This window comes from Micromonospora sp. NPDC051925 (assembly GCF_044548625.1).
GTDB lineage: Bacteria > Actinomycetota > Actinomycetes > Mycobacteriales > Micromonosporaceae > Micromonospora.
Window position 1 is genome coordinate 57385 of the sequence record NZ_JBIUCH010000005.1, and the last position, 56257, is coordinate 113641.

At 74.0% G+C, this 56257-nt stretch carries 55 protein-coding genes and 1 pseudogene (1 of these 56 cut by a window edge); 11 read left to right on the plus strand and 45 right to left on the minus strand.

The window, feature by feature from the left end:
- Positions 1–76: 76 nt before the first annotated feature.
- The gene (locus tag ACIG87_RS08280) at positions 77–1585 is read right to left on the minus strand and encodes a glutamate synthase subunit beta (RefSeq protein WP_396849351.1); all 1509 of its coding nucleotides are present in this window, start codon (positions 1583–1585) and stop codon (positions 77–79) included.
- A complete protein-coding gene (gene gltB, locus ACIG87_RS08285) occupies positions 1578–6233 on the minus strand; it encodes a glutamate synthase large subunit (protein WP_396849353.1) in 4656 nt (1551 codons plus the stop codon). Before gltB ends, ACIG87_RS08280 begins: the two co-directional genes overlap by 8 nt.
- A 146-nt stretch (positions 6234–6379) precedes the next feature.
- On the opposite strand from gltB, the gene ACIG87_RS08290 reads away from it, so the two are divergent.
- Positions 6380–7222 (plus strand): GNAT family N-acetyltransferase, encoded by an 843-nt coding sequence (locus tag ACIG87_RS08290; protein ID WP_396849355.1) that lies wholly within the window; start codon positions 6380–6382, stop codon positions 7220–7222.
- 169 nt (positions 7223–7391) lie between these two features.
- Here ACIG87_RS08290 and ACIG87_RS08295 read toward each other — a convergent pair whose 3' ends face one another.
- The 5 genes from ACIG87_RS08295 to trpC form a co-directional block, all read right to left on the minus strand.
- Positions 7392–8582, minus strand: a complete 1191-nt coding sequence (locus ACIG87_RS08295) for an FAD-dependent oxidoreductase (RefSeq protein ID WP_396849356.1) — start codon at positions 8580–8582, stop codon at positions 7392–7394.
- A gap of 11 nt (positions 8583–8593) precedes the next feature.
- A complete protein-coding gene (gene lgt, locus ACIG87_RS08300) occupies positions 8594–9778 on the minus strand; it encodes a prolipoprotein diacylglyceryl transferase (protein ID WP_396849358.1) in 1185 nt (394 codons plus the stop codon).
- Between the two features lie 193 nt (positions 9779–9971).
- Positions 9972–10775 (minus strand): tryptophan synthase subunit alpha, encoded by an 804-nt coding sequence (gene trpA / locus ACIG87_RS08305; protein WP_396849360.1) that lies wholly within the window; start codon positions 10773–10775, stop codon positions 9972–9974.
- Between the two features lie 4 nt (positions 10776–10779).
- Complete coding sequence (trpB, locus tag ACIG87_RS08310) at positions 10780–12015, minus strand: tryptophan synthase subunit beta (RefSeq protein ID WP_396849361.1); 1236 nt, start codon at positions 12013–12015, stop codon at positions 10780–10782.
- A gap of 111 nt (positions 12016–12126) precedes the next feature.
- The gene (gene trpC, locus ACIG87_RS08315) at positions 12127–12930 is read right to left on the minus strand and encodes an indole-3-glycerol phosphate synthase TrpC (RefSeq protein ID WP_396849363.1); all 804 of its coding nucleotides are present in this window, start codon (positions 12928–12930) and stop codon (positions 12127–12129) included.
- Between the two features lie 476 nt (positions 12931–13406).
- Between trpC and ACIG87_RS08320 the strand changes: the two genes are divergently transcribed.
- A complete protein-coding gene (locus ACIG87_RS08320; protein WP_396849364.1) occupies positions 13407–13682 on the plus strand; it encodes a hypothetical protein in 276 nt (91 codons plus the stop codon).
- On the opposite strand, the gene ACIG87_RS08325 is transcribed toward ACIG87_RS08320, so the two are convergent.
- The 6 genes and pseudogenes from ACIG87_RS08325 to ACIG87_RS08350 all read right to left on the minus strand — a co-directional run bounded on the left by ACIG87_RS08325 (position 13675) and on the right by ACIG87_RS08350 (position 18739).
- Positions 13675–14271, minus strand: a complete 597-nt coding sequence (locus ACIG87_RS08325) for a Trp biosynthesis-associated membrane protein (RefSeq protein WP_396849366.1) — start codon at positions 14269–14271, stop codon at positions 13675–13677. The two genes, ACIG87_RS08320 and ACIG87_RS08325, sit on opposite strands and share 8 nt — an antisense overlap.
- A 34-nt stretch (positions 14272–14305) precedes the next feature.
- Positions 14306–15859, minus strand: a complete 1554-nt coding sequence (locus ACIG87_RS08330; RefSeq protein ID WP_396849367.1) for an anthranilate synthase component I — start codon at positions 15857–15859, stop codon at positions 14306–14308.
- Positions 15856–16269 (minus strand): phosphoribosyl-AMP cyclohydrolase, encoded by a 414-nt coding sequence (gene hisI, locus ACIG87_RS08335; RefSeq protein WP_396849698.1) that lies wholly within the window; start codon positions 16267–16269, stop codon positions 15856–15858. The genes ACIG87_RS08330 and hisI overlap by 4 nt, the downstream gene beginning before the upstream one ends.
- Positions 16270–16428: 159 nt before the next feature.
- Positions 16429–17034, minus strand: a pseudogene (locus ACIG87_RS08340) (phosphoribosyl-AMP cyclohydrolase); the annotation flags it as partial.
- A gap of 317 nt (positions 17035–17351) precedes the next feature.
- On the minus strand, positions 17352–18356 hold the full coding sequence (locus ACIG87_RS08345) for an aldo/keto reductase (RefSeq protein WP_396849369.1): 1005 nt from the start codon (positions 18354–18356) through the stop codon (positions 17352–17354).
- A complete protein-coding gene (locus ACIG87_RS08350; RefSeq protein WP_396849370.1) occupies positions 18353–18739 on the minus strand; it encodes a MerR family transcriptional regulator in 387 nt (128 codons plus the stop codon). The genes ACIG87_RS08345 and ACIG87_RS08350 overlap by 4 nt, the downstream gene beginning before the upstream one ends.
- 107 nt (positions 18740–18846) lie before the next feature.
- Between ACIG87_RS08350 and ACIG87_RS08355 the strand changes: the two genes are divergently transcribed.
- The 3 genes from ACIG87_RS08355 to ACIG87_RS08365 are packed head-to-tail and all read left to right on the plus strand — an operon-like array spanning position 18847 to position 20962.
- Entirely contained in the window at positions 18847–19587 is a 741-nt protein-coding gene (locus ACIG87_RS08355) for an ABC transporter ATP-binding protein (RefSeq protein ID WP_396849371.1), read from the plus strand.
- The gene (locus ACIG87_RS08360; RefSeq protein WP_396849373.1) at positions 19584–20339 is read left to right on the plus strand and encodes an ABC transporter permease; all 756 of its coding nucleotides are present in this window, start codon (positions 19584–19586) and stop codon (positions 20337–20339) included. Before ACIG87_RS08355 ends, ACIG87_RS08360 begins: the two co-directional genes overlap by 4 nt.
- A gap of 5 nt (positions 20340–20344) precedes the next feature.
- A complete protein-coding gene (locus ACIG87_RS08365) occupies positions 20345–20962 on the plus strand; it encodes a TetR family transcriptional regulator (RefSeq protein ID WP_396849375.1) in 618 nt (205 codons plus the stop codon).
- A gap of 50 nt (positions 20963–21012) precedes the next feature.
- On the opposite strand, the gene ACIG87_RS08370 is transcribed toward ACIG87_RS08365, so the two are convergent.
- On the minus strand, positions 21013–21789 hold the full coding sequence (locus ACIG87_RS08370; protein ID WP_396849377.1) for a DUF2470 domain-containing protein: 777 nt from the start codon (positions 21787–21789) through the stop codon (positions 21013–21015).
- Between the two features lie 69 nt (positions 21790–21858).
- Here ACIG87_RS08370 and rpsD point away from each other — a divergent pair, with 69 nt between their 5' ends.
- The gene (gene rpsD, locus ACIG87_RS08375) at positions 21859–22470 is read left to right on the plus strand and encodes a 30S ribosomal protein S4 (protein WP_396849379.1); all 612 of its coding nucleotides are present in this window, start codon (positions 21859–21861) and stop codon (positions 22468–22470) included.
- 58 nt (positions 22471–22528) lie between these two features.
- Here the strand turns inward: rpsD and ACIG87_RS08380 are convergent, their stop codons facing one another.
- Both ACIG87_RS08380 and ACIG87_RS08385 read right to left on the minus strand, forming a co-directional pair.
- A complete protein-coding gene (locus tag ACIG87_RS08380; RefSeq protein WP_396849380.1) occupies positions 22529–24316 on the minus strand; it encodes an ABC transporter ATP-binding protein in 1788 nt (595 codons plus the stop codon).
- Between the two features lie 115 nt (positions 24317–24431).
- Positions 24432–26306, minus strand: coding sequence for an ABC transporter ATP-binding protein (locus ACIG87_RS08385; protein WP_396849382.1), 1875 nt, complete (start codon positions 26304–26306; stop codon positions 24432–24434).
- 166 nt (positions 26307–26472) lie between these two features.
- On the opposite strand from ACIG87_RS08385, the gene ACIG87_RS08390 reads away from it, so the two are divergent.
- Together ACIG87_RS08390 and ACIG87_RS08395 are read left to right on the plus strand one after the other, a co-directional pair.
- Entirely contained in the window at positions 26473–27102 is a 630-nt protein-coding gene (locus ACIG87_RS08390) for a TIGR03085 family metal-binding protein (RefSeq protein ID WP_396849384.1), read from the plus strand.
- Positions 27103–27291: 189 nt separating this feature from the next.
- Positions 27292–29118 carry an AMP-dependent synthetase/ligase gene (locus ACIG87_RS08395; RefSeq protein WP_396849386.1) on the plus strand — a complete coding sequence of 609 codons (1827 nt, stop codon included), beginning with the start codon at positions 27292–27294 and terminating at the stop codon, positions 29116–29118.
- 78 nt (positions 29119–29196) lie between these two features.
- Here the strand turns inward: ACIG87_RS08395 and ACIG87_RS08400 are convergent, their stop codons facing one another.
- Positions 29197–30657: a PLP-dependent aminotransferase family protein gene (locus tag ACIG87_RS08400; protein ID WP_396849387.1), complete on the minus strand. Its 1461-nt coding sequence runs from the start codon at positions 30655–30657 to the stop codon at positions 29197–29199.
- Positions 30658–30715: 58 nt separating this feature from the next.
- Between ACIG87_RS08400 and ACIG87_RS08405 the strand changes: the two genes are divergently transcribed.
- Both ACIG87_RS08405 and ACIG87_RS08410 read left to right on the plus strand, forming a co-directional pair.
- Positions 30716–31468: a hypothetical protein gene (locus ACIG87_RS08405; protein ID WP_396849388.1), complete on the plus strand. Its 753-nt coding sequence runs from the start codon at positions 30716–30718 to the stop codon at positions 31466–31468.
- Positions 31469–31544: 76 nt separating this feature from the next.
- Positions 31545–32003 (plus strand): hypothetical protein, encoded by a 459-nt coding sequence (locus tag ACIG87_RS08410; protein ID WP_396849390.1) that lies wholly within the window; start codon positions 31545–31547, stop codon positions 32001–32003.
- 38 nt (positions 32004–32041) lie between these two features.
- Here ACIG87_RS08410 and hisF read toward each other — a convergent pair whose 3' ends face one another.
- From hisF to hisD, 12 genes are all read right to left on the minus strand, one after another.
- Positions 32042–32809: an imidazole glycerol phosphate synthase subunit HisF gene (hisF, locus tag ACIG87_RS08415; protein ID WP_396849392.1), complete on the minus strand. Its 768-nt coding sequence runs from the start codon at positions 32807–32809 to the stop codon at positions 32042–32044.
- A gap of 103 nt (positions 32810–32912) precedes the next feature.
- Positions 32913–33911, minus strand: a complete 999-nt coding sequence (locus ACIG87_RS08420) for an NADP-dependent oxidoreductase (RefSeq protein ID WP_396849393.1) — start codon at positions 33909–33911, stop codon at positions 32913–32915.
- Positions 33912–33958: 47 nt separating this feature from the next.
- Positions 33959–34390 carry an organic hydroperoxide resistance protein gene (locus tag ACIG87_RS08425; RefSeq protein WP_396849700.1) on the minus strand — a complete coding sequence of 144 codons (432 nt, stop codon included), beginning with the start codon at positions 34388–34390 and terminating at the stop codon, positions 33959–33961.
- A 5-nt stretch (positions 34391–34395) separates the two neighbouring features.
- The gene (locus ACIG87_RS08430) at positions 34396–34842 is read right to left on the minus strand and encodes a MarR family winged helix-turn-helix transcriptional regulator (RefSeq protein ID WP_396849395.1); all 447 of its coding nucleotides are present in this window, start codon (positions 34840–34842) and stop codon (positions 34396–34398) included.
- A 157-nt stretch (positions 34843–34999) separates the two neighbouring features.
- Entirely contained in the window at positions 35000–35419 is a 420-nt protein-coding gene (locus tag ACIG87_RS08435; RefSeq protein WP_396849397.1) for a RidA family protein, read from the minus strand.
- Entirely contained in the window at positions 35416–36144 is a 729-nt protein-coding gene (gene priA / locus ACIG87_RS08440; protein ID WP_396849398.1) for a bifunctional 1-(5-phosphoribosyl)-5-((5-phosphoribosylamino)methylideneamino)imidazole-4-carboxamide isomerase/phosphoribosylanthranilate isomerase PriA, read from the minus strand. Before priA ends, ACIG87_RS08435 begins: the two co-directional genes overlap by 4 nt.
- 16 nt (positions 36145–36160) lie before the next feature.
- Positions 36161–36484: a hypothetical protein gene (locus tag ACIG87_RS08445; protein WP_396849400.1), complete on the minus strand. Its 324-nt coding sequence runs from the start codon at positions 36482–36484 to the stop codon at positions 36161–36163.
- Between the two features lie 39 nt (positions 36485–36523).
- Positions 36524–37201: an imidazole glycerol phosphate synthase subunit HisH gene (gene hisH, locus ACIG87_RS08450; RefSeq protein ID WP_396849402.1), complete on the minus strand. Its 678-nt coding sequence runs from the start codon at positions 37199–37201 to the stop codon at positions 36524–36526.
- Complete coding sequence (locus tag ACIG87_RS08455) at positions 37201–37371, minus strand: hypothetical protein (RefSeq protein ID WP_168222542.1); 171 nt, start codon at positions 37369–37371, stop codon at positions 37201–37203. The genes hisH and ACIG87_RS08455 overlap by 1 nt, the downstream gene beginning before the upstream one ends.
- A 148-nt stretch (positions 37372–37519) precedes the next feature.
- Positions 37520–38131, minus strand: a complete 612-nt coding sequence (gene hisB / locus ACIG87_RS08460; RefSeq protein ID WP_396849404.1) for an imidazoleglycerol-phosphate dehydratase HisB — start codon at positions 38129–38131, stop codon at positions 37520–37522.
- Positions 38128–39201, minus strand: coding sequence for a histidinol-phosphate transaminase (locus ACIG87_RS08465; protein WP_396849406.1), 1074 nt, complete (start codon positions 39199–39201; stop codon positions 38128–38130). The genes hisB and ACIG87_RS08465 overlap by 4 nt, the downstream gene beginning before the upstream one ends.
- The gene (gene hisD / locus ACIG87_RS08470) at positions 39198–40520 is read right to left on the minus strand and encodes a histidinol dehydrogenase (RefSeq protein ID WP_396849407.1); all 1323 of its coding nucleotides are present in this window, start codon (positions 40518–40520) and stop codon (positions 39198–39200) included. Before hisD ends, ACIG87_RS08465 begins: the two co-directional genes overlap by 4 nt.
- Positions 40521–40626: 106 nt before the next feature.
- Between hisD and ACIG87_RS08475 the strand changes: the two genes are divergently transcribed.
- Entirely contained in the window at positions 40627–41325 is a 699-nt protein-coding gene (locus ACIG87_RS08475) for an LON peptidase substrate-binding domain-containing protein (protein ID WP_396849408.1), read from the plus strand.
- On the opposite strand, the gene ACIG87_RS08480 is transcribed toward ACIG87_RS08475, so the two are convergent.
- The 16 genes from ACIG87_RS08480 to murC all read right to left on the minus strand — a co-directional run.
- Positions 41240–42142 carry a DUF2567 domain-containing protein gene (locus ACIG87_RS08480; RefSeq protein ID WP_396849410.1) on the minus strand — a complete coding sequence of 301 codons (903 nt, stop codon included), beginning with the start codon at positions 42140–42142 and terminating at the stop codon, positions 41240–41242. The genes ACIG87_RS08475 and ACIG87_RS08480 overlap by 86 nt on opposite strands.
- 56 nt (positions 42143–42198) lie before the next feature.
- On the minus strand, positions 42199–43785 hold the full coding sequence (locus tag ACIG87_RS08485; protein WP_396849412.1) for an AAA family ATPase: 1587 nt from the start codon (positions 43783–43785) through the stop codon (positions 42199–42201).
- A 97-nt stretch (positions 43786–43882) separates the two neighbouring features.
- A complete protein-coding gene (locus tag ACIG87_RS08490; RefSeq protein WP_396849413.1) occupies positions 43883–44782 on the minus strand; it encodes a hypothetical protein in 900 nt (299 codons plus the stop codon).
- Positions 44783–44786: 4 nt separating this feature from the next.
- On the minus strand, positions 44787–45731 hold the full coding sequence (locus ACIG87_RS08495) for an RluA family pseudouridine synthase (protein WP_396849415.1): 945 nt from the start codon (positions 45729–45731) through the stop codon (positions 44787–44789).
- Positions 45728–46396, minus strand: a complete 669-nt coding sequence (lspA, locus tag ACIG87_RS08500; RefSeq protein ID WP_396849416.1) for a signal peptidase II — start codon at positions 46394–46396, stop codon at positions 45728–45730. Before lspA ends, ACIG87_RS08495 begins: the two co-directional genes overlap by 4 nt.
- A gap of 66 nt (positions 46397–46462) precedes the next feature.
- On the minus strand, positions 46463–46882 hold the full coding sequence (locus tag ACIG87_RS08505; protein WP_396849417.1) for a TraR/DksA family transcriptional regulator: 420 nt from the start codon (positions 46880–46882) through the stop codon (positions 46463–46465).
- A gap of 223 nt (positions 46883–47105) precedes the next feature.
- Entirely contained in the window at positions 47106–48608 is a 1503-nt protein-coding gene (locus ACIG87_RS08510; protein WP_396849419.1) for a potassium/proton antiporter, read from the minus strand.
- A 22-nt stretch (positions 48609–48630) separates the two neighbouring features.
- Positions 48631–48936, minus strand: coding sequence for a DUF167 domain-containing protein (locus ACIG87_RS08515; protein ID WP_396849420.1), 306 nt, complete (start codon positions 48934–48936; stop codon positions 48631–48633).
- 11 nt (positions 48937–48947) lie between these two features.
- Positions 48948–49799 (minus strand): hypothetical protein, encoded by an 852-nt coding sequence (locus ACIG87_RS08520; protein WP_396849421.1) that lies wholly within the window; start codon positions 49797–49799, stop codon positions 48948–48950.
- A gap of 70 nt (positions 49800–49869) precedes the next feature.
- Entirely contained in the window at positions 49870–50670 is an 801-nt protein-coding gene (locus ACIG87_RS08525) for a DivIVA domain-containing protein (RefSeq protein WP_396849422.1), read from the minus strand.
- Positions 50671–50720: 50 nt separating this feature from the next.
- A complete protein-coding gene (locus ACIG87_RS08530; RefSeq protein ID WP_334529914.1) occupies positions 50721–51020 on the minus strand; it encodes a YggT family protein in 300 nt (99 codons plus the stop codon).
- Between the two features lie 29 nt (positions 51021–51049).
- Entirely contained in the window at positions 51050–51784 is a 735-nt protein-coding gene (locus ACIG87_RS08535; RefSeq protein ID WP_396849424.1) for a cell division protein SepF, read from the minus strand.
- 193 nt (positions 51785–51977) lie between these two features.
- Positions 51978–52724 carry a YggS family pyridoxal phosphate-dependent enzyme gene (locus tag ACIG87_RS08540; RefSeq protein ID WP_396849702.1) on the minus strand — a complete coding sequence of 249 codons (747 nt, stop codon included), beginning with the start codon at positions 52722–52724 and terminating at the stop codon, positions 51978–51980.
- 68 nt (positions 52725–52792) lie between these two features.
- Positions 52793–53908: a cell division protein FtsZ gene (gene ftsZ, locus ACIG87_RS08545; RefSeq protein ID WP_396849426.1), complete on the minus strand. Its 1116-nt coding sequence runs from the start codon at positions 53906–53908 to the stop codon at positions 52793–52795.
- A 240-nt stretch (positions 53909–54148) separates the two neighbouring features.
- On the minus strand, positions 54149–54967 hold the full coding sequence (locus tag ACIG87_RS08550) for a cell division protein FtsQ/DivIB (protein WP_396849428.1): 819 nt from the start codon (positions 54965–54967) through the stop codon (positions 54149–54151).
- On the minus strand, positions 54964–56257 hold the 3' portion of the coding sequence (gene murC, locus ACIG87_RS08555; RefSeq protein ID WP_396849430.1) for a UDP-N-acetylmuramate--L-alanine ligase. Its footprint extends 197 nt past the window's final position; 1294 of the gene's 1491 nt are visible here — the last part of the coding sequence; its start codon lies off the right edge, out of view; it ends in the stop codon at positions 54964–54966. Before murC ends, ACIG87_RS08550 begins: the two co-directional genes overlap by 4 nt.

The window sequence follows — 56257 nt, forward strand, 5'->3', positions numbered from 1 at the left end:
GCACCGGCGCGGGCAGCCCGGACCGGCCCCACCCCCGGCTGACGTACGCGGCGGTGCGGCCGGTGACCCGGATCGGTCAGCGGGCGGCGAGCGGTTGGCGGGCCGGGTCGACGGGGGCGGGCAGGGTGCCGACCCCGCCCAGGTAGGAGTGGATCGCGGCGGCGGCGGCCCGGCCCTCGGCGATCGCCCAGACGATCAGCGACGCCCCCCGGTGCATGTCACCGGCGACGAAGACGCCGTCGGTGTCGGTCTGCCAGTCGGCGCGGGCGTCGACCGCGCCCCGGGCGTTGCGGGCCACCCCGAACTGGGCCAGCAGCGGCTGCTCCTCGGTGCCCTCGAAGCCGATGGCCAGCAGCACCAGGTCCGCCGGCAGTTCGCGTTCGGAGCCGGGCAGCGCGGTGACGACCCGCCGGCCGTCCCGCCGCTCCACGGTCACCTCGGCGATCCGGACCCCCTTGACCTGGCCGGTGCCGTCGTCCACGAACTCCTGCACGGCCACCGCGAAGACCCGCTCGCCGCCCTCCTCGTGCGCCGGGTAGTTGCGCAGCACCCACGGCCAGGTCGGCCACGGGTCCCGCTCGGCGTCCCGGCCGTGCGGCGGCTCCGGGTAGAGGTCGAGCTGGTGGACGCCGGCCGCGCCCTGCCGGTGGGCCACGCCCAGGCAGTCGGCGGCGGTGTCGCCACCACCGATGATCACCACGTGCTTGCCGGCCGCGTCGATCGGCGTGCCGTCGGGCAGCACGGCCGGCGCGGGCCGTCCGTCCCCGGCCGCCGCGACCACCCGGTTGGCGGCGACCAGGTGGGTCATCGCCTGGTGTACGCCCCGCAGCGGCCGACCCGGGGTCTCCGGGGTGTCCCGGCCCTGCAACGCGCCGCAGGCCAGCAGCACCGCGTCGTGCCGGGCCCGCAGTTCCTCGGCGGTCACGTCGACGCCGACGTCCACCCCGGTACGGAACTGCACGCCCTCGGCGGCCAGCTGGGCCAACCGCTTGTCGATGTGCTGCTTCTCCAGCTTGAAGTCGGGGATGCCGTAGCGGAGCAGGCCGCCGATCGCGTCGTCCCGCTCGTACACGGTGACGGCGTGACCGGCGCGGGCGAGCTGCTGGGCGGCGGCGAGCCCGGCGGGCCCGGAGCCGACCACGGCGACGGAGCGGCCGGTCGACGCCGGCACCGGGCGGGGGTTCAGCCCGCCCCGGGCCACCGCCGCGTCGGCGATCTCCACCTCGACCTGCTTGATGGTGACCGGCTGCTGGCCACCCAGGCCCAGCACACAGGCCGCCTCGCAGGGCGCCGGGCAGAGCCGGCCGGTGAACTCGGGGAAGTTGTTGGTGGCGTGCAGCGACTCCACCGCGGCGTCCCAGCTGCCGGTGCGGACCAGGTCGTTCCAGTCCGGGATGCGGTTGCCCAGCGGGCAGCCCTCGTGGCAGAACGGGATGCCGCAGTCCATGCAGCGGGTGGCCTGCTCCCGGATCAGCTCGGCACCGGCGGGCGGGTAGACCTCACGCCAGTCGGTGATCCGCACCGCCACCGGACGACGGGCCGGCAGCCGCCGGTCGTAGCGCAGGAAACCGTTCGGGTCAGGCACGAGCCACCTCCTGGGCGACCACCCGCGGGACGGGCGGCACCGACGCGGTCAGCGCAGACATGACCGCGTCGTCGACGTCGCGGCCGGCGGCTTCGGCGGCCTTCATGATCTCCATCACCCGGCGGTAGTCCCGGGGTACCACGGCGGTGAACTCCTCCACCGCCTCCGGCCAGCGCTTGAGCAGCTCCGCGCCGATCGCCGAGTCGGTCTCCGCGACGTGCCGCTGCACCAGGTCGTGCAGCAGCTCACGCTCGGTGTCACGCAGCGGGGCCAGGTCGACCAGCTCCGCGTTGACCCGGGCGGTGTCCAACCGGTGCACGTACGCCGTACCGCCGGACATGCCGGCGGCGAAATTGCGACCGGTCGCGCCGAGCACCACCACCGTGCCACCGGTCATGTACTCGCAACCGTGGTCACCGACGCCCTCGACGACGGCCACCGCGCCGGAGTTGCGGACCGCGAAGCGTTCCCCCACCCGGCCGCGCAGGAACAGCTCGCCGCCGGTGGCCCCGTACAGGATGGTGTTGCCGGCGATGATCTGGTCCTCGGCCCGCTGCCCGGCGGTGGCGTCGGGGTCGACGAACGGCGCGGCGGCGTCCGGGCGGACGACGATCCGGCCGCCGGAGAGCCCCTTGCCGACGTAGTCGTTGGCGTCGCCGTGCAGCCGCAGGGTCACCCCGCGCGGCAGGAACGCGCCGAAGGACTGCCCGGCGGTGCCGCGCAGCACGAACTCGATGGTGTCGTCGGGCAGGCCCGCCCCGCCGTGGCGGCGGGTCACCTCACCGCCGAGCATCGCGCCGACGCTGCGGTGCTCGTTGCGCACCGCCACCTCCACCCGGACCGGGCTGCCGTCGCGCAGCGCCGGTTGGGCCAGCGCGATCAGCTCGTTGTCCAGGGCCAGCTCCAGGCCGTGGTCCTGGGCCCGGATGCCGCGCCGGGCGGCACCCTCCGGCAGCTCCGGGGTGTGCAGGACGCGCGCCAGGTCGAGCCCGTGGCCCTTCCAGTGGTCGATCGCCGGGACGACGTCGAGCACCTCGGTCTGCCCGATCGCCTCTTCGATGCTGCGGAAGCCCAGCTCGGCCAGGTAGCCGCGGACCTCCTCGGCGAGGAAGAGGAAGAAGTTCTCCACGAACTCCGGCCGGCCGGAGAACCGCTCCCGCAGCACCGGGTTCTGGGTGGCGATGCCGACCGGGCAGGTGTCCAGGTGGCAGACCCGCATCATCACGCAGCCCTCGACGATCAGCGGGGCGGTGGCGAAGCCGAACTCCTCCGCGCCGAGCAGCATGGCCACCACCACGTCCCGGCCGGTCTTGAGCTGGCCGTCGACCTGCACGGTGACCCGGTCACGCAGCTTGTTGAGCAGCAGCGTCTGCTGTGCCTCGGCCAGGCCCAGCTCCCAGGGGGTGCCGGCGTGCTTGAGCGAGTTGAGCGGGGACGCGCCGGTGCCGCCGTCGTGCCCGGAGATCAGGATGACGTCGGCCTTCAGCTTGGCCACCCCGGCCGCGACGGTGCCCACACCGACCTCGCTGACCAGCTTGACGTGCACCCGGGCGGCCGGGTTCACACACTTGAGGTCGTGCACCAGCTGGGCGAGGTCCTCGATGGAGTAGATGTCGTGGTGCGGCGGCGGGGAGATCAGGCCGACGCCGGGGGTGGCGTGCCGGGTCCGGGCGATCCACGGCCAGACCTTGTTGCCGGGCAGCTGCCCGCCCTCGCCGGGCTTCGCGCCCTGCGCCATCTTGATCTGGAGGTCGTCGGCGTTGACCAGGTACTCGCTGGTCACCCCGAACCGACCGCTGGCGATCTGCTTGACCGCCGAGCGGCGGGCCGGGTCGTGCAGCCGCTCGACGTCCTCGCCGCCCTCGCCGGTGTTGGACTTGCCGCCGAGCCGGTTCATCGCGATGGCCAGGGTCTCGTGCGCCTCGGCCGAGATCGACCCGTACGACATGGCCCCGGTGGCGAACCGCTTGACGATCTCGGTGGCCGGCTCGACCTCCTCGATCGGCACCGCCGGGCGCAGCCCGGTACGCAGGGTGAACAGCCCGCGCAGCGAACCGGCCCGCGCGGCCAGCTCGTCGACCTTGGCGGTGTACTGGCGGAACACGTCGTACTGGCGGCTGCGGGTGGCGTGCTGGAGCAGGAAGACCGTCTCCGGGTTGAACAGGTGCAGCTCACCCTCACGCCGCCACTGGTACTCGCCGCCCACCTCCAGCCGGTCGGAGCCGACCGCGCCGGCCACCGGCCAGGCCTGCCCGTGCCGGGCGGCGACCTCGGCGTGGATCTCGTGCAGCCCGATCCCGCCGATGGTGCTGGGGGTGCCCCGGAAGTAGCGGTCGACCAGGCGGGTGTCCAGGCCGACGGCCTCGAAGACCTGCGCGCCGCAGTACGACGACACCGTCGAGATGCCCATCTTGGACATGATCTTCAGGACGCCCTTGCCGAGCGCCTTGACGTAGTTGCGGACCGCCTTGGCCGGCTCGGTGCCGCCCAGCACTCCGGTGGCGATCATGTCCTCCACCGACTCGAAGGCCAGGTAGGGGTTGACCGCCGCCGCGCCGTACCCGATGAGCACCGCCGCGTGGTGCACCTCCCGGCAGTCGCCGGACTCCACGATCAGCGCCACCTGGGTCCGGGTCTGCTCCCGGACCAGGTGCTGGTGCACCGCTGCGGTGAGCAGCAGCGACGGGATCGGCGCCAGGTCGGCGTTGGAGTCCCGGTCGGAGAGCACCAGGATGCGTACGCCGTCCTCGATGGCCTCGGAGACGTGCCGGCAGATCTCGGTCAGCCGGGCCTTGATGCCGGCCCCGCCGTCGCGGATGCGGTAGAGCCCGGAGACCCGGACCGCCTTGAAGCCGGGCAGGTCGCCGTCCTCGTCGACGGAGAGGATCTTCGCCAGCTCGTCGTTGTCGATCACCGGGTAGGGCAGCACGATCTGCCGGCAGCTCGCCGCACCCGGGTCCAGCAGGTTGCCCTCCGGGCCGATGGTCGACGCGAGGCTGGTCACCAACTCCTCCCGGATGGCGTCCAGCGGCGGGTTGGTGACCTGGGCGAAGAGCTGGTGGAAGTAGTCGTAGAGCAGCCGGGGCCGGGTCGACAGCGGCGCGATCGGGGTGTCGGTGCCCATCGACCCGAGCGGCTCCGCGCCGGTACGCGCCATCGGGGCGAGCAGGATCTTCAGCTCCTCCTCGGTGTAGCCGAAGGTCTGCTGCCGGCGGCGCACCGAGTCGTGGGTGTAGACCACGTGCTCGCGGTGCGGGAGGTCGTCCAGCTCGATCAGGCCGGCGTGCAGCCACTCGTCGTACGGCTGGGCGGCGGCCAGCTCGGTCTTGATCTCGTCGTCGGAGACGATCCGGCCGTTGACCGTGTCGACGAGGAACATCCGGCCGGGCTGGAGGCGGCCCTTGGCGACCACCGTGGCCGGGTCGAGGTCGAGCACCCCCGCCTCGCTGCCCAGCACCACCAGCCCGTCGGCGGTACGCCACCAGCGGCCGGGCCGCAGGCCGTTGCGGTCCAGCACCGCGCCGACGATCTCGCCGTCGGTGAAGGCGACCGACGCCGGGCCGTCCCACGGCTCCATCAGGCTGGCGTGGAACCGGTAGAACGCGCGCTTGTCCGGGCGCATGCCCGGGTCGTTCTCCCAGGCCTCCGGGATCATCATCAGCACCGCGTGCGGCAGGCTCCGGCCGGCCAGGTGCAGCAGTTCGAGGACCTCGTCGAAGTTGGCCGAGTCGGAGGCGGCCGGGGTGCAGACCGGGAAGACCCGCCGGATGTTGCCGGGGATCTCCGGGCTGCGCAGCAGCGCCTCACGGGCCTGCATCCAGTTCCGGTTGCCCCGGATCGTGTTGATCTCGCCGTTGTGCGCGATGAACCGGTACGGGTGGGCCAGCGGCCAGGACGGGAAGGTGTTGGTGGAGAACCGGGAGTGCACCAGCGCGATCGCGCTGTCGACCCGCTCGTCGGTCAGCTCCGGGAAGTACTCCGGCAGCTGGTCGGGGGTGAGCATGCCCTTCCAGGTCATCGTCCGCGCCGACAGCGACGGGAAGTACGCGGTCACCCCCCGCTCGGCGGTCTCCCGCTCGGCCTGCTTGCGGACGCAGAACGCCACCCGGTCCAGGTCGAGACCGGCCAGCGGGGAGCCGGCCGGCCCGGCCGGGGTGTCGGTCAGCCGGTGTGCGGCCAGGAAGAGCTGCCGGATCCGGGGCATCGCCGCCAGCGCCGTCTCGCCCAGCCCACCGGGGTTGGTCGGCACGTCCCGCCAGCCGAGCACCTCGGCCCCCTCGACGAGGGCGTACTTCTCCACCACCCGACGGGCGCGGGCCTCGCCGCCGTCGTCGTCGGGGAGGAAGACCAGGCCGGTGGCGTACTGGCCGGCGGGGGGCAGCGGGAAGTCCACCACCGCGCGCAGGAACGCGTCCGGAATCTGGATCATGATGCCCGCGCCGTCGCCGGTGTTCTGCTCGGCACCCCGGGCGCCGCGATGATCCAGGCGGCAGAGCGCACCGAGGCCGTTCGCCACCACCGCATGGGAGCGCCGCCCGTACAGGTCGGCCACGAAGGCCACCCCGCACGCGTCATGCTCGTGCGCCGGGTCGTACAGACCGGTCGCGGACGGGACCGGCTGCGGTGTGTGCGGGTACGGAAGGGCCACCGGGTCTCCTGTCGTCACTCAGGTTGTTTCATGGTCGGGACGACGTCGGCCCTTGGCGGTCTGTTGAGTCTACGTTAGGGCGACCCTGGCTAGGCCAGTGCGGATTGATCACACCGTCCAGACTCTGGGACGTGTAGTCTCGCGCGGTGGATTCTGCACACCGCGACCTGTTCGACCGGTTGGAACGCTTCTACGACGCGGTGCCCCGCGACGCCGCCCGCCCCGAGGAGCACGGTGGGCTGGTGCTGTTCGCCCGGGACGGGGCCGGTTGGCCGTTCTACGCCCGCCCCCGGCTCGACGCCACCGTGCCGCCGTCGCTGGCCGACGTGCACATGGTGCGGGAACGGCAACGGGAGCTGGGCCTGCCGGAGGCGTTCGAGTGGGTGCACGAGACCACCCCGGACCTGCTGGCCACCGCCCGCGCCGCCGGACTGGGCGTGCTCGAGGCGCCGCTGATGGTGCTCGACCCGGCAGCCCTGCCCGACCCGGCGACGCTCACCGACGTACCGGTGCGGGTGCTGGACCCGGACGCGCCCGGCTTCGCGCTCGACGTGGCGGCCCGGCGGGCGGTCGCCGCGGTCGGGTTCTCCGCCGCCGGCACCGCGCCGGGCGACGCCGGCCCGTCGCAGCGGGACGCCGCGATGACCGAGTTGGACGTGGCGGCGCTGGACGAGGAGCGGGCCCGGATCGCCGACGGCCGGCGACTGTCGGCGATCGCCGGCACGCCCGCCGACGGTGCGCTGGCCAGCGGAATGGCGATGCGGGTCGACGACGTCGCCGAAATCGCCGGGGTGGCCACCCTGCCGGCCGCCCGCCGCCGGGGGCTCGCCGCGGCGGTCACCGCCACCCTCGCCCGCGCCCTGCGCGACGCCGGCACCGACCTGGTGTTCCTCTCCGCCGGCAGCGAGGACGTCGCCCGGATCTACCTGCGCGTCGGCTTCCGCCGCATCGGCACCGCCTGCATCGCCGAACCCACCGCCCTCATCTGACAGCTCCACCCCTCCCCCTCCCCCGCCCACCCGATCACGTTGATCAAGAGGTTTACGTCACCCCGCTCGCGTCTCGTGACGTAAACCTCTTGATCAACGTGATCGGGGCGAGGACACGAGCGGGGGGAGAGGGGAGGGGGCAGGGGGTGGGGGGTTAGGGGGTGGGGGGTTAGGGGGTGGGTGGGGGGCGCCAGGCGGCGGCTGCTGCGGCGGCGCCGGAGAGCAGTCGGGGGCTGATCGTGCCGAGGGCGGCGTCCCGGGCGCGCAGGGCCAGCCGGCCCCGGGTCTGGAGCACCGCCGACATCCGGCGGGTCTGCCGGACCACGGTGGCCGCGCGGGGACGACGCAGCCGGTCGTACGCCTGCACGGCGTCGGGGAGCCGGGACTCCCGCAGCAGCGACGCCAGGGTGGCCGCGTCCTCGAAGGCCAGGCAGGCGCCCTGCCCGAGGTGTGGCGGCATGGCGTGCGCGGCGTCGCCGAGCAGCACCACCCCGCCCGGCCCGGCCGGGAAACCGTACGACCGGGGCAGCGGACGCAGCTCGCGGACCTCCTGCTGCACCAGGTCGGCTGGTTCGGTGGCCGCCAACAGGTCGCCGATCGGCGCGGGCCAGCCGGCGTACCAGCGTTTGAGCAGGGCGAGCTGGGTCTCCGGGGGCTCCGGTCGGGGCGCACCGGCGGCGGTGGCCACCCAGTAGATACCGCCCCGGCGGGACGCGCCGGAGGAGCCCCGCTCACCGAGCGACGCGGCCACGAAACGGTAGCCGGCACCCAGCACCTCACCCCCGACCGGCTGGTCGGCCGGCAGGGGTGCCCGGTACCAGGGAATCACCGCACGCCAGGCGGCGCAGCCGGAGCTGACCACGGCGGCCTCGGGGGCCAGCTGACGGCGCAGCACACTCTCCGTACCGTCGGCGGCGACGACCAGGTCCGCCTCGACGAACTGCCCGCCCAGCCCCACCCCGGGCCGATCGCCGGCGCTCGCCCGGACGCTGTCCACCGCGACCCCGGTCCGCAGCTCGACCCGGTCACCGAGGCCGGCGATCAGGGCGTCGTGCAGGTCCTCCCGGTGTACGACCACCGGCATCCGGTCGGCCGGGGTGGGCCGGGGCTGCACCAGCCAGTGACCGTCGGGGCGACGGATGCCGCCGTCGGGCAGCGGGGTGGCGATGGCGTCCAGGCCGGCACCGAGGCCGAGCACCTGCAACGCGCGTACCCCGTTGGGCCAGAGCACCACGGCCGTGGGCTCGGGCCGGACCCGGTCGGCGCGTTCCAGCAGGGTGACCCGCCACCCGGAGCGGGCCAGCGCGCCGGCCACCGCCAGACCGCCGAGCCCGGCACCGACCACCACCGCGCTGCGCATGCCGTGCCCGCTCAGCTGTCCCGGTCGGCGGACCGGCTGCCGGTGGCGTCGGCCGGGTCATCCCGCTGCGGCGCGTCGGCAGTGCCCGAGGGCTCGTCGCCGGCCGTCGGGGCCGGCTCCGCGAGCCCGTCGTCGGTCGCCGTCAGGTCCGCGTCGGCGGGCCCGTCGGGCAGCACCCCGGTTTCCCGGTACGCGGTGAACTGTTCCTCGTCGACCACCCGGTAGCCCACCGGGGCGACCGTCGCGGACCCCTTCCCGGTGCTCGACAGGTCGATCTGGGAGACGTCGCCGGCCCCCGGGGCCGGGGCGGTGGCCGGGGCCAGGGCCGGGGCGTCGATCGGGATCAGGTACTCGCGGGGGCCACGGACCCGCAGGAAGTAGATCAACGCGCCGACGAAGACCAGCGCGGCGGTCCACACGTTGAGTCGTACGCCGAGGATGTGGTTCGCCTCGTCGCTGCGCATCAGCTCGATCCAGAACCGGCCGGCGGTGTACCCCATCACGTAGAGCGCGAAGGCCCGGCCGCGCCCCAGCTTGAACCGTCGGTCCAGGGCGAACACCAGGCCGGCGACGCCGAGGTTCCACAACGCCTCGTAGGCGAACGTCGGGTGATAGAGACCCGGCTCCAGGATGGGCTGGTTGGCGTCGTCGCGCAGCGCGTGCCCGGGATTGTCCGGGTCCATCCGGTGGATCCTCAGGCCCCACGGCAGGCTGGTCTGACCGCCGTACAGCTCGTTGTTGAACCAGTTGCCGAACCGGCCCACCGCCTGGGCCAGCGGCAGACCCGGGGCCAGGGCGTCGGCCACCACCGAGAGCGGGATGCCGAACTGCCGGGCGGCGATCCAGGCGCCGACCGCGCCACCGGCGACCGCCCCCCAGATGCCGAGACCGCCCTCCCAGATGGCGAACGCCTTCCACGGGTCGCCACCGGTGCCGAAGTACTTCTCGGGCGAGGTGATGACGTGGTAGATCCGGGCGCCGATGATGCCGGTCGGGACCGCCCACACCGCGATGTCGAGCACCGCGCCGGGGGCGACACCACGCTGACGCAGCCGGCGATCGGTCACCAGGCAGGCGATCACGATGCCGGCGACGATGCAGAGGGCGTACGCCCGGATCGGGACCGGCCCGAGCTGCCAGACGGCGGTCGTCGGGCTGGGCAGCGCCGCCAGGGGGGTCATCGAGACGAGGGTCACGGGTGCACAGGCTACCGCTGCGGCCCTCATCGCGGCACCCCGGTCCGGTCACAGGGCGTCGCCGGTGGGGCGGGGTCGCGGTATCCGCAGCACAGGACACCGCCACCCCGCCGGGACGAGTTGGTCGGGGCGGTGGCCCGGCAGCGCGACACGGCCCGGCCCGCCCACCCGTGGCCCGGTGGCCGCCGGTGGGTCAGCGGGTCGGGTTACGGACGCCCTCGGCGAGCTCGGCGGAGAGGCCCCGCAGGGCGGCCAGGCCGGTGTCGAGGTCCGGCGCGTCCAGCAGGCGACGGATCAACGCGCTGCCCACGATCACCCCGTCGGCGTACCCGGCGACGGTGGCCGCCTGGGCGCCGGTGCCGACGCCGAGCCCCACCCCGACGGGCAGCTCGGTGACCTCCCGCAGCCGGGAGACCAGCACCGGCGCGGCGTCCGAGGTCTGCGACCGGGCCCCGGTGACCCCCATGATGGCGGTGGCGTAGACGAAGCCCCGACAGTGCTCGACAGTCATCCGCAGCCGGGCGTCGGTGGACGACGGGGAGACCAGGAACGTCCGGTCCAGCCCGTGCGCGTCCGAGCCGGCCAGCCACTCGCCGGCCTCGTCCGGGATGAGGTCGGGGGTGATCAGGCCGGTGCCCCCGGCGGCGGCCAGGTCCCGGGCGAACGCGTCCACGCCGTACTGCTCGATCGGGTTCCAGTAGGTCATGGTGACCACCGGCGCTCCGGTGGCCGCGACCGCCTCGATGATGCGCAGCGTGTCGGCGGTACGGACGCCGCCGGCCAGGGCGATGTCGCTGGCCTTCTGGATCACCGGGCCGTCCATCACCGGGTCGGAGTAGGGGATCTCCACCTCGATGACGTCCACCCCGGCCTCGACCATGGCGGTCATCGCGGCGATGCTGCCCTCGACGGTGGGGAACCCGGCCGGCATGCAGCCGACCAGCACGGCCCGCCCGTCGGCACGGGCCTTGTCGAAGGCCACCCCGATCCGGCTCACGATCTCACTGCTCCTTGTCGAGGATGCCGAAGTACTCACCGGCGGTGTGCACGTCCTTGTCGCCCCGACCGGAGAGGTTGACCACCAGGACCGGTTCCCGGCCCAGCTCGGCGGCGAGCTGCGGGGCGATCCGCACCGCACCGGCCAGCGCGTGCGCGCTCTCGATCGCCGGGATGATCCCCTCGGTACGACAGAGCAGCTCGAACGCGGCCATCGCCTCCCGGTCGGTCACCGGCTGGTAGCGGGCCCGGCCGCTGTCGTGCAGCCAGGCGTGCTCCGGCCCGACGCCCGGATAGTCCAGCCCGGCGGAGATCGAGTGCGACTCGACGGTCTGACCGTCGGCGTTCTGGAGCACGTACGTGCGCGCGCCGTGCAGCACCCCGGGGGTGCCGCCGGTGATGCTGGCGGCGTGCCGGTCGGTGTCCACGCCCTCGCCGCCGGCCTCGAAGCCGTACAACCGGACGTCGGTGTCGGGCACGAAGGCGTGGAAGATGCCCAGCGCGTTGGAACCGCCGCCGACACAGGCCAGCACCGCGTCCGGCAGCGCGCCGGTCAGGTCGAGGCACTGCCGGCGGGCCTCGTCGCCGATGCCGCGCACGAAGTCCCGGACCATCTCCGGGAACGGGTGCGGGCCGGCGGCGGTGCCGATCAGGTAGTGGGTGTCGTCGACGTTGGCGACCCAGTCCCGCATCGCCTCGTTCATCGCGTCCTTGAGGGTGCGCGAGCCGTTGGTCACCGGGACCACGGTGGCGCCCAGCATCCGCATCCGGGCCACGTTGAGCGCCTGCCGCTCGGTGTCGACCTCGCCCATGTAGACCACGCATTCGAGGTCGAACAGGGCGGCGGCGGTGGCGGTGGCCACCCCGTGCTGGCCGGCGCCGGTCTCGGCGATCACCCGACGCTTGCCCATCCGCCGGGTGAGCAGCGCCTGGCCTAGCACGTTGCGCACCTTGTGCGCGCCGGTGTGGTTGAGGTCCTCCCGCTTGAGCAGCACCCGGGCGCCGATCTCGGCGGAGAACCGCTCGGCGGAGTACAGCAGCGAGGGGGTGCCGGCGTAGTCACGCAGCAGGGCGTCGAACTCGGCGAGGAACTCCTCGTCGGTCATCGCCTTGCGGTACGCGGCGTCCAGCTCGTCGAGCGCCGCAACCAGCGCCTCGGGGACGAACCGGCCCCCGAACCGGCCGAAGTGACCGGCGGAGTCGGGGAACCGCTCGGCCGGCGTCGACACGTCGGCGCTCATGCCGTCGCTCCCCGCCGGGCCGCGCTCCGACGCCTCGTCGCGTCGTCCCTGCCGAATCGCTCGCGCTCGCTCATCGCGATGTCCTCTCGCTGCGCAGATCTGCCCGTCCGGTCAGCGCACCGGGCGGGGCGTGGCCGGGTGGTTCCCGGCATTGACCAGCTCGGCGACCGCCTCGCGGGGACTCTTCTGGGTGACCAGGCCCTCGCCCACCAGGACGGCGTCGGCACCGGCCGACGCGTACCGGATCAGGTCGTGCGGACCCCGCACGCCGGACTCGGCGATCTTGACGACGCGGCTGGGCAGGCCCGGCGCGATCCGCTCGAACACGGACCGGTCGACCTCCAGGGTACGCAGGTCACGGGCGTTGACCCCGATCACCTGCGCGCCGGCCTCCAGGGCCCGGTCGGCCTCCTCCTCGGTGTGCACCTCGACCAGCGCGGTCATCCCGAGCGACTCGATCCGCTCCAGCAGGCCGACCAGGGCGTTCTGCTCCAGCGCGGCGACGATCAGCAGCACCAGGTCGGCCCCGTGCGCACGGGCCTCGTGCACCTGGTAGCTGGAGACCACGAAGTCCTTCCGCAGGACCGGCACCTGCACGGCCGCCCGGACCGCGGCCAGATCGTCCAGCGAGCCGCCGAACCAGCGCCCCTCGGTCAGCACGCTGATCACCCGCGCGCCGCCGGAGGCGTACTCACCGGCCAACTCGGCCGGGTCGGCGATCTCGGCCAGTCGGCCCCGGCTCGGCGAGGAGCGCTTCACCTCGGCGATCACGGCCACGCCGGGCTTGCGCAGGGCCGCGTACGCGTCCAGCGGTGGCGGCGCGGCGGCGGCCAGTTCGCGGATCCGCTCCAGCGGAACCTGCTCCTGCCGCCGTGCCACGTCCTCGCGGACGCCGGCCAGGATCTCGTCGAGCACGCTTCCGGACGCTGCCGAATCGGCCCCGTCCCCCTCTGCGTGCGCATGCTCAGCAGTCACCAACGGACTCCCCTCTCCGGGTGTCATGGGCCGATGCTAGGGGGCGCCACCTGGCGACAGACGCCGGGGGTATGGCGCTCCTCACGAAATGGGCTGTGGCATGATGCCGGACCTCCGGTGAACGGGATGTCACGCAGCGCCACCGGACCTGCCGGCCGGTGTCATCGACATCCGTCGCCCGAAGCTCCCCCGACCATCGATCGACGCCCATACGCTATGGGATCACGATTCGGCCCACCGCGCAGCCGGGCCCGCTCCCCGGCGGCTGTGACCAAACTCAAGGACGACCACCCGACGCTGGTGGAGGCCGTTGACCCGCCCGTCACCCGGGCGAAACGTGAACCCGGCAGCATCGAATTCGGGCAGACTCGACGATGCGCCTGCCCACCATCGGATCTCATCGTGCGGGGTGACCTATGAGCACTGCGGGGCCGAACGCCGGCATCGGACTCACCACCATCTCCCGGACCGTCGCGTCGTTGGCCGTCGAGGTGGTGCACACCCTCGAACGCGTCGTGGCAGGTGAGGGCCGGGTGCGGACCGCCCGGGGCAACGCCTGGGAGGCGGTCTGCGCCGACCGGGCCCGCGCCGACCAACGCGCCGAGCTGGACCGACTGGTCGCCGAGCTGGCCGCCACCCGGGCCGCGGCCCGGGACCGGCACGCCGCCCGCACGCCGCAGCCGGTCAGCTGACCGTCGGGTCCTCGCCCCGGTCGAGCGCGTCCCACGCCTCCCGGTTGCCCCGGTCGGCGGTCGGCCGACCGTCGGGCCGGGACGGCGCATCGGCGCGCACCGTGCGCTCGTAGCGGGCGCCCATCGCCGGCCAGCCCGCCCCGCGCCGCGCGGTGAGCAGCCCCCCGCCAGCAGCCACCAGCCCACCGAGCAGGCAGAACGCGGGCCACTGCCGGTGGGTCTCGGCACCGGGGTCGGCGACCAGCCCGTAACCGCCACCGACCGCCACGGCCAGGCCGAGCAGGGTGACCAGCCCACCCAGCAGCCGTCGGACCCACCCCCGGGTGGCCAGCACCGCACCGCCGCCGGCCAGCGCGACCAGCGCCAACGCGGAGAGCCAGGGCAGCAGGTCCGCCCCGGAACGGTCCTGCCGGGTCGGCGGCAGCGTGCCCCGGGCGATCACCTCCACCGACCAGGTGCGGGTCGCCGCCCAGCAGGCCAGGCCCGCACCCGCCAGGCAGAGCAGCACCGCGTACGTCAGCTCGCGCCGGCCTCGGTCGGCGGATGCGCCATCGGTCGTCGTCGCCCCGCCGGTCTCGACGTCGCTCATCGCGACCCCCGCCCGCGCCGACGCTGCCGCCCGCTCACCGGGCCGGCCGCAGGGTCTCGGCGGCGGCGATGGCGGCCAGCACGGCGGCGGCCTTGTTCCGGGTCTCCTGGTCCTCGGCGGCCGGATCGGAATCGGCCACCACCCCCGCCCCGGCCTGCACGTACGCCCGACCGTCCCGGATCAGCGCGGTACGGATCGCGATCGCCATGTCGAGGTCGCCACCGAACCCGAAGTAGCCGACGGTGCCGCCGTAGAGGCCACGGCGGACCGGCTCCAACTCTTCGATGATCTCCATGGCCCGGACCTTCGGGGCCCCGGACAGGGTGCCGGCGGGGAAGGTGGCGGCCAGCGCGTCGAAGGCGGTCCGGTCCTCCCTCAGAGTGCCCACCACCGTGGAGACGATGTGCATCACGTGGCTGTACCGCTCGATGGTGGCGAACTCCGGCACCTGGACGGTGCCCGGCTGGCAGACCCGGCCCAGGTCGTTGCGGCCCAGGTCGACCAGCATCACGTGCTCGGCCCGCTCCTTCGGGTCCGCCAGCAGCTCGGTGGCGAGCCGGGCGTCGGCCGTCGGGGTGGCCCCGCGCGGCCGGGTGCCGGCGATCGGGTGCAGCATCGCCCGGCGCTGCCCGTCCCCGTCGACGTTGACCTTGAGGTGGGCCTCCGGGGACGAGCCGACGATGTCGAACCCGTCGAAGCGCAGCAGGTACATGTACGGGCTCGGGTTGGTGGTCCGCAGCACCCGGTAGACGTCCAGCGGGTCCGCATCGGTGGCCCGCTCGAACCGCTGGGCCAGCACGATCTGGAAGCACTCGCCGGCCCGGATCGCCTCCTTCGCCGCCTCGACCGCCTTCGGGTAGCCACCGTCCGGGGTCCGGCTGACCACGTCGCCGGCCGGCGGCCGGCCCACCGTCGAGATCATGGGCGGAATCGGTCGGGACAGCGCGGTGGTCATCGCGTCGAGCCGGCCCACCGCGTGGTGGTAGGCGGCGGTGACCAGGGTTGCCCGGTCCGGGTCGTCCAGCGGCGGCAGCACCGCGTTGGCCACCAGGATCGCCGAGCCGTCGTAGTGGTCCAGCACCACCAGGTCGGTGGCGAGCATCATGCCCAGCTCCGGCACCCCGAGGTCGTCCTCGGTCAGCTCGGGCAGCCGCTCGAACCGGCGGATCAGGTCGTACCCGAGGTAGCCCACCATGCCGCCGGTCAGCGGCGGCAGGCCGGCGGCCGGGTCCGGCGCCCCACCGGCGAGCGCCGCGACGGTCTCCCGCAGCACGTGGACCGGGTCGCCGGAGACCGGCACGCCGGCCGGCGGGGTGCCGGTCCACGTCGCGACGCCGTCCCGCTCGACCAGGGTGGCGCTGCTGCGCACCCCGATGAACGAGTACCGCGACCAGGTCATCCCCGCCGAGCCGGCCCCCTGCTCGGCGGACTCCAGCAGGAAGGTGCCCGGCCCACCGGCCAGCTTGCGGTAGACCCCCACCGGGGTCTCCGCGTCGGCCAGCAGCCGACGGGTCACCGGCACCACCCGCCATCGGGCAGCCCGCTCGGTGAAGGTGGCCAGGTCGGGGCTGAGCGCACCATCGGTCATGAGAGGGCCCCCTCGGTGGTGACCGGGAGTTCGGTGAAGAAGCAGGTGCGCTCGCCGGTGTGGCAGGCCGCGCCGACCTGGTCCACGCCGACCAGCACCGCGTCGCCGTCGCAGTCCAGCGCCACCGAGCGGACGTACTGGTGGTGGCCGGAGGTCGCGCCCTTGACCCAGTACTCCTGGCGGCTGCGCGACCAGTAGGTGGCCCGGCCGGTGGTGAGGGTGCGGTGCAGCGCCTCGTCGTCCATCCAGGCGACCATCAGCACCTCGCCGGTGTCGTGCTGGCGCACGACCGCGGCGACCAGGCCGTCCGGGGTGCGGCGCAGCCGGGCGGCGACGGCCGGATCGAGACGGGACGGGCGGACCGCGCCGGTGGGTCCGCCGTCGCTGGGGGAAGAGTCAGGTACGGGCACAGTTACCGATTGTCCCGCACGCGGCGCGGGGACCTGCGCCCCGTCCCCGACCGCCCGGGACAGCTGGGCGACGTACCGGTCCAGCCGACCGTCGAGCAGGGCCAGGGCGAGGTCCGGGCCGGCGGTCTCGGCGATCCGGTCGGCGTACGGGCGGACCAGCGGGAGCACCCCGGCCACCAGGCGGGCCGCGGCGGCACCGACCTCGGCGGTGGCCCCGGGGCGTACCCCCAGGCAGAGCAGCATGTCGTCGCGGTAGCCGGGCGGCGCGACCGGGAGGTCCAGGGCGGCGGCGAAGGCGGTCCGCCGGGACGCCACCCGGACGCCCGGGTTGGCCAGCCGCAGCACGCACGGGCAGAGCCGGGCCAGGTCGGTGGCGGCCAGCCGGACGCCGAGCGGATCGTCGGCGGCGCAGGCCCCGGCCACCTTGCCGAGGGTGGCGACCAACTCCTCCAGGCGGGGCTGGTCGGCGGGCTGGCAGAGCACCGGAAGGTCGATCCGGGTTCGCCAGGTCGGATCGGCCCAGAGCAGTCGGGCGGGGGTGGTCACCGGCAGCCCGAACGCCCACTCGGCCGGCTCGCCGAGCCGGTCGACCCAGGAGCGGACGTCCCGGGCGGCCACCGAGACGTGCACGATCCGCCCGTCGACCTCGGTCAGGTAGGCATGACAGGCGTCGTACGGCGTCTCGGCCGGCCGCCCCGCACAGCCCCGACCGGTCCTGCCGGGGTCGGCCGGGTCCGGCGGCCCCGCCGAACCGGCCGGGTCCATCGGGGCCACCTGGTCCGACGGGGCCGCCGGGGCGGGTCGGCCGGTCGCGGTGACCAGGACGTCGAGGTCGACGTCGCTGTACACGGTGGCGGCCCGCCGGGCGTGACTGCCGCGCAGCAGGATCCCGACCACCGGGCGCTCGGCGGACGCGCGCAACCGGTCGGTCCAGTCGGCCAGGAAGGCGCCCTCCGGCAACGGAGCGTGATCCACCGCGCCATCGTGCCGTAGGTCCGATCAGCACGCAATGCCCGAAGGCGGACTTGCTGTCCGGTCCGAAGGCTAGTGCCCGGTCCGGAGGCTAGTGCCCGGTCCGGAGGCTAGTGCCCGACCGTGCGCATGGCGGCCACCGGATACCTCGCGCCGGCCACCGCCTCGGCGGGGACCGCCTCCCGCAACCGGGCCTGCTGTACGGCGGAAAGCCGCAGGTCGGCAGCGGCGGCGTTCTCCTCCAGGTAGCGGACCCGCTTGGTGCCCGGGATCGGCAGCACGTCCTCGCCCTGGGCGAGCAGCCAGGCCAGGGCGGCCTGGGCCGGGGTGCAGCCGATCTCGTCGGCGACCGCCCGGACGGCGGCCACCAGGCGCAGGTTGGCGTCCAGGCTCTCCGCCGCGAAACGCGGCGCCCCGGCCCGCCAGTCACCCTCGGTGAGCTGTTCCCGACCGGTGATCGCCCCGGTGAGCAGCCCCCGCCCGACCGGCGAGTACGCCACCAGTGCCACCCCCAGCTCCCGGCAGGTATCCAGCATCTCCCCCTCGACATCACGGGTGAACAGGGAGTACTCCATCTGCACGGCGGTGATCGGGTGCACCGCGTGGGCGGCCCGCAGGGTGGCCGGGCTGACCTCCGACAGGCCGATCAGGCGTACCTTGCCGGCCGCGACCAGCTCGGCCATCGCCGCGACGGTCTCCTCGATCGGGGTGTCCGGGTTGCGGCGGTGCAGGTAGTACAGGTCGATGGTGTCCACCCCGAGCCGGCCGAGCGAGGCGTCGCAGGCTTCCCGGGCCCAGGCGGCGCTGCTGTCGACGTAGGCACCGGGGGTGCCGGTGCCGCCGACGTTGTCACCGGCGGCACGGTTGCCGAACTTGGTGGCCAGGAACACCTCGTCGCGGCGGGCCCGCACCACCGGGGCGAGCAGCCGCTCGTTGGCGCCGAAGCCGTACATGTCGGCGGTGTCGAGATGGTTCACGCCCAGGTCGAGGGCGCGGTGCAGGGTCCGCGTCGACTCGGCGTCGTCCGGACCGCCGTAGGCGAAGCTCATGCCCATGCAGCCCAGCCCGATGGCGGACACCTCCGGGCCGGCTGCCCCGATCCGTCGACGGATCATCGCCCCTCCTCGTTCCGGCGGTAAAGATCGATCTTGTAGTCGAGCACCTTGAGGTCCTCCTCCAGTTCGGCCATCCGGGTCAGCACCCGGCTCCGGTGGGTCTCGAACAGCGCCCGGCGGGCGGCCAGCGTCCGGTCGCCCAGGCGGGCGAGTTCGGCGTACCGGCGCATGTCGCGTACCGGCATGCCGGTGCGGCGCAGCCGGGTGAGCAGCACCAGCCAGTCCAGGTCGCCCTCGGTGTAGCGGCGTCGGCCGGCCGAGTCGCGCCCGACCGGGGCGACCAGGCCCTCCTGCTCGTACCAGCGCAGCGTGTAGGTGGTCAGGCCGACCCGGGCCGCCGCCTCGCCGACCGACAGGCTGGTCTCCTGCGTGCTGATGTCCACCTGCTCCAGGTTTCCAGTTAGAGCGCACTCGAAGTCAACCGTTGCGCGCCGGCGGTTAATTCATCTAGCGTTGAGTTCAACAAGTGATGAGTTTCTGAGGAGGTGCGATGGACGACGCCATCGCCGTCCGGGACCTGGTCGTCGACCGGGGCCGACGGCGGGTGCTGGACGGCATCGACTGCGCGGTGCCGCGCGGCGCGGTCACCGGGTTGCTCGGCCCGAGCGGCAGCGGAAAGACCACCCTGATGCGGGCCGTGGTCGGGGTGCAGACCGTCAGCTCGGGCACGGTCACCGTGCTCGGCCGCCCGGCCGGCGCGGCCGAGCTGCGCCACCGGGTCGGCTACCTGACCCAGGCGCCCAGCGTCTACGCCGACCTGACGGTCCGGGAGAACGCCCGCTACTTCGCCGCCCTCCAGGGGCGCACCGCCGCCGACGCCGACCGGGCGGTCACCGACGTCGGCCTGGCCACCGCCGCCGGCCAACTGGTCGGCACCCTCTCCGGCGGGCAGCGCAGCCGCGCCTCGCTGGCCTGCGCGCTGGTCGGCGAGCCCGAACTGGTCGTCCTGGACGAACCCACGGTCGGACAGGATCCGGTGCTGCGGGCCGACCTGTGGGCCCGGTTCCACGCCCTGGCCGCCGCCGGCACCACCCTGCTGGTGTCCAGCCACGTGATGGACGAGGCGGCCCGCTGCGACCGGCTGCTGCTGATCCGCCAGGGCCGGCTGATCGCCGACGACACCCCGGACGCCGTCCGCGCCGCCACCGGGGTCGACGACCTCGAGGAAGCGTTCCTGCGACTCATCCGGGCCGGCGAGGCGGACCCGTCGGCCACCGGGGAGGCGGCATGAACCCGACGATCCTGGCCGCCACCACCGGGCGCATCCTGCGGCAGCTCCGGCACGACCGGCGGACGGTCGCACTGCTGGTGGTGGTGCCCACGGCGCTGCTCACCCTGGTCTACTACATGTACGCCGACCAGCCCGCCCCGCCCGGCCAGCCGTCCCCGTTCGGCCGGATCGCCCTGGTGATGCTGGGCTTCTTCCCGTTCATCATCATGTTCCTGGTGACCAGCATCGCGATGCTGCGCGAACGCACCACCGGGACGCTGGAGCGGTTGCTCACCACCCCGCTGGGCAAGCTGGACCTGCTCTTCGGCTACGGCATCGCGTTCGGGCTGGCCGGGGTGGCGCAGGCGACCGTCGCCACCGCTGCGGCGTACTGGCTGTTCGGGATGACCACGGCCGGGGCCCCCGGGCTGGTCATCCTGGTCGCCGCGGTCAACGCCGTGCTGGCCGTCGCGCTGGGGCTGTTCTGCAGCGCCTTCGCCCGTACCGAGTTCCAGGCGGTGCAGTTCATGCCGGTGGTGGTCGCCCCGCAACTGCTGCTGTGCGGGCTGTTCGTGCCGCGCGGGCAGATGGCCGGCTGGCTCCAGGCGGTCAGCGACGCGCTGCCCCTGTCGTACGCGGTGGAGGCGCTCCAGGAAGTCGGCGCGCACACCGAACCGACCGGCCTGATGTGGCGGGACCTGGCGATCGTGGCCGGCGCGGCGCTGGCGGCCCTGGTGCTGGCCGCGGCGACCCTGCGCCGGCGCAGCGGGTGAGCCCGATGGCCCGACGGACCGGCCGACGCCCCGGCAACCCGGACACCCGGGAGGCGATCCTCGCCGCCGCCCGTTCGACGTTCGCCGAGCGCGGCTTCGACGCGGCCTCGATCCGGTCGATCGCCACCGCCGCCGGGGTGGACCCGGCCCTGGTGCACCACTACTTCGGCAGCAAGGAGGAGCTGTTCCGGGCCACCGTCGACATCCCGGTGGACCCGGCCACGCTGTTGCCCGCCGTGCTGGCGGGAGACCCGGACGGGATCGGGGAACGGCTGGTCCGGACGTTCCTCGGGGTGTGGGACTCGCCGGCCGGGGCGGCGGCGGTGGCCCTGCTCCGCTCGGCGACCAACAACGAGTGGACGGCCCGGCTGATGCGCGAGTTCCTGGTCACCCAGGTGCTGCGCCGGGTGCTCGACCAGCTCGAACTGGACCCGGCGGAGCTGCCGCTGCGCGGCGCCCTGGTGGCCACCCAGATGATCGGGCTGGCCATGATGCGGTACGTGATCCGCCTGGAACCGGTCGCCTCCGCCACCCCCGACACCCTGGCCGCCACCCTCGGCCCCACCATCCACCGCTACCTCACCGCCCCGCTACCCCTCCCCCCCACCGGTTCCACGCGGTGATCAAGAGGTTTAGGTCACCGCAGGGGGCCAGCCTGACGTAAACCTCTTGATCACCGGGCCGGACGGGGGCCGGGGGCGGGGTGGGGGGTGTGGGGGTGGGGGTGGGGGGTGGCGTGGGGGCAGAGCATGGGGTGGAGCAGGCGGGAGAGCTCGGCGCGGTCGGCCACCGGGTGGGGGAAGGACAACCGGGCCCGACGCCGCTCACCGGGGCGGCCGTACGCCACGACCAGGCCGTAGCGGTCGAGGCGTACCACCCGGGGTTCCACATCGGTCAGATCGAGCCGGCGGCGCAGGTAGGCGGCCACCTCCGGCCCGTGGTGGTCGGCGAGGTCGGCCAGCAACGCCGCCTCGTCGACGTGCAGCGGGTCCGGCTCGGCGGCGGCGTACTCCTCGGGGTCGACCCGGTGCACCACGCCGGCGGCCTCCAGCCGGGCCTCGACCACCTCGAAGCGGTGCAGCCGGAAGCGGGTGCCGACGTCGAGCAGGTCACCGGTGGGGTCCACGGCGGCGAAGTCGGCGGCGGCGTGCCGGGCCGGTTCCCCCTGCAGCGGCACCGCCCAGCCGGAGACCCAGGCCCGGCCCGCCGACGGCGCACCGGCGGCCGGGGGCAGGTCGAGCACGTCGAGCACCACGGCGACGTCGTCGGCGGCACCCGGGTCCAACTCGGCGGCGAGGTCGCTGAAGACGGGTACGAGCAGCAGCACCCGCCCCTCCGGGTCGGTGGCGTGCCGGACGTGGAACGGCCCGGGTCGGTGGGCGAGGCGCACCAGGCCGGGCAACCGACCGGTCACCAGCGTACGGATCAGCTCCGCGGGGTTCGGGGCCAAGGGGCACCTCCGATATAGGTTAGGCTTACCTAACTCGCACAGTAGAGCACCCGAGCGGAGACGTCCACCGTGAACCATCCCCGTCCCAAGGCCCGCCTCTCCCGCGCCCTCGGCATCCCGTTGACCCGCAAGTGCGTCCGGTACCTCGAACGCCGCCCCTACCCGCCGGGCGTGCACGGCCGCAGCCGGCGCAAGACCTCCGACTACCAGGTCCGACTGCGGGAGAAGCAGCGCCTGCGGCACCAGTACAACGTCAGCGAGGGGCAGCTACGCCGGGCCTTCGACGAGGCGGCCCGGGGTGCCGGCAAGACCGGCGAGACACTGGTCGCGCTCCTGGAACGCCGACTCGACGCGGTGGTGCACCGCGCCGGCCTGGCCCGCAGCATCTACCAGGCCCGCCAGCTCGTCGCCCACGGCCACTTCACCGTCGACGGCCGCAAGGTCGACCGGCCCTCGTACCGGCTACGGCCGGGCCAGGTCGTCACCGTCCGGGACCGCAGCCGGCAGCTGCCCCCGTTCCAGCTCGCCGCCACCGGCGCGAACGCGGAGGACGGGGCGGGTAGGCCGTACCTCTCGGTCGACCTGACCGGCCTGCGGGCCACCCTGCTGCGCGAGCCGACCCGCGCCGAGGTGCCGGTGCTCTGCGAGGAGCAACTGGTGGTCGAGTACTACTCCCGGTGAGCGACCCCGGTCCGGCGCGGCCCGCGCCGGACCGGAGCCCACCAGGGGCGCTGGCCGGCTAGCGGGTCTGCTCCAGCCAGGAGGCGTAGAGCAGGCCGTAGACCGAGTCGGGGTCGCGGAGCAGTTCGTCGTGCGGGCCGCGCTGCACGATCCGGCCCCGGTCCACCACCACCACCTCGTCGGCGGCCTGCGCGGTGGAGAGCCGGTGCGCGATGGCCAGCGTGGTCCGGCCCCGGGTCACCGCGTCCAGGGTGCGTTGCAGGCGCACCTCGGTGGCCGGGTCGACGGCGCTGGTCGCCTCGTCCAGGACGAGCAGGTCCGGATCCGCCACGTACGCTCGGGCCAACGCGACCAACTGCCGCTCCCCGACGCTGAGCGCCTCCCCCCGCTCCCCCACCGGGGTGGCCAGACCGGCCGGCAGGCCGTCCAGCCAGTCGGCCAGGCCCAGCTCGGTGAAGGCGGCGGTGAGCTCCGCGTCGGTCAGCTCGGGGCGGGCGAAGCGCACGTTCTCCCCGACCGTGGCGTCGAACAGGAACCCGTCCTGCGGCACCATCACCACCCGCGACCGCAGCGAATCGAACCGCACCTCGTCCAGCGGCACCCCGGACAGCAGCACCCGCCCCTCGGTCGGGTCCATCAGCCGGGTGAGCAGCTTGGCGAAGGTGGTCTTGCCGCTGCCGGTCTCACCGACCACCGCCACCCGGCTCTTCGCCGCGATCTCCAGACCGATGCCGTGCAGCACCGGCGGCCCACCCGGATAGGCGAACGTTACGTCGGCGAAGCGGATGTCCAACGGCCCCGCCGGCAACTCCCGGCCCTGCTCCCCCGGGTCGGCCACATCCGGCGCGATGTCCAGCACGTCGAGCACCCGCCGCCAGCCGGCGATCGCGTTCTGCGCCTCGTTGAGCACCTCGGTGGCGATCTGCACCGGCTGGATGAAGAGGGTGACCAGGAACAGGAACGCGGTGAGCTGGCCGACGGACAACGTCCGGTCCGCCCCGAGCGACACCCCGACCACCACCACCCCGGCCAGCGCCACCCCGGCTGCCAACTCCCCCACGGAGCTGCCCAGGATGCTGATCCGGATGGCCCGCTGCTGGGCCACCCGCTGCCCCTCGATCGCCGCGTCCAGCCGCCGGGCCGTCCGGCCGGAGACCCCGTACGCCCGGATCACCGGCGCACCCACCACGCTCTCGGCGATCGTGCCGAGCAGGGTGCCCATCCGCTGCCGGACCACCCCGTAGGCGCCGGCCAACCGGCGCTGCAACAGCCGGATCACCAGCACCGCCGGCGCGAAGGCGGCGAGCACCACCAGCGTCAACTGCCAGGAGTACGCCACCATCACCGCCGTGGTGACCGCGAGCTGGCCCAGGTTGACGATGAGGATGACCCCGCCCCACTGGAGGAACTGGGTGATCTGGTCGACGTCGCTGGTCACCCGGGAGACCAGCGAACCGCGCCGCTCCGACTGCTGGTGCAGCATGGACAGGTCGTGCACGTGGCGGAACGCCCTGGTCCGGACGTTGGCCAGCGCGGTCTCACTGACCGTGAAGAGTCGCCGCATCATCAGGTAGCCGCAGGCGGTGGTGACCACCAGCACCGCCGCGGTGGCGGTGACCACGGTGACGATCACCCCGAGGTCCGGGCCACCGGGGACGGCGATCCCCTGGTCGATGCCGCGCTGCACGGCGACCGGCACGGCCACCCGGCCGACCATGTAGATCAGCGCCAGGGCGATCGTGCCGGCCAGCCCGGTACGCAGCTCCGGCGAGAGCGCCAGCCCCCGCCGCAACGTCTGCCAGGTCCCCTCGACCCGCTCGTCCCCACCACTCACGCTCGCGCTCACCGGTGCCGGCCTTTCCTTCGCGACTGCGGGGCTCCGCTGCGCTGCACTCCTCGCGCTCACCGCACCCACCCTTCGCTCGCGACTGCGGGGCTCCGCTGCGCTGCACTCCTCGCGCTCACCGGTCAACCTCGATTTCCAGGCCCGACGGCAACGGGGGGACCTCGTCGTACGACCGGTTCTGTTCGCGTTCCTGCTCGGCCTGCTCGTAGGCGGTGACCAGGTCGACGTAGCCGGGCACGGTGGCCAGCAGCTCGGTATGGGTGCCCCGGGCCAGCACCCGGCCCTGTTCCAGGTAGATCACCTCGTCGGCGAGCGCGATGGTGGCCCGCCGGTACGCCACCACCAGGATCGACGCGGCGGCGTGTTGCCCGGGTGCCGGGGCGCGCAGCCCGGCCAGGATGGCGGCCTCGACCCGGGGATCGACCGCGCTGGTGGCGTCGTCGAGCACCAGCAGCCGGGGCCGACCGGCCAACGCCCGAGCGAGGGTGAGCCGTTGCCGCTGGCCGCCCGAGAGCGAGGTGCCCCGCTCACCGACCATGGTGTCCAGACCGTCGGGAAGGGCCGCGACGAAGCCGTCCGCCTCGGCCAGCCGCAGCGCCGCCCAGACGTCGTCGTCGCCGATGCCCGGCCGGTCCAGGCTGATGTTGGCCCGGACCGTGTCGTCGAAGACGAACGGCACCTGGGCGACCAGGGCGGCGGTCGAGGCGAGCGACCCGGCGGTGAGCTGCCGGACGTCCACCCCGTCCAGGGTGACCGTGCCGGCGTCCGGGTCGACCAGCCGGACCGCCAGCGAGGCGATGGTGGACTTGCCGGCACCGGTCGGGCCGACCAGCGCCACCGTCCGTCCCGCCGGCACGGTGAAGGCGACCTCGCCGAGCACCTGCGCCCCGGGCAGGTGCGCCTCGGCGGGCTCGTACCCGAAGTGCACGCCGTCGAAGGCGAGGGTGGCGGGAGCCCCGCCGCCGTCGAGGGTGACGTCCCCGTAGGGCATCTCGCCGGTGGCGTCGAGCACCCGGCTGACCCGGTCCCAGCCCGCCACGCTGCGCGGCAGCTCGGCCAGCACCCAGCCGATGGCCCGCACCGGGAAGGCCAGCACGGTGAAGAGGAAGGCGACGCTGACCAGCTCGGTGACGGTGATCGCGCCCTGCCGCAGCCGGATCGTGCCGACCACGAGCACGGCCAGGGTGCCGAGGCTGGGCAGCGTCTCCAGCAACGGGTCGAACACCCCCCGCAGCCGGCCGACCGAGATCAGCGAGTCCCGCAGTTCCTGGGCACGGCCGGCGAACCGGGCGGTCTCCTGGGCCTCCCGGCCCATGGTCTTGACCACCAGGGCGCCGTCGAAGCTCTCGTGGGCGATGCCGCTGACCTCGGCCCGCAACCGCTGCGCGAGGGCCTGGCGGGGGGCCATCCGGCGTGAGTAGACCACGTTGAGCGCGAACAGGGCGGGGAACACGGCCAGTCCGACCAGGGCGAGCGCCCAGTCGGTGAGGAAGAGCGAGCCGACCGCGCCGACCAGCATCACCAGCGTGCCGACCGCGAACGGCAGTGGCGCGATCGGGTACCAGGCCGCCTCGACGTCGGAGTTGGCGTTGGACAGCAGCGTGCCGGTGGCGTTGCGGTGGTGCCAGGACAGCGGCAGCTCCAGGTAGCGGCGGGTCACCCGGCGGCGGTAGGCGGCCTGCAGGCGGAACTGCATGTAGCCGGCGCCGAGTCGCCGGCCGAAGATGCCGACCACCCGCAGCACGCTGATCCCGAACAGCGCCACGGCGGCCAGGGCCAGTGTGCCGGTGCCGACCGCGCCGTTCTCGACCGCCGGCACCACCACGTCGCCGACGACCGCGCCGACCACGTACGCGCTGACGATCACCAGCCCGCCGAAGAGCACGCTGCCGGCGACCGCCACCGCAAAGATGCGCGGTTGTTCCCGGATCGCCCGGCCGAGGACCGACAGCCCTCGCTGGATCACGTCCCGACTCGTCCCGCTCGCCACGCTCTCCCCCGCCGTAAGCCGCAATTATCTCCCTTATCCTTACCGGTCGCAGCCACCTCCGCCGCCCGGCGTCATATGGCCACCGTCACGTCGCCAACCGGATCGCCGGTCGACGCGGCGGGACGCTCGACGCGCCGACGACGGCTCGCCGACCTACGATCGCTGCATGCCGCGGTACGCCCGAGCGGAGCGCGAGGCGCTCGCCGACCTGATGCTGGAAGTGGGCCCGGACGCCCCGACGCTCAACGAGGGGTGGACCGCCCGGGATCTCGCCGCCCACCTGGTGGTGCGGGAGCGCCGCCCGGACGCCGCCGGCGGGATCATGCTGCCACCGCTGCACGGGTACGCCGAGCGGGTGCGGCTGCGGGTCGCCGCCCGACCCTGGCCGGAGCTGGTCGGGCAGGTACGTCGCGCCCCGCTGTGGAGCCCGGTCAGCAACCCGCTCACCGACGAGCTGGTCAACACGATGGAGTTCTTCATCCACCACGAGGACGTCCGGCGGGCCCGGTCGGGTTGGCGGCCCCGGGACCTCCCGGCCGGGCTGGCCGCCCGGCTGTGGAAGCCGGTCACCCTGCTGGCCCGGACCCGGACCCGACGGTTCCCGGCGAACCTGCTGGTGCAGGCTCCCGGCCACGGTGAGCTGACCGGCGGCCGGGGCGGCGACCGGGTACGACTGGTCGGCTCCCCCGGTGAGCTGGTGCTGTTCCTCTCCGGCCGGCAGCGGGTGGCCCGGGTCCAGATCGACGGCCCGCCGGCGCTGACCGAACGGCTGCGCACCGCCCCACTGGGGCTGTGAGCGGCCCGCCCGTCGCCGCCCACCCACCCGCGACGTCGCCGGGCCGGCACGGCCGCCACACCGCGCGGAACACAGCCCCCTCACAGGCACGAGGGCTAGCCGACGCCCCGGTGCAGGCAATACCCTTCGGTAACCGCAGAGCGACGTGACCCCCGTCACGTCACCCACCCCCTGAAGGCGGCTACCGCGATGGCTCTCGATGTCCCGTACCGCTCCATCCCCGACATGTTCCGCAAGCGGGTGGCCGCGACCCCCGATCAGCACGCCTTCGCCCACCCGGCGCCGGACGACTCCGGGCCGGTCTGGTTGACCTGGGCGCAGGTCGGCCGACGGGCCGACGCGGTCGCTGCCGGCCTGCACGGGCTCGGGGTCGGGCTGGAGGACCCGGTGGCGATCCTGGCCAACACCCGGCTGGACTGGATCATCGCCGATTTCGGCATCATGTGCGCGGGCGGGGCGACCACCACCGTCTACCCCACCACCGAGCCGCAGGACGCGACGTACATCATCGCCGACTCCGGCTCCCGGGTGTTGTTCGCGGAGAACCCGGCCCAGGCGGCGAAGATCGCCGGCGCGCAGTTGCCCTCGCTGACCCACGTGGTCCTCTTCGACGGCGTCCCCGACCCGGCCGCCGCGGTACCCCAGCTCACCCTCGCCGAGCTCGAGGAGCAGGGCACGCGGGCGCTCGCCGCCGAGCCCGACCTGGTCGACCGGCTGGTCGCCCCGGTCGGCCCGGAGCACCTGGCCACGTTGATCTACACCTCGGGCACCACCGGCCGACCGAAGGGGGTCGAGCTGCTGCACGGCGGCTGGTGCTGGGAAGGGGTGGTGCAGGCCGAGACGGGTCTGCTGCGCGACGACGACGTGCAGTACCTGTGGCTGCCGCTGTCCCACTCGTTCGGCAAGACGCTGCTCTGCGGCTCGACGCACGTCGGCCTGCCCACCTACGTCGACGGCCGGGTGGACAAGCTCGTCGACATGCTCGCGGTGATCCGGCCGACGCTGATGTGCGGGGCGCCCCGGGTCTACGAGAAGGTCTACAACAAGGCGGTCACCACCGCGCAGGGCGCCGGCGGCGTCAAGGCGAAGATCTTCGCCTGGGGCGTCGCGGTCGGCAAGGAGAAGGTCGCGCTGGAGCAGGCCGGCCGGCCGGTGCCGGGTGGCCTGAGGCTCAGGTACGCGGTGGCCGAGAAGCTGGTGTTCAGCAAGCTCCAGGCCCGTCTCGGCGGGCGCATCCGGGTGCTCGTCTCCGGTGCGGCCCCGCTGAGCGCGGAGATCGCCACCTTCTTCGCCGCGGCGAACCTGCCCATCTCCGAGGGGTACGGCCTCACCGAGACCAGCGCCGGCAACTTCGTCAACCCGCCCGACGGGCTGCGGATCGGCACGGTGGGGCGGGCGATGGGCGACCTGGAGTGCCGGATCGACACCGATGGCGAGATCCTGGTCCGGGGCCGGCCGGTGATGCGCGGCTACCACAACCTGCCCGAGGAGACGACTGCCGCGTTCACCGAGGACGGCTTCTTCCGCACCGGTGACATCGGCAGCCTCGACGACGACGGCTACCTGCGCATCACCGACCGGAAGAAGGACCTGGTCAAGACCTCCGGCGGCAAGTACGTCGCGCCGTCGCACATCGAGGGCATGTTCAAGGCGATCTGCCCGTACACCTCGCAGGCGATCGTGATCGGCCAGGCCCGCAACTACTGCACCATGCTGGTCAGCCTGGACCCGGACGCGATCCGGGGTTGGGCGACGGGCGGCCCGCTCGAGGGGCGCGACTACGCCGAGATCGTCGCCTCGCCCGAGGCCCGGACCATGGTCGAGGAGCACGTCGCCCAGCTCAACGCCAAGCTCAACCGCTGGGAGACGATCAAGAAGGTCACCATCCTGCCCCGCGACCTGACCATCGAGGACGGCGAGATGACCCCGTCGCTGAAGATCAAGCGACGCGGGGTGGAGACCAACTTCGCCGCCGAGATCGACAAGATGTACGCGGGCAGCCTGGCCGAGATCTGATCCGCTCCGCACGGCCGGCGTCCGTGTCCTCCCGTCCCGGGACACGGCCGCCGGCCGTGCGGAGCGGCAGTCCCCCCGTCAGGTGATGACGGCCGGTTCCCGCCAGCGCGGGCGGCCGGCACCCCGGTCGAGGTCGTAGCGGATCGCGGCCAGCCGCCCGACCGCCTCCACCAGGTCCTCGGCGGGCAGGGTGAAGGGCAGGCGCAGGAAGCGTTCCAGGGTGCCGTCCAGGCCGAACCGGGGGCCGGGCGCCAGCCGTACGCCGACCTCCTCGGCCGCCCTGGCCAGGGCGCTGGAGATCGGGCCGTCCAGCTCGACCCAGAGGGTGACGCCGCCGCGCGGCACGCCGACCCGCCAGTCCGGCAGTTGCTGCGCGAGCACGTCGAGCAGGGCGTCCCGCTGGGTGGCGAGCTGGGTGCGACGGGCCGCGACGATGGCCGGGGCCCGGTCGAGCAGGTGGACCGCCACCAGTTGGTCGAGCACCGGGCTGGCCATGTCCACCCCGACCCGGGCGGCGGCCAGCCGCTGCACCTGTGGGGCGGAGGCGCGTACCCAACCGATCCGCAGGCCACCCCAGTACGGCTTGCTCATCCCGCCGATGGAGATCACCCGGGAGTGCCGGTCGAAGACGGCGGTCGGCGGGGGCAGCGGTGTGCCGTCCAGCGGCAGGTCCACGAAGGACTCGTCGACGACCAGGTCGGTGCCGGCGGCGTGGGCGGTGGCGACCAGCCGTTCCCGCAGCTCGGCGGGCATCAGGTGGCCGGTCGGGTTCTGGAACTCGGGAATCAGGTACGCCAGTTTGGGCCGGGTCTGCCGGACACTGCCCAGCAGCAGGTCGGCGTCCCAGCCGACCCCGTCGACGGCGAGGCCGTGGGTGCTGATCCGGGCCCGCCGGGCGGCCAGCGCGGCGAGCGCGTTCGGATAGGTGGGCGACTCCACCAGGACGTTCCCGCCGGGCGCGAGGGCCAACCGCAGCACCAGGTCCAGAGCATGCTGGGTGCCGCTGGTGACCATGATCTGCTCGGCGCTGGTGGGCAACCCTCGCTCGGTGTACGTCCGGGCGACCGCCTCGCGCAGCTCGATGATCCCGGTCGGGTGGTAGCCCGCGCCGGACAGGTAACGCGGCAGATCCTCCACGGCGGCGCGGGCGGCCGGCACCAGCTCGGGCGGGGCGGCCAGCGCGGCCACCCCGAGATCGATCATGTCGCGGTCGTCCAGCGGGGTCCACAGGCCGGTGCTGGCCACCCGGTGGGTGCCGGGCAGCATGGTCCAACTCCCGGCGCCGCGCCGGCTGGCCAGGTGGCCGGTCTCCCGCAACTGCCGGTAGGCGGCGGTGACCGTGGTACGGCTGATCCGCAGCGCCTCGGCCAGCTCCCGCTCGGCCGGCAGGCGTACCCCCAGGGGGAGCCGGCCGTCGGCGAGCAGGCCACGGACGGCGGCGGCGAGCGCGGCGTAGTCGGGGCTGCGGCGACGGCCCGGAAGCGCATGCCACTGCCCGAGCAACCGGGCCAATTGGACCCCTCGCACCTGGCTGGTCACGGCCACCCCTTCGGAATTGGCTCTTCTCTGGGTCTTATTGGACCCTAGGGTGGCATGCATGGCTCCGATTGGCAATCTCCGGCACCGTCCCGGCCGACGGCTCACCCAGCTCTACGCCGGGCTGGTCCTCTACGGGGTCAGCATGGCCATGATGATCCGCTCCGGGCTCGGGCTGGACCCGTGGGACGTCTTCCACCAGGGGTTGGCCCGGCAGACCGGCCTGTCGTTCGGCACCGTCACCATCGCGGTCGGGGCGGTGGTGCTGCTGCTCTGGATTCCCCTGCGACAACGCCCGGGGCTCGGCACGGTCAGCAACGTGGTGGTGGTCGGGCTGGTGGTGGACGCCACGGTGGCCCTGCTGCCGGCCGGTCTGCCGCTGCCCGCCCGGATCGGCCTGCTGCTCGGCGGCATCGTCGCCAACGGCGCCGCCACCGGCCTCTACCTCGGCGCCCGGCTCGGCCCCGGCCCCCGCGACGGCCTGATGACCGGCTACGTCGCCCGCCGGCCGGGACGCTCGGTCCGACTGGTCCGCACCGTCATCGAGGTCGTCGTGCTGGCCCTGGGCTGGCTGCTCGGCGGCACGGTGGGCGTCGGCACCGTCGCGTACGCGCTCGGCATCGGCCCGCTGGCCCAGTTCTTCATCCCGCGCTTCGCCGTCCCGGCGGAACCGACCCCTGCCGAACCGCTCCCCACGGAACCGACCCCCACGGAACCTAGCCCCACGGAACCGAGCCCTGCCGAGCCGAGCCCCACCGAACCGACCCGCACCGAACCGCGCCGCGCCGAACCGCTTTCCGGGGCCTCGGGGTGACCACGCTGAGCTGCGCTGACACGACAGGAGCAAAGTAGGTGTTTCCTCAGCGGACACCTACAGGCATCATTCGTGCATGGGGGAGAACGCGTGGCGCTGGACGGACGCCTGGATTTTCGTGTCACTGGTGATCGCCAGCGGCGCCGGACGACACCGGCGGGCGGTGGATTCCCGGCGTCCGGAGGGGGTTCGGCTCACTGATGTGTTGTCCACCGCCGACCACCTCAACCAGGCGATACCCGAACGGCACGACGTGGAGACAGCGGTCCAGCGGCTGGTCGGCGCGGGGCTGGTCACCGTCTCCGACGGCTGGTTCCGGATCACCGCCGACGGGGAGCAGCTCTGGCGTACCCGGCCCCGGGCCGGGGTCGGCGGCACGGTCGACAGCGTCCAGGGGGTGCTCGTCCGGCGACACGCCCCGGGCAGTGCGCAGTGGCACCTGCCGGAGGAGGACCACGCCGCCGCCGTGCAGGAGTACGTGGTCCGGTCGATTCCGGCCCCGCGCCGCTCCCCGGAGGGGCAGAGCGGTCGCTGAGCCACGTCGGCCGCGCGGTGGGAGCGCGCGGGGCGCGGTCAGCGGACCGGGTGGCCGGCCTCGCGCAGGGCGTCCTTGACCTCGCCGACGGTCAGCTCACCGAAGTGGAAGACGCTGGCGGCGAGGACCGCGTCGGCACCCGCGCCGATCGCGGGGGGAAAGTGCGCCACCTGGCCGGCGCCGCCGCTGGCGATCACCGGCACGTCGACCACCGCCCGGACCGCCTCGATCAGGGTCAGGTCGAAGCCGGCCTTGGTGCCGTCGGCGTCCATCGAGTTGAGCAGGATCTCCCCCGCGCCCAGCTCGGCGGCGCGCGCCGCCCATTCGACCGCGTCCATCCCGGTGCCCCGGCGACCACCGTGGGTGGTCACCTCGAAGCCACTGGGCGTGGTGCCGGCCGGGGCGCGGCGGACGTCCAGCGAGAGCACCAGCACCTGCCGGCCGAACCGGTCGGCGATCTCGGCGATCAGCTCGGGGCGGGCGATGGCGGCGGTGTTCACGCCCACCTTGTCGGCCCCGGCGCGCAGCAGGGTGTCCACGTCGGCGACCTGACGGACGCCCCCGCCGACGGTGAGCGGGATGAAGACCGACTCGGCGGTACGGCGCACCACGTCGAGCATCGTGCCCCGGTCGCTGGAGGAGGCGGTGACGTCCAGGAAGGTCAACTCGTCCGCGCCGGCCCGGTCGTACGCCGCCGCCAGCGCCACCGGGTCACCGGCGTCGCGCAGGTCGAGGAAGTTGACCCCCTTGACCACCCGACCAGCGTCCACGTCCAGACACGGAATCACCCGTACCGCCACCGTCATGTGCTGAGCCTATCCAACGCCGCTGTGCCGGGGACCGGCCTGTGCGGCCGGCCACCGGCACAGCGGAAGGCCCATCCCTGCCCGAGGGGCGGCGGGGCGTTGCTCAGACCCGGACCAGCATCTTGCCGAGGTTTTCGCCGCGCAGCAGGCCGAGGAACGCCTCGGGGGCGTTCTCGATGCCGTCGACGATCGTCTCGTCGTAGGAGAGCGTGCCCTCGCGCAGCCAGCCGGCCACCTCGGCGACGAACTGGTCACGCAGGTCGCCGTGGTCGCCGACCAGGAAACCGCGCAGGGTGAGCCGCTTGCCGATGACCAGCGCCAGGTTGCGCGGCGCGGCCGGCGGCTCGGCCGAGTTGTACTGCGCGATCATGCCGCAGATGGCGGCCCGGCCGTGCAGGTTCATCGCGCTGATGGCGGCCTCCAGGTGCTCGCCGCCGACGTTGTCGAAGTAGACGTCGATCCCGTCCGGGGCGGCGGCCTTCAGCGCGTCGCGTACCGGGCCGTCGTGGTAGTCGAAGGCGGCGTCGAAGCCAAGCGCCGTCAACCGCTGCACCTTGGCCGGCGAGCCGGCGCTGCCGACCACCCGGCCGGCGCCCTTGAGCTTGGCGATCTGGCCGACCATGCTGCCCACCGCGCCGGCCGCGCCGGAGACGAAGACGGTCTCCCCCGGCTGCATGGCCGCCACGTCGAGCAGGCCGGCGTACGCGGTCAGCCCGGTCATCCCGAGCACGCCCAGGTAGGCGCTGACCGGGGCGAGGGTCGGGTCGACCCGGCGGGCGGACCTGGCGTCGAGCAGCGCGTACTCGCGCCAGCCGAGCCCGTGCAGGACGGTGTCGCCGACGCTGATCCCGTCGGCCCCACCGGCCACCACCTCGCCGATCGCGCCGCCGTCGAGCGGCGCGTCGAGGGCGAACGGCGGCACGTAGGACTTGGCGTCGTTCATCCGGCCGCGCATGTACGGGTCGACCGAGACGAACTGGTTGCGGACCACGATCTGCCCCGGGCCCGGGGTCGGCACCTCGGTGCTGACCAGGCGGAAGTTGTCGGCGGTCGGCCAGCCCTGCGGGCGGGAGGCCAGGTGGATCTCACGGTTGCTGCTCATACGGTGTCGTCCTCTCGTACGCGATGACGGGTGGCCCGGTGCGGCGCTCAGGCCGCGGCGGCCTCGCGCACGGTGAGGGTGACCTCGATGTTGCCCCGGGTGGCGTTCGAGTAGGGGCAGACCTGGTGGGCGGCCTCGACCAGCTGCTGGGCGGCCGAGCGCTCGACGGCCGGCAGGTCCACCACGAGGGTGACGGCCAGGCCGAAGCCGCCGCTGCCGTTCGCGCCGATGCCGACCTCGGCCTCGACGACCGAGCCGGCGACGTCCGCCTTGGCCCGGCGGGCGACCAGCCGCAGCGCGGAGTGGAAGCAGGCCGCGTAGCCGGCGGCGAAGAGCTGCTCGGGGTTGGCCGCGCCGCCGGCGCCACCCATCTCCTTCGGGATGGCCAGGTCGAGGTCGACGGTGGCGTCGGAGGTACGGACATGGCCGTCGCGGCCGTCGCCGGTGGCCGTCGCGGACGCGGTGTAGAGCACCTGCATCAGAATCACTGCTCCTTCTGTCGGTGGATCGTCTCGGTGACCCGGGTGAGGGTGTCGCGCAGCGCGACCAGCTCGGCCTCGTCGAGGCCGGTGGCGCACGCCACCCGCAGCGGCACGTCGGTCATCCGCTGGCGTAGGGCCGCGCCGTCGGCGGTCAACCCCACCTGCACCCGCCGCTCGTCGGCCGCGGAGCGGGTGCGGACCACCAGGCCCGCCGCCGCCAACCGCTTGAGCAGCGGGGAGAGCGTGCCGGAGTCGAGCCGCAGCGCGGCGCCCAGCTCGGAGACCGTGGGTGGATCGTCGCCGCGCTCCCAGAGCACCAGCAGCACCAGGTACTGCGGGTAGGTCAGCCCGAACTCGTCGAGGATGGGCCGGTACACGTCGGTGAGCGCGCGGGACGCCGCGTACAGCGCGAAGCACACCTGCCGACGCAGCACCAGATTCTCACCCACCCCGAAAACATAGCCCCCAATTCAATTGGGCACAACTGATCTGCGCGATCGTGACCGCCGTCTCCCTGCCCACCCCGGCTTCCGCCGGCCCGCCTCGGCCGGGACGGACCCGGCCGGGAGCCGGGAGCGGGCGAGCGGGCGAGCGGGCGAGCGGGCGTCAGGACGGGGGCAGGTGGGCTTCCAGTTCGACCTCCACCAGGTGCTCCGGGTCGAGCAGGCCGGCGACGACGACCATGGTGGCGGCGGGCCGGATCGCGCCGAAGACGGCGTTGTGGGCCCGGCCGACCTCGTCGGCGTAGCACCGGTCGGTCACGTACATCCGGGTCCGCACCACGTCGGTGGCGGTCGCGCCCACCTCGGCCAGGGCGGCCAGGCCGATCCGCAACGCCTGGGCGGTCTGCGCGGCGGCGTCGCCGACGTGCGTCACCACCCCGTCGACGGTCGACGTGCAGCCGGCCGTCCAGGCCGACCGACCGGCCCGCACCACCCGGGAGTAGCCGTACACGGCCTCCCACGGGCCACCCGAGCCGAGCCGGGTGACGGTCGCGTCCCCCGGCGGCAGCCCGGCGTCGGTCACCCGGCGGCCCGGAGCGTGGCCAGCGCCTCGGCCACCGTGAACGCGCCCGCGTAGAGCGCCTTGCCGGCGATCACGCCCTCCACGCCGGCCGGCTCCAGGGTCGCCAGGGCGCGCAGGTCCTCCAGGGTCGAGACGCCGCCGGAGGCGATCACCGGGGCATCGGTACGGGCGCACACCTCGCCCAGCAGGTCCAGGTTCGGCCCGCGCATCGTGCCGTCCTTGGTGATGTCGGTCACCACGTACCGGGACGCGCCGGCCGCGTTCAGCCGGTCCAGCACCTCCCACAGGTCACCGCCGTCGCGGGTCCAGCCGCGCGCCGAGAGGGTACGGCCCCGCACGTCCAGGCCGATCGCCACCCGGTCGCCGTACTCGCCGCAGATCCGGTCACACCACTGCGGGTCCTCCAGGGCGGCGGTGCCGATGTTCACCCGGGCCGCCCCGGTGCCGAGCGCGGCGCGCAGCGACGCGTCGTCCCGGATGCCGCCGGAGAGTTCCACCCGCACGTCCAGCTTGCCGACCAGCTCGGCGAGGAGGGCGGCGTTGGAGCCCCGGCCGAAGGCCGCGTCCAGGTCGACCAGGTGGATCCACTCCGCGCCGTCGTTCTGCCAGGCCAGCGCCGCGTCGAGCGGGTCGCCGTACGCGGTCTCGCTGCCGGCGGCGCCCTGCACGAGCCGGACGGCCTGGCCGTCGGCGACGTCCACGGCGGGCAACAGGGTCAAGCTCAAGTTCCTACTCCTCGTGTCAGATCCGACGGTCCAGCGCGATCACCACGATCGCCGGAAGGACCAGCAGCAACAGCACGACCAGCGCCATCCGCAGCGCAAGATCGTCGACGAACACCCAGATCAGCAGCAGCGCCGCCCCGGTCAACCCGACGATGGCGGCCCGCTCCCCCCGACTGCGCCGGGCCAACCGGCCGGTCCGGCCCCGTCGCCACTGCGGCGTGACCCGGCGGACCAGGGCGCGGCGACGCTGCCGACGGGCCAGCTTGCGCTGTCGTACGACCCGGTCACGCGCCGCCGCCGCCTCCCGGACGGCCCGCCGACGGGCCCGCTCCTTGCTCACCGCGCACCCGACCGGGTGTGGCCGGCCCCGCCCCGGGTCTCAGTCAACCGTGGCCAGCCAGTTGCGCAGCAGCACCGAACCGGTCTCGGCCGACTTCTCCGGGTGGAACTGGGCGGCCGACAGCGGGCCCCGCTCCACGGCGGCGACGAAGTCCGTGCCGTGGTGCGCGGTGGTGACCCGGACGCCCGCCCCGGTCAACGCCTGTCGGTCGAGCACCCCGTAGGAGTGCACGAAGTAGAACCGGCTGTCGGCGGGCAGGCCGGCGAAGAGCACCGATCCGTCCGGCGGCGTCACCGTGTTCCAGCCCATGTGGGGCAGCCGGTCGGCGGGCAGCCGGGTCACCCCGCCGGGCAGCAGCCCGAGCCCCTTGGTGACCACGCCATGCTCGTCGCCGTGCTCGAAGAGCACCTGCATGCCCACGCAGATGCCGAGCACCGGCCGGCCGGCGGCGATCCGTTCCGCGATCACCGGGCCCGCACCCGACGCCTCGATCCCGGCCATGCAGGCCGCGTACGCGCCGACGCCGGGCACCACCAGCCCGTCGGCCTCGGCGGCGGCGGCCAGGTCGGCGGTGACCGTCACGTCCGCCCCGGCGTGCGCCAGGGCCCGCTCGGCCGAGCGCAGGTTGCCCGAGCCGTAGTCGAGCACCACGATCCGCCTGCCGTGCCCGGCCCGCTCGCCCGTGCCGGCGCGGGGCCCGACGACCCGCTCGCTCATCAACCCTCCCCGGGTAGCAGCCAGAGCACCCCGCCGACGGTGGCCAGCACGGCGAGCAGCCCGGTGACCACGATCGCACCACGCGGCGCGTCCTGGCGGTACAACGACCAGGCCCCGCCGACGAGGATGCCGGCGAGGATCAGCAGCAGGGTCGGCAGCACCGGGCCCATCAGCGCCGCCCTCCGGCCCGACCCGACCGGTCCCGCCGGGCCGCACCGCGCCGATCCGGGCCGGGCAGGACCGCGACGCGCCCGGCCGCGACGGACCGGGCCGCGACGGACCGGGCCGCGACGGACCGGGCCGGGCGGTTCGCGCCGGTCACAGCGCGCCCTTGGTGCTGGGCACCACGCCGGCGTTGCGCGGGTCGAGCGCGGTGGCCTCCCGCAACGCCCGGGAAACCGCCTTGAACTGGGCCTCCACCACGTGGTGCGCGTCCGGGTGGCCGCCCGGCCGGGCCGCCCGCAGCACGTCCACGTGCAGGGTGACCCGGGCCGACTGGCCGAAGGACTCCCAGATGTGCCGGGTCATGCTGGTCGGGTAGACCGGCCCGATGTACGGGGCCAGCACCGGCTCGTCGTGCACCACGTACGGGCGGCCGGACAGGTCGACGGCGGCCCGGACGAGCACCTCGTCCATCGGGACGGTGGCCGAGCCGTACCGCCGGATGCCGGCCTTGTCCCCCAGCGCCTGGTCGAACGCGGCGCCCAGGGCGAGCGCGGTGTCCTCCATCGTGTGGTGGGCGTCGATCTCCAGGTCACCGACGGTGCGTACGGTCAGGTCGAAGCCGCCGTGCCGGGCGATCTGGTGGAGCATGTGGTCGTAGAAGCCGACCCCGGTGCTGATCTCGGCCTGGCCGGTGCCGTCGAGGTCGATCTCGACGAGGACCTTGGTCTCCTTGGTGATCCGCTCCACCCGGGCGGTGCGACTCATGACAGTTTCTCCATCGCGGTGAGGAAGGCGTCGGTCTCGGCGGGAGTGCCGGCGGTGACCCGCAGCCAGCCGGTGAGGCCGACGTCCCGGACCAGCACACCGGCGTCGAGCAGCGTCCGCCAGGCCACCGACTGGTCACCGCCGACGGCGAAGAGCACGAAGTTGGCGTCGCTGTCGGCCACCCGGTGGCCCCGGGCCCGCAGCGTGGTCACGATCCGGTCCCGCTGCACCTTGATCGCGTCGACGGTGCCGAGCAGGGCGTCGCGGTGTGCCAGCGCCGCGCGGGCGGCGGCCTGGGTGAGCGCCGACAGGTGATAGGGCAGCCGGACGAGCTGCACCGCCGCCACCACCGCCGGATCGGCGGCCAGGTAGCCCAGCCGGCCACCGGCGAAACCGAACGCCTTGCTCATCGTCCGGGTCACCACCAGCCTCGGGTGGTCGGGCAGCAGCGCCAGGGCGCTGACCGTGCCGGGGCGGGCGAACTCGGCGTACGCCTCGTCGACGACGACCATGCCGGGCGCGGCGTCGAGCACGGCGGCGACCACCGTCGGGTCGAGCGCGGTGCCGGTCGGGTTGTTCGGCGAGCAGAGGAAGACCACGTCCGGGCGGTGTGCGCGGACCTCGGCGACCGCCTCGGCGGCGGTCAGCCCGAAGTCCACCCCCCGCTGGGCGGGCACCCACCGGGTGCCGGTGCCCAGGGCCAGCAGCGGATGCATCGAGTACGCCGGCACGAAGCCCAGCGCGCTGCGCCCCGGCCCGGCGAACGCCTGGAGCAGTTGCTGCTGGATCTCGTTGGAGCCGTTGGCCGCCCAGACCTGCTCGACGGTGAGCCCGTGGCCCAGGTAGCCGGCCAGGTCGGCGCGGAGCGCCAGCGCGTCCCGGTCCGGGTAGCGGTTGAGGTCGCGCAGCTCGGCCGCGAGGGCCTTGCCGATCGCCTCGACCACCGGCTCGGGCACCGGGTAGGAGTTCTCGTTGGTGTTCAGCCGGACCGCCACGTCGAGCTGCGGCGCCCCGTACGGCGACCGGCCGCGCAGGTCGTCGCGGATCGGCAGGTCGTCCAGGGTGGTCACGACGGCTCCCCGGCGAAGCGCACGGCGACGGCCTGGCCGTGGGCCGGCAGGTCCTCCACGTTCGCCAGGGTCACCACGTGCGGCGCGACGTCGCGCAGCGCGTCCCGGGTGTACTCCACCAGGTGCACGCCGCGCAGGAAGGACTGCACGGACAGGCCGGACGAGTGCCGGGCGCAGCCCCCGGTGGGCAGCACGTGGTTGGAGCCGGCGCAGTAGTCGCCGAGCGACACCGGCGCCCAGGCACCCACGAAGATCGCCCCGGCGTTACGGACCCGCAGCGCCCAGTCGCGGGCGTCCCGGGTCTGGATCTCCAGGTGCTCGGCGGCGTACGCGTCGACCACCCGCAGCCCGTCGTCGAGGTCGTCGACCAGCACGATGCCGCTCTGCTGGCCGCCGAGCGCGGTGCTGACCCGCTCCACGTGCTTGGTGGCCGGCACCTGCCGGGCCAGCTCCCGGTCGACCGCGTCGGCCAGCTCGACCGACGGGGTGACCAGCACGCTGGCCGCCAGCGGGTCGTGTTCGGCCTGGCTGATCAGGTCGGCGGCGACGTGCGCCGGGTCGGCGGTGTCGTCGGCCAGCACGGCGATCTCGGTGGGGCCGGCCTCGGCGTCGATGCCGACCACGCCGCGCAGCAGCCGCTTGGCGGCGGTGACCCAGATGTTGCCCGGCCCGGTGATCATGTCGACGGGGTCGCAGCGCAGGGTGCCCTCGGCGTCGACGGCGGCGCCGTACGCCAGCATGGCGACCGCCTGGGCACCGCCGACGGCGTACACCTCGTCGACGCCGAGCAGCGCGCAGGCGGCGAGGACCCGAGCGTCGGGCAGGCCACCGTTGTCCTGCTGCGGCGGGCTGACCACCACCAGCGAGCGGACCCCGGCCGCCTGGGCCGGTACGACGTTCATCACCACTGTCGACGGGTACATCGCCAGCCCGCCGGGGACGTAGAGGCCGACCCGGTCGACCGGCACCCAGCGCTCGGTAACCGTGCCGCCCGGCACGACCTGGGTGGTGTGGTCGGTGCGGCGCTGGTCGGCGTGCACCCGGCGGGCCCGGTCGATCGACTCGAGCAGCGCGGCCCGCACGTCGGGGTCGAGCGTCCCCTCCGCCTCGGCGATCGCCCCGGTGGGAACCCGGAGCACCGGCGGGCAGATGCCGTCGAACCGCTCGCTGGCCTCCCGGATCGCCGGGTACCCATGGTCCCGGACCGCCTCGACGAGCGGGCGGATCCGCTCGACGGCCACGGAGACGTCGAGCTGGGCACGGGGCAGCAGGCGGCGCGGGTCACGGACCCCGCCGCGCAGGTCGATCCGATTCAACACGCTCCCGAGTCTAGGCGGCGGCCCGGATGCCGACCCGCGCCGCCCGTACGGCGAGACGGTGAGCCGGGACACGCCGGCCTCGCCGCTTCGGGCTACGCTCGGACGCGTGACCGCACGGCTGCCGGTGTTTCCCCTCGCAACGGTGCTCTTCCCAGGTCTGGTGCTGCCGTTGCACATCTTCGAGGAGCGTTACCGCCACCTGGTGCGGGACCTGGTCGGGCAGCCCGAGGGGGTGCCCCGGGAGTTCGGCGTGCTGGCGATCCGCTCCGGCTGGGAGGTCGCCCCGGGCGCGGGCCGGGCCACCCCGGGCGGCGGCGAGGTGACCCTGCACGAGGTCGGCTGCACGGCCGAGCTGCGTCAGGTGACCGAGCTGGACGACGGCGGCTTCGACATCGTCACGGTGGGCCGGCGGCGGTTCCGGGTCGCCGAGGTCGACCGGCACGCCGCCCCCTACCTGACCGCCGACGTCGAGTGGCTGCCCGAGCCGACCGGCCCCGACGAGGCGGCGGAGCTGCTGGCGACCCAGGTGATCGCGGTGTTCCGGCAGTACCTGGGGCTGATCCGGGCCGACCCGGAGGAGCTGTCCGAGCAGCTACCGGAGGACCCCACGGTGCTGTCCCACCTGGTGGCGGCCACCGCCATGCTGACCGTGGCGGACCGGCAGCGGCTGCTCGCCATCGACGACACCGCCGCCCGGCTCCGCGCCGAGCTGCGGCTGCTCAATCGCGAGTCGACCCTGCTGCGCCAGGTGCGGGCGGTTCCGGTGCCGTTGTCGGAGCTGGCGTCCCCGCCGGCCCCCAACTGACCCCGCCCGCCCCACCGACGGCGCTGGGCCGGTCCTGGTCGCCGGCCGCATCGGGCCCGCCCGACCGGCCGGTGACGGCGGGCTCCGGCCAGCCGGCGGCACCGGGTCCGTTCGACCAGTCGGGCATCGGCTCCGGACGCAGCGACGGCCAGCGCGACCAGCCGGCCAGCAGGGTGTACGTCACCGCGACGGCGAACGCCGGCAGCAGCAGGTTGCCGTACGGCACCGGCAGCACGTCGAAGACCCGTTCGATGCCCCCGGCCCGCAGGTCGGCCGGTTTGTCGAACGGCGTACCGACGGGGGCGGTGGCGAGCAGCCGCTGGTAGCCGTCCAGCCCGATCCGGCGACCCACCTGCCAGGCGACCAGGGCGGCACCGAGCGCGCCGACGGTCACCGCGGCCAGGGCCACCGGCCCGCGCCGGCGGCGCAGCAGCACCCACACCGCGATCGCGGCGAGCACCCCGAAGCCGAGCCCGAGCAGGCTGAACCAGCCGTCAGCGGCGATCGGCTGCTCCGGCTGGGACTGGGCGTAGACGGCGCCCTCGGCGGTCTTCACCACCGGGGTGTCCGGGGCCAGCGCCGCCCAGAGCAGCCCCAGCGGCGCCCCGAGCACGGTCAGGCCCAGCACGAGGGCGAGCGCCACCGCCGGGGTGTGCCGGGGCCGCTCGTCGGGAGGCTGCGGCAGACCGGCGTACGGCGGCGGCCACGGCAGGTACGACCCGGCCGGGTCGTCCCCGGGCGGGGTCGGCGTCCCGTCGGGCTGCGGCCCGGCCGGGGCGTCGGCGGGGCGGTGCGGATCAGGGGTGTCCGGGCTCACCCGGTGATCCTCTCAGGCGCGGCGGTGCGACGGGGCGGCGGAGCCGGGCGAGCCGCTCAGCGGGCGAACGGCTCCAGCATCACCGAGGCGGCCCGCAGCCAGGCGGCCCGGGTCTCGGCCTGGAGCTGGTGGTACTCGATCGACGAGCCGGTCTCCAGCACCGGGTCGTACGGCACCACCGCGACGGCCCGGGTACGGGTGGCGAAGTGCCGCTCCAGGTCGTCCTGGAGGGTGGACCGGCCCGGGGTGGGGCAGGAGATCAGGGTGATCGCGTTGTCGGCCAGCTCGCCCATCCCCTCCTCGTGCAACAGATCGAGCATCCAGTCGGCGCTGAACGCGGCGTCCTCGCGCGGCACGGTGGTCACCACGAGCTGGTCGGCGGCCTGCATGACGGTGCGCCAGTTGGGGCTCTCCACGTTGTTGCCGGTGTCCACGCAGACCACGTCGTGGGTACGGCGCAGCAGCTCCAGCACCCGCTTGACGGTGAACTGGTCGAGGCGCTGGGCGAACCGGGGGCTCTCCTCCCCGGCCAGCACGTCGTACGAGCCGTCGGAGGCGTGCCGCAGGTAGTCGTCGAGGGACTCCAACAGCTCGGCGCCGTCCCGGATCTCGATGTGCGCCAGGTCGCTGATCAGGTGCCGGATCGTCCGGGCGTGCCGGGCGCTGCCGGCGCGCAGGCCGAGGGTGCCGCGCAGCTCGTTGTCGTCCCAGGCGAGCACGCCCCGGCCCCGGACGCTGCCGACGGTGGCGGCGGCGAGCACCGTGGCGGTGGTCTTGTGCACGCCGCCCTTGGGGTTGGCGAACGCGAGCACCCGGGGGGTGCCCAGGTCGCGACGGAGGATGCCGGCGGCCCGTTCCTGCTCGTCCTGGGGGGCCTGCTGACGCCACTCGATCCGGGCCGGCTCGATCCGGGCCGGATAGCCCCGGTCGGCGGTCACCGCGGGCGGGTACGCCGGCGGGTCCGGCTGGTACGCCGGCTCGGCCGGGTATCCGGGCTCGGGGTACGCCGGTTGCGGCGGCTGGTACGCCGGCTCCGGCGGCTGGTACACCGGCTCCGGCGGCGCGTAGCCGGGCGCGCGGTAGCCGCTGTCCAGCAGGGCGTACCGGGATTCGGGGGGCGGCGGCTCCGGCCGGTAGCCGCTGTCCAGCAGGGCGTAGCGGGACGGGACGACCGGCGGCTCCGGCGGGCGGGCCTGCTCCGGCGGATACCCGGGAGCGGCACGGTAGCCGGGATCGGCCGGATAGGCAGGCTCGACTGGGTAGGCGGGCTCGGCCGGATAGGCGGGCTCGGCGCGGTAACCGGGGTCGGCCGGGTAACCGGGGTCGGCGCGGTAGACCGGGTCGACCCGGTAGCTGGCCCCGGCACGGTAGCCGGGATCGGGGCCGTAGCCCGGGTCGGCGCCGTAACTTGGGTCAAGGCCGTAGCCCGGGTCGGCGGGCGGTGGCACGGCGGCCGACCCCCGTCCGGACCAGCCGCCGCCGGGCCCCCGGCCGGGCAGTGACTCCCGTGCCGCGTCCTCGCTCCGGCGGTCCGGCTCCGCCGGTTCGGCGGGGCGTCCGCCGAGGCGGGCGCGGTCGAAGAGCGCACGCCATCGCGGTGCCGGTTCGGCCGACCGGCCCCAGCCGGTCTCGGTGCCGTCCAAGGCTCGCCCTCCCGCGCCGTCGATCTCCGCCTGACAGGCTACGAACGAAACCCTATTCGGACCACACCGGTCTGCACACATCCCCCGGGGACATTACTTACGGCAATCGGGTGGGCGACCCGCTGCGACGGGAGTCCGGGGAGGTGGGAGCGGGGGTCGGCACCGAGGGGTCCACTCCGGCCTTGGTCGACGACGGTACCGGCGCGATCACGTCGGGTGCTCCTTCCGACGAATCGCCCATCGCCGCACCCGGCGTCCCGGCCGTATCGGCGGGCGGCCGGGCCACGTCCCGTTGCTCCGGCAGCGGCGGCAGGAACACCGTCCGGTCCAGCCGGGTCACCTCGGGCGCAGGGTCGAGCGCCCGGACGCCGTCCCGTCCGGCCAGGGCGCGCAGGGCCGCCGGTTCGGCCCGGACCACCGCCGCGTAGACACAGGCGCAGGCCGACCGGTAGCCGGCCGCCTCCTGCCCGGCGATCTGCGCGCCGGTCTCGTACCCCCGGCGCAGTGTCGGGTCGGCGGCGTCGGCGGCCCGGGTCCGCTGGTCGGCGGCCTCCCTGTCCTTGCGGTCGGCGAGGCCGGCCATGCCGGCGGTGACGTCCCGCGGCAGGACCTGCGCCGGCAGCCGGACCACCTCGGTCTGCCGGTCGGGCAGCGGCACCCGGACCACCACCGCCGCGACCTCGACGCCGGCGAGCAGCGCCGGCAGCCGGTCCGGCGCGAGGTAGCGCTCGAAGCTGACCAGCGCGTACGTCCCGGCGGTCAGCGCGGCGAGTTCGGCGCGGGCGGCGGTGGCGTAGTCGGGCAGCGAGTCACCCGGCAGCACCCCGACCCGGGTCACCTGCCCGACCGTGCGGTCGCCGACCGGCTCCGGCCGGCGGGCCGCCACGCCGACGGTGAGCAGCACCGCGCCGACCCCGAGCACCGCCGCGGTGACCAGCCACCGGGGCCGCCGGGGCGGGACAGCGGGCGGGTCGACGCCGGACGGACGGCTCGGCACCGGCTCAGTCGCGCAGGATCGTCAGCGCGCGGGCCAGGTCGTCCGGGTACTCGCTGACGAAGGTGACGTCGTCGCCGGTACGCGGGTGGGCGAAGGTCAACGACCGGGCGTGCAGCCACTGCCGGCGTAGTTCGAGCCGGGCCGACAGCGTCGGGTCCGCGCCGTAGGTGAGGTCACCGACGCACGGGTGCCGCAGGGTCGAGAAGTGCACCCGGATCTGGTGGGTACGTCCCGTCTCCAGCCGGACGTCGAGCAGGCTGGCCGCCGGGAACGCCTCGATGGTGTCGTAGTGGGTGATGCTCGGCTTGCCGTCGGAGACCACCGCCCAGCGGTAGTCGTGGTGCGGGTGCCGGTCGATCGGGGCGTCGATGGTGCCGCGCGACGGGTCCGGGTGCCCCTGGACCACCGCGTGGTAACGCTTCTCCACCTCGCGGTACTTGAACGCCCGCTTGAGCGCGGTGTACGCCTGCTCGCTCTTGGCCACCGCCATGATCCCGGTGGTGCCCACGTCCAGCCGGTGCACCACGCCCTGCCGCTCGGCGGCCCCGCTGGTGGAGATCCGGTGACCGATCGCGGCGAGGCCGCCGATGACGGTGGGGCCGGTCCAGCCGGGGCTGGGATGGGCGGCCACCCCGACCGGCTTGTCCACCACCACGATGTCGTCGTCGGCGTAGACCACGGTCAGCCCGGGGACCGCCTGGGGCACCACGGTCGGCGGCGCGACCGGGGCGGGCAGCGTCACCTCCAGCCAGGAGCCGGCCTTGACCTTGTGCGAGTTCTGCCGGGCCGCGCCGTCGACCAACGCGTCACCCGCGTCGACCAACGCGGCGGCGGCGGTGCGGGAGAGCCCGAAGAGCCGGGACACCGCCTGGTCCAGCCGCATGCCGTCGAGGCCGTCCGGGACGGGCAGGGAACGGTGGTCGCCACCGGTGGCGAAGGCGGAGGTCATGCCCGCTCCCGCGGCTCGACCTGGGCCTCGGCCCCGGCCGGATCGGCGGCGACCGACCCGGCGGAGGTCGACCCGTCGGGAACCGCGGCGGCGGGGGCGTCGGCGCCCTTGGCGCCGATCCGCCGCCCGTCGCGCTGGCGACCGGTCAGCTCCAGCAGCACGGCCAGCAGCACCCCGGAGACCAGGCAGGTGTCGGCCAGGTTGAACACGGGCCAGACCTGGCCGTACGGGTCGAAGAGGCTGACCATGTCCACCACGTGACCGACGAAGTGACCGGGGGCGCGGAAGATCCGGTCGGTGAGGTTGCCCAGCGCACCCCCCAGCACCAGACCGAGGGAGACCGCCCAGGGCAGCGAGCGCAGCCGCAGCGCCATCCACATGATCCAGCCGACCACCCCGATGGTGATCAGCGGGAACACCCAGGTGTGGTCGGCGCCGATGCTCCACGCCGCACCGCTGTTGCGGGTCAGGGTGAGGTAGACGGCCCCGCCGAGCAGGCGGACCGGCCCCCGGTCGTCGAGCAGCAGCAGGGCGAGGTGCTTGGTGAGCAGATCCGCCAGCAGCGCGATCAGCGCGATGCTGGCGAGGACCACGACCGCCCTGCGGCGGGGCGTGCCGCCGCCCGGCTCGGTGGTGCCGGATCCGGCGGTCGGTGCTGTGGTCATCGACTCCCCATCGACTGTCCCGACGGCGTGGGTCCGCCGTCTCGCGAGATCACCGGGGAGCGGACGTCAGCGCCGCTCCTCCAGCTGCTTGCAGGTCACGCAGAGGGTCGCCGACGGGAAGGCGGCGAGCCGCTCCACCGGGATCGGGTTCCCGCACCGCTCACACCATCCGTAGCCACCCTCGTCGAGCCGCTCCAGGGCGCGCTCGACCTGAGTGATCCGTTCCCGGATGCTGTTGGCGAGGGAGATCTCCTGCTCGCGCTCCAACGTCTTGGACCCGGTGTCGGCCTGGTCGTCCCCGGCCGAGTCGGTCAGCCGGTCGCGCTGCAGCTCGGTGATCTCGCTCAGCGTCTGATCGTACTCGGCGCGCAGCTCGTCCCGTCGGGCCGCCAGGGCCGCCCGGATCTTCTCGGTCTCCGCCGCGCTGCGGGTGGCCTTCGCCGCCGGTTTGCGACCGGCGGTCCTGGTGTCGGCTGGCTTCGCCATCGTCAGCTCCCTCAGCCGCGGGACGCGGCGGTCGGCGGTGCCCGGACAGGGTCCGCCGACATGGCGTACCCAGGTAACAAAACGGGCGCACGGCAACGATGGCCGCGCACTCCGGAGGTTGGCAAGAATACGGAACGTACAGGCGTCCGACAACGTGCCGCACTGTCGTACCGCTATTCAGCCCCTAATAACCCTCAATTGGGGCAAAAGGAAGACTAGCAGATCAGCCGTCCCGATCCTCGCCGTACTCGCCGAACCACCTCGCCAGCCGGCCCCGCCGGCTGACCGCCCGCAGCCGGCGCTCCGCCTCGTCCCGCACGCCGGCGGTCGCCACGATCAACAGGCTGTCCCCCGTCTTGAGCCGGGTGTCCGCGCCGGGCACGAAGCCCACCCCGTCGCGCAGCACCAGGGTCACCGACGCGCCCACCGGCAGTCGCAACTCGTCGACGTGCACCCCGGCCAGCCGGGATCCGGCCGGCACCTCCAGCTGGAGCAGGTCCGCCCGCATCCGCTCCAGCGGGGCGGTCTCCACCCGGATCTCCGCCAGCTCGGCCGGGGCGGTCACCCGCAACCGGCGGGCGGCCGGCGCAAGCGTGCCCGCCTGGAGCACCGTGAAGATCACCACCAGGACGAAGACCGCGTCGAACAGCCGGTCCGCCCCGGGCACCCGGGCCGACAACGGGATGGTGGCCAGCACGATCGGCACCGCGCCGCGCAGCCCGGCCCAGGACAGGAAGACCTGCTCGCGCAGGCGTACCCGGAACGGCAACGCGGAGACCAGCACCGACAGCGGCCGGGCCAGCAGCAGCAGGGCCAACCCGGTCACCACCGCCGGCAGCAGCGCGGTGTGCAGCCGGTCCGGCGTGGCCAGCAGGCCGAGCAGCACGAACAGCCCGATCTGGGCCAGCCAGGCCAGCCCGTCGGCGAACCCCAGGATGGCCTGCCGGTGCGGCAGGCGGGCGTTGCCGAGCAGCACCCCGGCCACGTAGACGGCGAGGAAGCCGGAGGCGTGCAGCACCGCCCCGGCGGCGTACGCCAGCACGGTGAAACCGACGGCGGCGATCGGATACAGCCCGGACGAGGGCAGCGCCGCCCGGCGCAACGCGAACCGGCCGGCCAGCCCGACGGCCAATCCCACCGCGGCGCCCACCCCCAGCTCGTAGCCGACCAGGAAGACCTCGAACCACCACGGATGCTCGGCCGGGCCGCTGCGGGACAGCAGCACCACCAGGATCACCACCGGGGCGTCGTTCATGCCCGACTCGGCCTCGAGGGTGGCCACCAGCCGGGGCGGCAGCCGCAGCCGACGCAGGGTGGCGAAGACCGCCGCCGCGTCGGTGGAGGAGAGCACCGCGCCGTAGAGCAGCGCCAGCCGCCAGTCCAGCCCGAGCAGCAGGTGCACCACCACGCCGACGACGACGATGCTGACCAGCACCCCGACGGTGGACAACGCGCCGGCCAGCCCGAGCACCGGACGCAGGGTGCTCCACCGGGCGGTGAGCCCGCCCTCCGCGATGATCACGATCAGCGCGCAGAAGCCGAGCGCCCGGGTCAGCTCGGCGTCGTCGAACCGGATGCCCAGCCCGGCCTCGCCGATCGCCACCCCGAGGGCCAGGTAGACCAGGAGACTCGGTACGCCCAGCCGGGTGGAGAACCGCACCGCACCGATCGCCACCAGCAACACGGCCGCCCCGAGAAGCAGCGCCAGATCCAACCCCGGCGTCACGGGCGCCCCACCCGGAGCGCCGTCAACCGGCCGTTCCGTCGCGCAGCCGCCGCAGCAGCTCGGCCAGGCCGGGCCCCGGACGATCGACCAGGAAGAGCTTGTCCCGGCTCGCCGCACCGGTGCGCAGCGCCACCGCCGCCGGGCGGACGCCCAGCGCCCCGGCCAGCGCCCGGCGGGCCGCCTCGGTGGCCCGGCCGTCGACCGCCGGGGCGGTCACGGCGATCACCAGGGCGGGACCGAGCGGACCGGCGAAGCAGCCGCCGACCCGGGGCCGGGACACGCCGGGCTTGACCCGCACCGCGACGGTCAGCGTGTCGTCCGTGGGCATCGACGCCGGCCTCAGCGGGGGTAGGTGTCGGCGAGCAGGGTGGTGTCCGGGTTGCAGAGACCGCACGGGGTGAACCCTAGGGAGATCGCCTCGTACACCGGCAGCGGCTCGTGCTCCCGCTCGATCAGGTGGGCACAGGAGAGCAGGTGGTAGCGGGGGTGCCCGTCGACCACCCGAACCTCGGCGTCGAGCCCGGCCACCCGGGCGGCGTCACCGGGCGGAACCCGTTGGGCCGGTGGGTCCCACGGCGACGCGGCGTCGTCCGAGTGCTCCCAGGGCGGCGCGGGGTCGTCCCCGGCATCCCAGCCGAAGTCGTCCGCAGGATCCCAGTCAGGGTCGGTCGCCGGGGTCCGGGCGGCGTCGGCCACGGCATCCCGGCCGGGGTCGGTCGCCGACTGCCGGTCGCTCGGCGGGTCCGGCCGTCCCGGAGCCGCCGGGTCCGGCGGAGAGGACACGACGACGGGCTCCCACGGGGCCTCCGCCTCGGGCTCCCAGGCACCGGCGTCGGGGCGGGTGGGGACGCCGACGGGGTCGCCGGCGGCCGGCGGACCGGGTGGTTGCCGCCACCCGGCACCACCGGTGCCGATCGTCGTCGGAACGTACGTCGTCGGGACCTCCGACGGCGCGGTCGCGGCCGGTGGGACGGTCGTGCGGGGCGGACCCGCGCCTCGATCGCCCGACTCGGCCCGCTCCGTCGCCCTCGCCCTGGTGACGGCTGCCTGGCGGGCACCGGCCACCAACGCGACGGCGGCCAGCAGACTGGCCGCGATGGAACTGGTCAACAGCGTGCTGGAGCCGTCGACGAGACCGAACACCAGCAGTACGACCGCGACGAGGATGAGCAGCAGACTGGCGACTATCACGGCTCACCCCCGCCGCGTCGTGGGTCGTGGTGGGATCGGCGGCCGTCGGGCGACGGCCGCCGACCGTGGATCAGCGGCCGGCTTCGAGTGCGCCGGAGCGGCTGCCGCCGTACGAGCCGGCGAGGCCCGCAGCAGCCAAACCGTTGCCACCGACGGCACGGGTGCCCTCGCCGCGGGTCATCTCGGCCTCCAGGCCCTGGCCTCGACCGTCGAGGTCGCGCAGCTGGCTCTCCAGGTATGCCTTGAGCCGGGTGCGGTACTCGCGCTCGAACTGCTTGAGCTCCTCGATGTGCTTGGAGAGCGCAGTGCGCTTGGCGTCCAGGCCACCCATTGCCTCCTGGTGCCGCTGGCGGGCGTCGCGTTCCAGCGCGTCCGCCTTGGCGCGCGCCTCGCGGGTGACCTCCTCGGCCTTCGAGCGGGCCTCGGAGAGCAGCTGGTCGGCCTCACGACGGGCGTCGGAGACGTGGTCGTCGGCGGTGCGCTGGGCCATCATCAGCACCCGCAGCGCCTGCTGCTCGCCGTCGCCGCCGGCGGCCGGGCCACCGGTGGTGCGGACCTGCTCCAGCTCCGCCTGCATCGCGCGGGCGGCCTGCTCGGCGGCCGCCTTGTCGCGCTGCACCCGGTCGAGCTGGGCCTTGACGTCGTTGAGCTCCGCCGCGAGCCGGGCGTCGCCGCCGGGGCCGGCCGGGGCCCCCCCACGACCGCCGCGCTCCACCTGGGCGCGCAGCTCGTTGTTCTCCTCGATCAGACGGGCGAGCTCACGCTCGACCTCGTCCAGGAAGGCGTCGACCTCCTCCTCGTCGTACCCCCGCTTGCCGATCGGCGGCTTTTTGAAGGCGACGTTGTGAACGTCGGCCGGGGTCAGCGGCATCGAAACTCCTCGGGTCAGTTGCGGCCGCGTAGCGGGCTGTCACCGGGCGGTCACCCGATGATCAACCGCTTCAACACGAACTCCATCAGCACGAACAGGATAACCAGGAGCACAAGGGAGGCCAGGTCGATGCTCACGGTACCAATTCGCAATGGGGGGATCACCCGCCTCAACGCCTTGAGGGGGGGATCAGTGACGCTCCACACGGATTCCAGTCCTGCGGATGCTCCACGCCCTGGTTGCCACCGGCGACCGTACTGGAGGACGGCGCTGAGAACGAATCGGGCCAAAAGTACAATTAGGAAGAGGTACAGGATGAGATACAGAACTTGGAGCACGATCGACAACACGGCAGGCGACGTCCCTCGGTCGGGTGGGCTTAGCTCAGGGAGAAAAAGCCGCCCTCAGCGATCTTGGCCTTGTCCTCCGCGGTGACCTGGACGTTGGCCGGCGAGAGCAGGAACACCCGGTTGGTCACGCGCTCGATCGTACCGCGCAGCCCGAACGCCAGTCCGGCGGCGAAGTCCACCAATCGGCGGGCATCGGCCTCGTCCATCTCGGTGAGGTTGATGATCACCGGGACGCCGTCGCGGAAGTGCTCGCCGATGGTCCGCGCCTCCCGGTACGTGGTCGGGTGCAGGGTGGTGATCTGGTACCGCTGCTCCTCCTCGGCCACCACCGGCCGCTCGCGGGGCGATGCCTGCGGCGCCAGGGCGAGATTGTCCCGGGTGTGGTAGCTCAGCGCGCCCGAGGTGTCCGACCCACCGGACCGGGTGATCGACCGGACGCTCGCCCGATCGGCTCGCTCCGACCGCTCGGCCCGCTCGGCTCGGTCGGCCCGTTCCGACCGCTCGGCCCGCTCGTCGCCGGCCCGGTCGGCCTCCGCTGCGCGGCTCGACCGGTCGGCCATCCGGCCCCGCTCACCGAGGCGCGGACGCGGTGCCGGCGGCTCCTCCGCGTCGTCCTCGTCGTCGTCGGCGAACTCCTCGGCGTACCGGCTCGACCGGTACCGCGACTCGCGGTAGCCGGGCTTGTCGTAGCCCTCGTCGTAGCCCCGCTCGTCATCCTCCTCGACGAGACCGAGCCAGACCCCCGCCTTGCGCAGTGCACCCATCCCGCGCCCTTCCGTCCGCCGTGCGGCACGCACCCCCGTGCCGTGTCGCCATGATCGCGAGTGGACCTACCTGCCCACCGGATCGAAGTGGCAATCCCCCGACGCGCGATTCGCGGCTCGCCCGCCGTGGCCCCCGACCCGAGGACGCCGCTCCTGAACAACACTGATGTAATTTGCTTCTATCAGGGTCAGGCTACCGCAGCGTGGAGCGCATTCCGAGCAACGCGCTGCCGACGCGGACATGTGTCGCGCCGTACCCGATCGCCGTCTCCAGGTCGCCGCTCATCCCGGCGGAGAGCGCGGTGGCCGCCGGATGCCCGGCCCGGAACGCCTCCGCCACCTCGGCCAACCGGGCGAACGCCCGCTCCGGTTCCCAGCCCAACGGCGCCACCGCCATCAGTCCGGCCAGCCGCAGCGCCCCCGACCCGGCCAGCGCCCCGGCCACCGGATCGAGCCCCCGATCGGGGTCGGCAGAGCCCGGCAGCGCGCCCCCTCGGGCCGGGTCACCGTCGATGCTGACCTGCACCAACGTCTCCAGCGGACGGTCCCGTCCGGACTCGGCGGCGGTGGCCAGCGCACGGGCCAACCGGACACTGTCCACGGAGTGCACCACATCGGCGTACCGGACCACCGAGCGGGCCTTGTTGCGTTGCAACTGACCGATGAAGTGCCAGCGGGCGATCACCCCTGCCGCCGCCACCTCGGCCGCCTTCGGCGCGGCCTCCTGGTCCCGGTTCTCCCCCAGGTCGGTGACCCCGAGCCCGGCCAACGCGACCGCGTCGCCGGCCGGGTACGTCTTGGTCACCGCGATCATGGTCACCTCGGCCGGATCCCGGCCGGCAACGGCGCAGGCATCAGCGATCCGGGTACGCACCACGGCCAGCCCGGCCGCCAGTTCGGCGCGTCGGTCCGGACGCAGCGGGGTGGATCGACCGGTCATCGGCGGGGCTGCCCGGTCATCGGCGGGGCGGTCGGTCATCAGCGGGGCTGCTCGGTCATCGGCGGGGCTCAGGAGCCGTTCTTGAGGAAGTCGGGCACGTCGACGTCGTCGAAGAGCACCCGGCGCGGCGACTGCTGCGGCGGCGGCATGGTGGCCGGCGCGGTGACCGCCGGGGCCTGCGGCGTCGGCTGGTTGTGGTTGCTCTTGCGCGGCGACTCGACCGCCTTGTACGCGGGCGTGCCGCCGTCGAAGCCGGCGGCGATCACGGTGACCCGCACCTCGTCGCCGAGCGCGTCGTCGATGACCGCGCCGAAGATGATGTTGGCGTCCGGGTGGGCCGCGTCGGTGACCAGTTGCGCCGCGTCGTTGATCTCGAACAGCCCCAGGTCGGAGCCGCCGGCGATCGAGAGCAACACGCCCCGCGCGCCGTCCATGCTCTGCTCCAGCAGCGGGCTGGAGATGGCCGCCTCGGCCGCCTCGACCGCCCGGTTCTCGCCCCGCGCGCTGCCGATGCCCATCAGCGCGCTGCCCGCCCCGCTCATCACGCTCTTGACGTCGGCGAAGTCCAGGTTGATCAGACCCGGGGTGGTGATCAGGTCGGTGATGCCCTGCACACCGGAGAGCAGCACCTGGTCGGCGGTGCGGAAGGCGTCCATCATGCTGATGCCGCGGTCGCCCAACGCCAGCAGCCGGTCGTTCGGGATGACGATGAGCGTGTCGCACTGGTTGCGCAGTTCGTCTATCCCCGACTCGGCCTGCACCTGGCGGCGCTTGCCCTCGAACGAGAACGGCCGGGTCACCACGCCGATGGTCAGCGCGCCGAGCTTGCGGGCGATGTTGGCCACCACCGGCGCCCCGCCGGTGCCGGTGCCGCCACCCTCACCGCAGGTGACGAAGACCATGTCGGCGCCCTTGAGCACCTCCTCGATCTCGTCGCGGTGGTCCTCGGCGGCGTTCTTGCCGACGTCCGGGTTGGCGCCCGCGCCGAGCCCCCGGGTCAGCTCCCGGCCGACGTCGAGCTTGACGTCGGCGTCACTCATCAACAACGCCTGCGCGTCGGTGTTGATCGCGATGAACTCGACGCCCTTGAGCCCAACCTCGATCATCCGGTTGACGGCGTTGACGCCGCCGCCGCCGATGCCGACGACCTTGATGACCGCCAAGTAGTTGTGCGGAGGTGTCATCTCCGGTCCTTTCCCTTCGAGATTGGCTCGCACCGCCCCGGTACGGCGTGGCCCAGACCGGTGGTCGACGAGCTGTCACCAGCGAGGATCAGAGCTGAACCCTAACCCTCTACTAGAGGCTTACAGTTATGTCAACCACTGATCCTCTTCGGGGCAACGTAAGCGCACCCACGCCGAGAGCCAAGGACCTCCCCGGCGTGTCGCCGCCGGGAGCGTAACGACTCACGTTCGCTGCGGGCCTCACTTGAAGGTCACCACGTCCGGCGCGCTCACGTCGATCGTGTCGGCCTTGCGACCGAGCAGCGCCGTCGCCACCCGCGCCTTGTCCTCGCCCCGGGTCGCGTCGCCCCATACCACCGTCCGCTCGTCGCGCAGGGTCAGCCCGATCCGGGCCAGCCCCTCGACGGTCACCTCGACGAGGACGGCCCGCAGCTGGGGGGTGAGGACGGTCAGCACCTGCAACGCCGCCTGGGTGCCCGAATCGTCCGGCCCCGGGGCGGCCAGCCGCACCACCGGCAGACCCTCCGGGGGACGCGCCACCGTCCGGAACACCACCCCGGTGCGGTCGAGCACCACGAACCGGTCGTCCCGGGGCACCACGGCCACCCCGGTCCGCTCCACCACCGTCACCACCAGGGCGCCCGGCCAGTCCCGGCGGACCGTGGCGCGCTCCACCGGGGCCAGCCCGCCGATCCGCCGGGCCGTCGCGGCCAGGTCCACCCGGGCCAGCGGCACCCCGTCCGGCACCGCCGCCGCGTCGCGCACCTCGACCGGGGTGACCAGCCGAGCCCCCTCCACCCGGACCTCGCGTACCCCGAACAGGCCCGAGCCGAGCACGACCCAGGCCACCAGGCCGGCGAGGGTCAGCGCGCCGGCCACCACCGCCCAGGGCAGGGCGGCCCGCATCCGCCGCTGGCGGGCCCGCGCCATGAACCGCCGGGTGGACGGCGGGACCGCGTCGCTGCCCGCCCGGACGAGCTGCCAGCGCCGTACCGGGCCACGTCGGGAGCCGCCGCCGTCCGCGCCCGCGGTACGGCCCCGGGCCGGCCCCGGACTCATCCGGGGGTGGAGGCCGCGCCGTCCGGGCCGACGACCGGGCCCGGGACGGTCGGGTCGGCAGCGCTCCCGGCCCGTGCGGTGAGCGCGTCGAGCAACTGGTCGCCCAGCAGCGAGATCGGCGGGGCGCCCATGGTCACCACCACGTCACCGGGGCGGCCCCGACGGGCCACCTCCACCGGCGCGTCGTCCCAGGAGTCCACGAAGACCTTGTGCGCGGCGTCCAGCGGCACCGCCGCCAGCAACGCCGCCGATCCCTCGCCCGGCTGGCGCAGCTCACCGGGGCCGAAGACCTCCAGCAGCACCAGTTCGTCGGCGATGCCCAGCGCCGCGGCGATCTCCGCCTGGAGATCGCGGGTGCGGTACAGCCGGTACGGCTGGAAGACCACGATCAGCCGGCCGTCGCCGGCCACCTCGCGCAGCGTCTGCAGGGCCAGGGTCATCGAGGTCGGGTGGTAGGCGTACTCGTCGTAGACCAGCACCCCGTCGGCGACGCCCTTACGCTCGAAGCGTCGGCGCACGCCGGGGAACGCGGCCAGCGCCGCCTCCGCCGCCGCCACCGGCAGCCCGAGCAGGTGGGCGGCGAGCACCGCCGAGGCGCTGTTGAGCCCCATGTGCCGCCCCGGCACCGGCAGCCGGATCTCGCCCAGCGAACGGCCGTCGAGCGCCGCCAGGTACCGCACCCCCTGGGCGGACGAGGCCATCTCGGACAGCCGCAGGTCGGCGTCGGCCGCCTCGCCGTACGTCCAGACCCGACGGCCCTCGGCACGCAGCGTCTCGGCCAGCCGCCGGCTGCCCGGGTCGTCGGCGCAGGTGATGATGAACCCGGCCGGGTCGGTGAGCCGGGCGAACTCCGCGAAGGTCGCCTCCAGGTTCGCCAGGTCGCCGTAGGTGTTCAGGTGGTCGGCCTCGACGTTGGTGATGATCGAGACGTACGGGCGGTAGATCAGGAACGAGCGGTCGCTCTCGTCCGCCTCGACCACGAAGTGCTCGCCGGTGCCGTGGTGCGCGCCCGAGCCCACCTCGGAGATCTCCCCGCCGATCACGAAGGACGGGTCGACGCCGGCCTGCTGGAGCACCATGGTGACCATCGAGGTGGTGGTGGTCTTGCCGTGGGTGCCGGCCACCGCGACGGTGCGCCGGCCGGTCATCGCGGCGGCGAGCGCCTCGGAGCGGTGCAGCACCCGCAGCCCGCGCCGACGCGCCTCGACCATCTCCAGGTGGTCCTGCGGGATGGCCGAGGAGTAGACCACCGTGTCCACCCCGTCGAGGTTGGCCACCTCGTGGCTCATG

Coding starts and splice junctions, on each gene's coding strand:
- trpB (WP_396849361.1), bottom strand. CDS start 12,015: ATGAGCGCCGACGTGTCGACGCCGGCCGAGCGGTTCCCCGACTCCGCC.
- hisH (WP_396849402.1), bottom strand. CDS start 37,201: ATGAGCGAGCGGGTCGTCGGGCCCCGCGCCGGCACGGGCGAGCGGGCC.
- ACIG87_RS08525 (WP_396849422.1), bottom strand. CDS start 50,670: ATGCCGCTGACCCCGGCCGACGTTCACAACGTCGCCTTCAAAAAGCCG.
- ACIG87_RS08390 (WP_396849384.1), top strand. CDS start 26,473: ATGCCGCGGTACGCCCGAGCGGAGCGCGAGGCGCTCGCCGACCTGATG.
- ACIG87_RS08355 (WP_396849371.1), top strand. CDS start 18,847: ATGGACGACGCCATCGCCGTCCGGGACCTGGTCGTCGACCGGGGCCGA.
- ACIG87_RS08540 (WP_396849702.1), bottom strand. CDS start 52,724: ATGACCGGTCGATCCACCCCGCTGCGTCCGGACCGACGCGCCGAACTG.
- ACIG87_RS08420 (WP_396849393.1), bottom strand. CDS start 33,911: ATGAGCAGCAACCGTGAGATCCACCTGGCCTCCCGCCCGCAGGGCTGG.
- ACIG87_RS08365 (WP_396849375.1), top strand. CDS start 20,345: ATGGCCCGACGGACCGGCCGACGCCCCGGCAACCCGGACACCCGGGAG.
- ACIG87_RS08395 (WP_396849386.1), top strand. CDS start 27,292: ATGGCTCTCGATGTCCCGTACCGCTCCATCCCCGACATGTTCCGCAAG.
- lspA (WP_396849416.1), bottom strand. CDS start 46,396: ATGACCACAGCACCGACCGCCGGATCCGGCACCACCGAGCCGGGCGGC.
- ftsZ (WP_396849426.1), bottom strand. CDS start 53,908: ATGACACCTCCGCACAACTACTTGGCGGTCATCAAGGTCGTCGGCATC.
- ACIG87_RS08360 (WP_396849373.1), top strand. CDS start 19,584: ATGAACCCGACGATCCTGGCCGCCACCACCGGGCGCATCCTGCGGCAG.
- ACIG87_RS08515 (WP_396849420.1), bottom strand. CDS start 48,936: ATGCCCACGGACGACACGCTGACCGTCGCGGTGCGGGTCAAGCCCGGC.
- ACIG87_RS08455 (WP_168222542.1), bottom strand. CDS start 37,371: ATGGGCCCGGTGCTGCCGACCCTGCTGCTGATCCTCGCCGGCATCCTC.
- ACIG87_RS08535 (WP_396849424.1), bottom strand. CDS start 51,784: ATGGGTGCACTGCGCAAGGCGGGGGTCTGGCTCGGTCTCGTCGAGGAG.
- ACIG87_RS08325 (WP_396849366.1), bottom strand. CDS start 14,271: ATGAGCGACGTCGAGACCGGCGGGGCGACGACGACCGATGGCGCATCC.
- ACIG87_RS08405 (WP_396849388.1), top strand. CDS start 30,716: ATGGCTCCGATTGGCAATCTCCGGCACCGTCCCGGCCGACGGCTCACC.
- hisF (WP_396849392.1), bottom strand. CDS start 32,809: ATGACGGTGGCGGTACGGGTGATTCCGTGTCTGGACGTGGACGCTGGT.
- ACIG87_RS08410 (WP_396849390.1), top strand. CDS start 31,545: ATGGGGGAGAACGCGTGGCGCTGGACGGACGCCTGGATTTTCGTGTCA.
- ACIG87_RS08495 (WP_396849415.1), bottom strand. CDS start 45,731: ATGACCTCCGCCTTCGCCACCGGTGGCGACCACCGTTCCCTGCCCGTC.
- ACIG87_RS08550 (WP_396849428.1), bottom strand. CDS start 54,967: ATGAGTCCGGGGCCGGCCCGGGGCCGTACCGCGGGCGCGGACGGCGGC.
- ACIG87_RS08345 (WP_396849369.1), bottom strand. CDS start 18,356: ATGATCCGTCGACGGATCGGGGCAGCCGGCCCGGAGGTGTCCGCCATC.
- hisB (WP_396849404.1), bottom strand. CDS start 38,131: ATGAGTCGCACCGCCCGGGTGGAGCGGATCACCAAGGAGACCAAGGTC.
- ACIG87_RS08295 (WP_396849356.1), bottom strand. CDS start 8,582: ATGCGCAGCGCGGTGGTGGTCGGTGCCGGGCTCGGCGGTCTGGCGGTG.
- ACIG87_RS08320 (WP_396849364.1), top strand. CDS start 13,407: ATGAGCACTGCGGGGCCGAACGCCGGCATCGGACTCACCACCATCTCC.
- ACIG87_RS08505 (WP_396849417.1), bottom strand. CDS start 46,882: ATGGCGAAGCCAGCCGACACCAGGACCGCCGGTCGCAAACCGGCGGCG.
- ACIG87_RS08425 (WP_396849700.1), bottom strand. CDS start 34,390: ATGCAGGTGCTCTACACCGCGTCCGCGACGGCCACCGGCGACGGCCGC.
- ACIG87_RS08330 (WP_396849367.1), bottom strand. CDS start 15,859: ATGACCGATGGTGCGCTCAGCCCCGACCTGGCCACCTTCACCGAGCGG.